52 protein-coding genes (1 of these 52 running past the window's edge) are annotated in these 56,051 nt (G+C 73.1%); 24 read left to right on the top strand and 28 right to left on the bottom strand.

The genetic code is table 11. From position 1 onward, the window contains the following. A protein-coding gene (locus tag ABD296_RS31485) for a sulfotransferase family protein (RefSeq protein WP_344275401.1) crosses the window boundary here: on the top strand, window positions 1-946 show its 3' portion. It extends 38 nt beyond the left edge of the window; 946 of the gene's 984 nt are visible here — the last part of the coding sequence; its start codon lies beyond the left edge, outside the window; its stop codon occupies window positions 944-946. 10 nt (window positions 947-956) lie between these two features. Here the strand turns inward: ABD296_RS31485 and ABD296_RS31480 are convergent, their stop codons facing one another. Continuing rightward, window positions 957-2,924 (bottom strand): ABC transporter ATP-binding protein, encoded by a 1,968-nt coding sequence (locus tag ABD296_RS31480; RefSeq protein ID WP_407061533.1) that lies wholly within the window; start codon window positions 2,922-2,924, stop codon window positions 957-959. A 246-nt stretch (window positions 2,925-3,170) separates the two neighbouring features. Here ABD296_RS31480 and ABD296_RS31475 point away from each other — a divergent pair, with 246 nt between their 5' ends. Then, window positions 3,171-5,111, top strand: coding sequence for a Xaa-Pro dipeptidyl-peptidase (locus ABD296_RS31475; protein ID WP_344275398.1), 1,941 nt, complete (start codon window positions 3,171-3,173; stop codon window positions 5,109-5,111). 110 nt (window positions 5,112-5,221) lie between these two features. Here ABD296_RS31475 and ABD296_RS31470 read toward each other — a convergent pair whose 3' ends face one another. From ABD296_RS31470 to abc-f, 3 genes are all read right to left on the bottom strand, one after another. Next, complete coding sequence (locus tag ABD296_RS31470; protein WP_344275395.1) at window positions 5,222-6,073, bottom strand: enoyl-CoA hydratase/isomerase family protein; 852 nt, start codon at window positions 6,071-6,073, stop codon at window positions 5,222-5,224. Window positions 6,074-6,269: 196 nt separating this feature from the next. After that, window positions 6,270-6,482: a helix-turn-helix domain-containing protein gene (locus tag ABD296_RS31465; RefSeq protein ID WP_021596738.1), complete on the bottom strand. Its 213-nt coding sequence runs from the start codon at window positions 6,480-6,482 to the stop codon at window positions 6,270-6,272. Window positions 6,483-6,598: 116 nt separating this feature from the next. Further along, entirely contained in the window at window positions 6,599-8,197 is a 1,599-nt protein-coding gene (abc-f, locus tag ABD296_RS31460) for a ribosomal protection-like ABC-F family protein (protein WP_344275391.1), read from the bottom strand. A 269-nt stretch (window positions 8,198-8,466) separates the two neighbouring features. Here abc-f and ABD296_RS31455 point away from each other — a divergent pair, with 269 nt between their 5' ends. Then, window positions 8,467-9,264 carry a VOC family protein gene (locus ABD296_RS31455; protein ID WP_344275388.1) on the top strand — a complete coding sequence of 266 codons (798 nt, stop codon included), beginning with the start codon at window positions 8,467-8,469 and terminating at the stop codon, window positions 9,262-9,264. 74 nt (window positions 9,265-9,338) lie between these two features. Here the strand turns inward: ABD296_RS31455 and ABD296_RS31450 are convergent, their stop codons facing one another. Genes ABD296_RS31450 through ABD296_RS31440 form a run of 3 tightly spaced genes read right to left on the bottom strand, consistent with a single transcriptional unit; the run spans window position 9,339 to window position 11,395 of the window. Next, on the bottom strand, window positions 9,339-10,100 hold the full coding sequence (locus ABD296_RS31450) for an AIM24 family protein (RefSeq protein ID WP_344275385.1): 762 nt from the start codon (window positions 10,098-10,100) through the stop codon (window positions 9,339-9,341). Between the two features lie 3 nt (window positions 10,101-10,103). Beyond that, a complete protein-coding gene (locus tag ABD296_RS31445; RefSeq protein ID WP_344275382.1) occupies window positions 10,104-10,757 on the bottom strand; it encodes an AIM24 family protein in 654 nt (217 codons plus the stop codon). Next, the gene (locus ABD296_RS31440; protein WP_344275380.1) at window positions 10,757-11,395 is read right to left on the bottom strand and encodes an AIM24 family protein; all 639 of its coding nucleotides are present in this window, start codon (window positions 11,393-11,395) and stop codon (window positions 10,757-10,759) included. The genes ABD296_RS31445 and ABD296_RS31440 overlap by 1 nt, the downstream gene beginning before the upstream one ends. A gap of 163 nt (window positions 11,396-11,558) precedes the next feature. Between ABD296_RS31440 and ABD296_RS31435 the strand changes: the two genes are divergently transcribed. Both ABD296_RS31435 and ABD296_RS31430 read left to right on the top strand, forming a co-directional pair. Further along, window positions 11,559-11,954: an ABC transporter permease gene (locus tag ABD296_RS31435; RefSeq protein WP_344275377.1), complete on the top strand. Its 396-nt coding sequence runs from the start codon at window positions 11,559-11,561 to the stop codon at window positions 11,952-11,954. Window positions 11,955-12,058: 104 nt separating this feature from the next. Beyond that, entirely contained in the window at window positions 12,059-13,189 is a 1,131-nt protein-coding gene (locus ABD296_RS31430) for an EAL domain-containing protein (protein ID WP_344275374.1), read from the top strand. Window positions 13,190-13,220: 31 nt separating this feature from the next. Here the strand turns inward: ABD296_RS31430 and ABD296_RS31425 are convergent, their stop codons facing one another. Beyond that, on the bottom strand, window positions 13,221-13,931 hold the full coding sequence (locus ABD296_RS31425) for a response regulator transcription factor (protein WP_344275371.1): 711 nt from the start codon (window positions 13,929-13,931) through the stop codon (window positions 13,221-13,223). Between the two features lie 13 nt (window positions 13,932-13,944). After that, window positions 13,945-15,135 (bottom strand): sensor histidine kinase, encoded by a 1,191-nt coding sequence (locus ABD296_RS31420; protein ID WP_344275368.1) that lies wholly within the window; start codon window positions 15,133-15,135, stop codon window positions 13,945-13,947. A 157-nt stretch (window positions 15,136-15,292) separates the two neighbouring features. Here ABD296_RS31420 and ABD296_RS31415 point away from each other — a divergent pair, with 157 nt between their 5' ends. Both ABD296_RS31415 and ABD296_RS31410 read left to right on the top strand, forming a co-directional pair. Further along, entirely contained in the window at window positions 15,293-15,478 is a 186-nt protein-coding gene (locus ABD296_RS31415; RefSeq protein WP_344275365.1) for a hypothetical protein, read from the top strand. 4 nt (window positions 15,479-15,482) lie between these two features. Further along, on the top strand, window positions 15,483-16,061 hold the full coding sequence (locus ABD296_RS31410; protein ID WP_344275362.1) for a hypothetical protein: 579 nt from the start codon (window positions 15,483-15,485) through the stop codon (window positions 16,059-16,061). Here ABD296_RS31410 and ABD296_RS31405 read toward each other — a convergent pair. The 13 genes from ABD296_RS31405 to argF all read right to left on the bottom strand — a co-directional run bounded on the left by ABD296_RS31405 (window position 16,024) and on the right by argF (window position 28,062). Beyond that, window positions 16,024-16,812, bottom strand: coding sequence for a class I SAM-dependent methyltransferase (locus ABD296_RS31405; RefSeq protein ID WP_344275359.1), 789 nt, complete (start codon window positions 16,810-16,812; stop codon window positions 16,024-16,026). The genes ABD296_RS31410 and ABD296_RS31405 overlap by 38 nt on opposite strands. 108 nt (window positions 16,813-16,920) lie before the next feature. Next, entirely contained in the window at window positions 16,921-17,274 is a 354-nt protein-coding gene (locus ABD296_RS31400; protein WP_151539781.1) for a metal-sulfur cluster assembly factor, read from the bottom strand. After that, window positions 17,271-17,729, bottom strand: a complete 459-nt coding sequence (sufU, locus tag ABD296_RS31395) for a Fe-S cluster assembly sulfur transfer protein SufU (RefSeq protein WP_344275352.1) — start codon at window positions 17,727-17,729, stop codon at window positions 17,271-17,273. The genes ABD296_RS31400 and sufU overlap by 4 nt, the downstream gene beginning before the upstream one ends. 62 nt (window positions 17,730-17,791) lie before the next feature. Then, window positions 17,792-19,075 carry a cysteine desulfurase gene (locus ABD296_RS31390; protein WP_344275348.1) on the bottom strand — a complete coding sequence of 428 codons (1,284 nt, stop codon included), beginning with the start codon at window positions 19,073-19,075 and terminating at the stop codon, window positions 17,792-17,794. Next, entirely contained in the window at window positions 19,072-19,839 is a 768-nt protein-coding gene (gene sufC / locus ABD296_RS31385; RefSeq protein WP_344275345.1) for a Fe-S cluster assembly ATPase SufC, read from the bottom strand. The genes ABD296_RS31390 and sufC overlap by 4 nt, the downstream gene beginning before the upstream one ends. A gap of 15 nt (window positions 19,840-19,854) precedes the next feature. Beyond that, window positions 19,855-20,172 carry a bifunctional 3-phenylpropionate/cinnamic acid dioxygenase ferredoxin subunit gene (locus ABD296_RS31380; protein WP_344275342.1) on the bottom strand — a complete coding sequence of 106 codons (318 nt, stop codon included), beginning with the start codon at window positions 20,170-20,172 and terminating at the stop codon, window positions 19,855-19,857. Further along, complete coding sequence (gene sufD, locus ABD296_RS31375) at window positions 20,169-21,311, bottom strand: Fe-S cluster assembly protein SufD (RefSeq protein WP_344275339.1); 1,143 nt, start codon at window positions 21,309-21,311, stop codon at window positions 20,169-20,171. The genes ABD296_RS31380 and sufD overlap by 4 nt, the downstream gene beginning before the upstream one ends. Beyond that, window positions 21,311-22,720: a Fe-S cluster assembly protein SufB gene (sufB, locus tag ABD296_RS31370; RefSeq protein WP_344275336.1), complete on the bottom strand. Its 1,410-nt coding sequence runs from the start codon at window positions 22,718-22,720 to the stop codon at window positions 21,311-21,313. Before sufB ends, sufD begins: the two co-directional genes overlap by 1 nt. After that, window positions 22,717-23,550 (bottom strand): helix-turn-helix transcriptional regulator, encoded by an 834-nt coding sequence (locus ABD296_RS31365; RefSeq protein WP_407061531.1) that lies wholly within the window; start codon window positions 23,548-23,550, stop codon window positions 22,717-22,719. The genes sufB and ABD296_RS31365 overlap by 4 nt, the downstream gene beginning before the upstream one ends. An 84-nt stretch (window positions 23,551-23,634) precedes the next feature. After that, window positions 23,635-24,600, bottom strand: coding sequence for a universal stress protein (locus ABD296_RS31360; RefSeq protein WP_344275333.1), 966 nt, complete (start codon window positions 24,598-24,600; stop codon window positions 23,635-23,637). Then, on the bottom strand, window positions 24,597-26,054 hold the full coding sequence (locus ABD296_RS31355; RefSeq protein WP_344275330.1) for an amino acid permease: 1,458 nt from the start codon (window positions 26,052-26,054) through the stop codon (window positions 24,597-24,599). Before ABD296_RS31355 ends, ABD296_RS31360 begins: the two co-directional genes overlap by 4 nt. After that, window positions 26,051-26,986 (bottom strand): carbamate kinase, encoded by a 936-nt coding sequence (arcC, locus tag ABD296_RS31350; RefSeq protein WP_344275327.1) that lies wholly within the window; start codon window positions 26,984-26,986, stop codon window positions 26,051-26,053. The genes ABD296_RS31355 and arcC overlap by 4 nt, the downstream gene beginning before the upstream one ends. 74 nt (window positions 26,987-27,060) lie before the next feature. Continuing rightward, window positions 27,061-28,062: an ornithine carbamoyltransferase gene (gene argF, locus ABD296_RS31345; RefSeq protein WP_344275323.1), complete on the bottom strand. Its 1,002-nt coding sequence runs from the start codon at window positions 28,060-28,062 to the stop codon at window positions 27,061-27,063. Window positions 28,063-28,262: 200 nt separating this feature from the next. Here argF and ABD296_RS31340 point away from each other — a divergent pair, with 200 nt between their 5' ends. From ABD296_RS31340 to polX, 5 genes are all read left to right on the top strand, one after another. Continuing rightward, window positions 28,263-29,189 carry an ABC transporter ATP-binding protein gene (locus tag ABD296_RS31340; RefSeq protein WP_344275320.1) on the top strand — a complete coding sequence of 309 codons (927 nt, stop codon included), beginning with the start codon at window positions 28,263-28,265 and terminating at the stop codon, window positions 29,187-29,189. Continuing rightward, window positions 29,186-29,965, top strand: a complete 780-nt coding sequence (locus tag ABD296_RS31335; protein ID WP_344275317.1) for an ABC transporter permease — start codon at window positions 29,186-29,188, stop codon at window positions 29,963-29,965. The genes ABD296_RS31340 and ABD296_RS31335 overlap by 4 nt, the downstream gene beginning before the upstream one ends. 66 nt (window positions 29,966-30,031) lie before the next feature. Then, entirely contained in the window at window positions 30,032-30,904 is an 873-nt protein-coding gene (locus tag ABD296_RS31330; protein WP_407061532.1) for an EamA family transporter, read from the top strand. Between the two features lie 61 nt (window positions 30,905-30,965). Then, a complete protein-coding gene (gene prcB, locus ABD296_RS31325; RefSeq protein ID WP_344275311.1) occupies window positions 30,966-31,805 on the top strand; it encodes a proteasome subunit beta in 840 nt (279 codons plus the stop codon). A 99-nt stretch (window positions 31,806-31,904) separates the two neighbouring features. Beyond that, window positions 31,905-33,623 carry a DNA polymerase/3'-5' exonuclease PolX gene (gene polX, locus ABD296_RS31320; protein WP_344275308.1) on the top strand — a complete coding sequence of 573 codons (1,719 nt, stop codon included), beginning with the start codon at window positions 31,905-31,907 and terminating at the stop codon, window positions 33,621-33,623. Window positions 33,624-33,669: 46 nt separating this feature from the next. Here polX and ABD296_RS31315 read toward each other — a convergent pair whose 3' ends face one another. From ABD296_RS31315 to ABD296_RS31305, 3 genes are read right to left on the bottom strand one after another with little or no spacing between them, the layout of a single operon-like run. Next, on the bottom strand, window positions 33,670-34,668 hold the full coding sequence (locus ABD296_RS31315; protein WP_344275305.1) for a COX15/CtaA family protein: 999 nt from the start codon (window positions 34,666-34,668) through the stop codon (window positions 33,670-33,672). Between the two features lie 47 nt (window positions 34,669-34,715). Then, the gene (locus tag ABD296_RS31310; protein ID WP_344275302.1) at window positions 34,716-35,939 is read right to left on the bottom strand and encodes a PrsW family intramembrane metalloprotease; all 1,224 of its coding nucleotides are present in this window, start codon (window positions 35,937-35,939) and stop codon (window positions 34,716-34,718) included. A 43-nt stretch (window positions 35,940-35,982) separates the two neighbouring features. Beyond that, window positions 35,983-36,975 carry a heme o synthase gene (locus ABD296_RS31305; protein ID WP_407061530.1) on the bottom strand — a complete coding sequence of 331 codons (993 nt, stop codon included), beginning with the start codon at window positions 36,973-36,975 and terminating at the stop codon, window positions 35,983-35,985. A gap of 596 nt (window positions 36,976-37,571) precedes the next feature. Between ABD296_RS31305 and tkt the strand changes: the two genes are divergently transcribed. From tkt to ABD296_RS31260, 9 genes are all read left to right on the top strand, one after another. Then, on the top strand, window positions 37,572-39,698 hold the full coding sequence (gene tkt, locus ABD296_RS31300) for a transketolase (protein ID WP_344275299.1): 2,127 nt from the start codon (window positions 37,572-37,574) through the stop codon (window positions 39,696-39,698). 86 nt (window positions 39,699-39,784) lie between these two features. After that, complete coding sequence (tal, locus tag ABD296_RS31295) at window positions 39,785-40,894, top strand: transaldolase (protein ID WP_344275297.1); 1,110 nt, start codon at window positions 39,785-39,787, stop codon at window positions 40,892-40,894. Beyond that, the gene (locus ABD296_RS31290) at window positions 40,891-42,573 is read left to right on the top strand and encodes a glucose-6-phosphate isomerase (protein ID WP_344275294.1); all 1,683 of its coding nucleotides are present in this window, start codon (window positions 40,891-40,893) and stop codon (window positions 42,571-42,573) included. The genes tal and ABD296_RS31290 overlap by 4 nt, the downstream gene beginning before the upstream one ends. A gap of 183 nt (window positions 42,574-42,756) precedes the next feature. Next, on the top strand, window positions 42,757-44,445 hold the full coding sequence (locus ABD296_RS31285) for a phosphoheptose isomerase (RefSeq protein ID WP_344275291.1): 1,689 nt from the start codon (window positions 42,757-42,759) through the stop codon (window positions 44,443-44,445). Between the two features lie 201 nt (window positions 44,446-44,646). Continuing rightward, complete coding sequence (gene zwf / locus ABD296_RS31280; RefSeq protein WP_344275288.1) at window positions 44,647-46,176, top strand: glucose-6-phosphate dehydrogenase; 1,530 nt, start codon at window positions 44,647-44,649, stop codon at window positions 46,174-46,176. Next, window positions 46,176-47,267, top strand: coding sequence for a glucose-6-phosphate dehydrogenase assembly protein OpcA (locus tag ABD296_RS31275; RefSeq protein WP_344275285.1), 1,092 nt, complete (start codon window positions 46,176-46,178; stop codon window positions 47,265-47,267). Before zwf ends, ABD296_RS31275 begins: the two co-directional genes overlap by 1 nt. Beyond that, window positions 47,264-48,043 carry a 6-phosphogluconolactonase gene (pgl, locus tag ABD296_RS31270; protein ID WP_344275281.1) on the top strand — a complete coding sequence of 260 codons (780 nt, stop codon included), beginning with the start codon at window positions 47,264-47,266 and terminating at the stop codon, window positions 48,041-48,043. The genes ABD296_RS31275 and pgl overlap by 4 nt, the downstream gene beginning before the upstream one ends. Before the next feature lie 188 nt (window positions 48,044-48,231). After that, window positions 48,232-49,440, top strand: a complete 1,209-nt coding sequence (locus ABD296_RS31265; protein ID WP_344275278.1) for a L,D-transpeptidase — start codon at window positions 48,232-48,234, stop codon at window positions 49,438-49,440. Between the two features lie 61 nt (window positions 49,441-49,501). Next, complete coding sequence (locus ABD296_RS31260; protein ID WP_344275275.1) at window positions 49,502-49,834, top strand: cupin domain-containing protein; 333 nt, start codon at window positions 49,502-49,504, stop codon at window positions 49,832-49,834. A gap of 1 nt (window position 49,835) precedes the next feature. On the opposite strand, the gene ABD296_RS31255 is transcribed toward ABD296_RS31260, so the two are convergent. Both ABD296_RS31255 and ABD296_RS31250 read right to left on the bottom strand, forming a co-directional pair. Further along, window positions 49,836-50,270, bottom strand: a complete 435-nt coding sequence (locus ABD296_RS31255; RefSeq protein WP_344275271.1) for a hypothetical protein — start codon at window positions 50,268-50,270, stop codon at window positions 49,836-49,838. Window positions 50,271-50,325: 55 nt separating this feature from the next. After that, window positions 50,326-50,958 (bottom strand): helix-turn-helix transcriptional regulator, encoded by a 633-nt coding sequence (locus ABD296_RS31250; RefSeq protein WP_344275268.1) that lies wholly within the window; start codon window positions 50,956-50,958, stop codon window positions 50,326-50,328. A 112-nt stretch (window positions 50,959-51,070) separates the two neighbouring features. On the opposite strand from ABD296_RS31250, the gene ABD296_RS31245 reads away from it, so the two are divergent. Further along, a complete protein-coding gene (locus ABD296_RS31245) occupies window positions 51,071-51,763 on the top strand; it encodes a DUF2249 domain-containing protein (RefSeq protein WP_344275265.1) in 693 nt (230 codons plus the stop codon). Window positions 51,764-51,772: 9 nt separating this feature from the next. Here ABD296_RS31245 and ABD296_RS31240 read toward each other — a convergent pair whose 3' ends face one another. Continuing rightward, the gene (locus ABD296_RS31240; protein ID WP_344275262.1) at window positions 51,773-53,857 is read right to left on the bottom strand and encodes an alpha/beta fold hydrolase; all 2,085 of its coding nucleotides are present in this window, start codon (window positions 53,855-53,857) and stop codon (window positions 51,773-51,775) included. Between the two features lie 182 nt (window positions 53,858-54,039). Between ABD296_RS31240 and ABD296_RS31235 the strand changes: the two genes are divergently transcribed. Together ABD296_RS31235 and ABD296_RS31230 are read left to right on the top strand one after the other, a co-directional pair. Beyond that, the gene (locus tag ABD296_RS31235) at window positions 54,040-54,573 is read left to right on the top strand and encodes a TetR/AcrR family transcriptional regulator (protein WP_344275260.1); all 534 of its coding nucleotides are present in this window, start codon (window positions 54,040-54,042) and stop codon (window positions 54,571-54,573) included. 84 nt (window positions 54,574-54,657) lie between these two features. After that, on the top strand, window positions 54,658-56,051 hold a 1,394-nt coding region (locus tag ABD296_RS31230; RefSeq protein ID WP_344275255.1), incomplete at its 3' end, for a DHA2 family efflux MFS transporter permease subunit.

Raw genomic sequence — 56,051 nt, 5'->3', positions numbered from 1 at the left:
CAAGGTCCACCGCCCGGTGTTCATCCTGGGCGCGCCGCACTCGGGTGCCGATCTCGTCGCGCGCGCCCTCAAGCGGTCCGCCGGATTCCATCTCACCACCGGACGTCCCGGCGTGCTGCGCGTCGTCTACGCCTTCGCGCGGCGGCCCGCCATCGCGACCGAGCGCGGGACCGGCGCCGCCCGGGTGATCCGGGACGCCTACGCCGAGGCCTGGCAGATCTCCGCGCGCGCCTGCGCGGAGTGCCCGGACGAGTGCCGCGAGCTGGCCGGGCTGCCGCCGCGCCCCGCGGTGCTGCGCGACCGGCCGGTGCACGACGGCGACACCGAGGGGCCGTGCGTGCAGCCGCGCGGCATCTCCCGGTACGCCGACGCCTCCCCCGACCTGATCTACAGCGCGGACGTGCTGCTGGACGCCTTCCCCGACGCCCAGCTCGTCCAGGTGATCCGGGACGGCCGGGACGCGGTCGCCGACATGCTCGCCGACGACCGGTGCCTGGCCTGGTTCAAGCCGGGGCTGGCCAACCTCGACACGGTGTTCCCCAACCCGTTCTTCGGGGTCGAGGACCACACCGAACGCAACCGCTGGCCGCGCGCGGCGACGGCGGTGAAGTGCGCGCTGCGGTGGCGCGGGTCCGTGCGGCTCAGCGCCCGGCTGCGGCAGCAGGTCCCCGAGGAGCAGCTGTTCACCGTCCGGTACGAGGACCTGGCCGCCCGGCCCCGCCGGGTCGCCGCCGAGATGTCGCGGTACCTGGACGCGGACCTGTCGAAGACGACCCTGTCGGGCCTCGTCCGGGCGGGTTCGCGCGCCGCCCCGGAGTCCGGCGAGGCCGAACACGGTGTCGGCGCCTGGCGGGAGCGCCTGACGCCCCGCCAGCTCGCCCAGGTGGAGAAGGTCGCCGGGACGGAGCTGCAGCGGCTCGGCTACCGCCTCAGCACCGACGCCTGACGGGGCACCGTCACTCGGCGCCCAGGGGCTCGGTGGCCCGCTCCTCGTCCTTCTGGTGGGAGAACTGGGTGCGGTACAGCTCGGCGTACAGGCCGCCCTCCAGCAGCAGCTCCTCGTGCCGGCCGCGCTCGGCGACGCGGCCCTCCTCGATCACCAGGATCTGGTCGGCCTCCCGGATCGTGGACAGCCGGTGCGCGATCACCAGCGAGGTGCGGCCCGCCAGCGCGGTCCGCAGCGCCTCCTGGACGGCGGCCTCGGACTCGGAGTCCAGGTGGGCGGTCGCCTCGTCCAGCACCACCACAGACGGCGCCTTCAGCAGCAGCCGCGCGATCGCCAGCCGCTGCTTCTCGCCGCCGGACAGCCGGTAGCCGCGGTCGCCGACGACGGTGTCCAGGCCCTCGGACATGCCCGCGACCAGGCCGCCGATCTGCGCGGCGTCCAGCGCGGCGAGGATCTGCCCGTCGGTGGCGTCCGGACGGGCGTAGCGCATGTTCTCGCGGATCGAGTCGTGGAACAGGTGCGCGTCCTGGCTGACCACGCCGACCTCGGCGCGCAGCGAGTCGAGCGTGACGTCACGGACGTCCACGCCGCCGATCCTCACCGCGCCGTCCGACACGTCGTACAGCCGCGACACCAGGTGCGTGATCGTCGACTTCCCGGCCCCGGACGGCCCGACCAGCGCGACGAGCTGCCCCGGCTCGGCGGTGAAGTCGATGTCGTGCAGCACCTCCTTGCCGGGGGCGTGGTCGACGCGGGCGATCGACTCCAGCGACGCCAGCGACACCTCGTCCGCCGCCGGGTAGGCGAACCGGACGTGGTCGAACCTGATCGCCGGGGCGTCGCGCCGGGAGGCGGCGTGCCCGTTGCCCTTGACCGGGTTCGCCGCGGTGGTCTCGCGCGCCGCGCTCAGCGTGCGGGCGCCCTCGCGGTCGCGGATGAGCGGCTTGAGGTCGAGCACCTCGAAGACGCGGTCGAAGCTGACCAGCGCCGTCATGACGTCCACGTGGACGTTCGACAGCGCGGTGAGCGGCCCGTACATCCGGGTGAGCAGGGTGGCGAGGGCGACGAGGGTGCCGAGCTGGAAGCTGCCGTCCACCACCAGGTAGCCGCCGACGCCGTAGACCATCGCGGTGGCGAGCGCCGCGACGAGCGTGAGGCCGGTGAAGAACACCCGCCCGTACATCGCGGAGACGACCCCGATGTCGCGGACCCGCGCCGCGCGCCCGGAGAAGTTCTCCTCCTCCTCGGCGGGACGGCCGTAGAGCTTGGCCAGCATGGCGCCCGCGACGTTGAACCGCTCGGTCATCAGCGAGCTCATCTCGGCGTCCAGCACCATCTGCTCGCGGCTGATCCGCGACAGCCGCTTGCCGACCCACTTGGCCGGCAGGATGAACACCGGGAGCAGCAGCAGCGCGATCAGCGTCACCTGCCAGGACAGGATCATCATCGTGACCAGTACCAGGACCAGGCTGATCACGTTGGAGACCACCGACGACAGCGTGGTGGTGAGCGCCCGCTGCGCCCCGATGACGTCGTTGTTGAGCCGGCTGACCAGCGAGCCGGTCTGCGCCCGCATGAAGAACGCGACGGGCTGGCGCTGGACGTGCCCGAACACCTGGCTGCGCAGGTCGTAGATCAGCCCCTCGCCGATGCGCGCGGAGTACCAGCGCTGCGCGAGCCCGAGCACCGCGTCCATCAGGGCGAGCCCGGCGACCGCGACGGCGAGCCAGATCACCAGGTTCTGCCGGTGGTGCCCGATGCCGGTGTCGATGATCGACTTGAGCAGCAGCGGGTTGGCGACGACGACCACCGCGGCGAGCGCGTTGAGCCCGAGGAACAGGACCAGGTCGCGGGTGTAGGGGCGGGCGTAGCCCGCGATCCGCTTGAACGTGCCGGGCTTGAGCCGCTGCTGGGTGACCGACTCGTCGCGGCGGAACGAGGCCATCACCTGCCAGCCGTTGCCCGGCATTCCCGGCATGCCCACTAATGCCTCCGAGGGGTCGCCGCGCGCCCGGCACGGGATGGGCGCGCGTGAAACGTAATCAAGTAAGCATCTCAGTATCCGGCGGGCACAACGCGCGCCCGGCCGCCGCGCTTCCCGGCTCCGCTCACGGCGTAACGGCTCTGGACTTCCCGGCCGAACCGGTGGTTAATGTGATCAACAACTTCAGGCTCTCACCCCCCAGGAGCCCCTGTGCCCCAGCGCTCACCACAGCGCCCGCGCATGCGCCCGCCACGAGCGGGCGCGGGTGCCGTCACCCTGACCACCGGCGCCGCACTGGCCACCGCCGCCGCGCTGCTCGCCACCGCCCTGCCCGCCGCGTCCGCGTCCGCGGGATCCGCGCCCGCCGCGCCGCCGCACCGGCTCACCGTCAGCGGCGGTGAGACGCAGCCGGTGTTCTCCCGCGCCGACGCCGTCACCCAGACGGTGAACATCGAGACCACCGCCGACAGCGACCGCGACGGCGTGCGCGACCGCGTCCAGCTGCGGATCATGCGGCCGGCGGAGACCGACACCGCCGGCCTCAGGGTCCCGACGATCATGGAGCCGAGCCCGTACTGGGCCGGCATCAACGACGTCCCGAACCACCCGGTGGACATCGGCGACGCGCGGGCCCGCGCGCTGACCACCACCCAGCGGAACCTCGCCGAGATGTTCCCGGGCTACTACGACAACTACTTCCTGCCGCGCGGCTACGCCGTCGCCGACCTCGACAGCATCGGGACGGGCGGCTCGACCGGCTGCCCGACGTCCGGGGACCGCAGCGAGCAGGCCGGCGCCAAGGCCGCCGTCGACTGGCTGAACGGCCGGGCCCGGGGCTGGGCGCCGGACGGCACGCCGGTCAAGGCCACCTGGTCCACGGGGAACGTCGGCATGATCGGCCAGTCCTATGACGGGACGCTGCCGAACATGGCCGCCGCGTCGGGCGTCGAGGGGCTGAAGGCCATCGTCCCGATCGCCGGGATCAGCAGCTGGTACGACTACTACCGCGCGGGCGGCGGCGTCGTCGCGCCCGGCGGCTACCAGGGCGAGGACCTGGACGTGCTGGCCAAGGCCGTGCTCACCCGGAAGAACCCCGAGGTCTGCAAGCAGGTCATCGACGACATCGAGGCCACCCAGGACCGCGAGACCGGCGACTACGGCAAGGTCTGGGCCGAGCGCGACTACGTCGGCCAGGCGCGGAACGTGCACGCGGCCGTCATGGTCGTGCACGGGCTCAACGACTGGAACGTCAAGCTCAAGAACTCCGTCCAGTGGTGGAACGCGCTGAAGAAGGCGGGCGTGCCGCGCAAGCTCTGGCTGCACCAGGGCAACCACTCGACGCCGTTCCGCTGGCGCGTGGAGGAGTGGCTGCGGCAGACGCTCCACTGGTTCGACCGGTACCTCTACGGCATCCGCAACGGCATCGACAAGGAGCCGCGCGTCGACATCGAGCGCGCGGACGGGACGTGGGAGACGGCGAAGGACTGGCCGGTCCCCGGCACCCGCACCGTCCCGCTCAGCCTCGACGCCGGCTCGTCCGGCCAGCCGGGCACGCTCGGCCTGCGTCCCGGGCACGGCGTGACGCAGTCGTTCACCGACGAGGGCAAGACCCGCACCGCCGAGGACCTGCTGGCGAACGAGGGCCGGGCCGATCCGAACCGGCTCGCCTACCTCACCGGGACGCTGGACCGGCCGGTCCGGATCGACGGCACGCCCTCGATGTCGCTGCGCGCGTCCCTGGACGGCCGGTCGCCCTACCTGACGGCGCTCCTGGTGGACTACGGCACCGACAGCCGGCCGACCGGCGCCCGCGTCGACACCGGGCAGAAGGTCTGTTACGGGCAGAGCGTGCCGGGCGACGAGGGCTGCACCACGCGGCAGGCCCTCGCCATGGAGACCGCCCCCTACAAGATCATCACCCGGGGCTGGCTGGACGCGCGGAACCGGAACGGCTTCAGCCGCACCGACCCGATCACGCCGGGACGCACCTACGCGTTCCGCTGGGACCTCCAGCCGACCGACTACACGGTCAAGGCCGGCCACCGGCTCGGCGTGATCCTGCTGTCCACCGACCACGACTACACGCTGCGCTACCCGGCCGGCACCGAGGTCACGATGAGGACGGGCGTCAGCCGCGTCGACCTCCCCCTCGCCCGCGGCGGCCGCGAGGCCCTCGGCTGACCGAACAACGTTCACTTGCGGCGAGTCGTCGTTATGGCAGGCCGCATAACGACGACACGCCGCAAGTCGACGATGACGCGGGCGGGGCGTGTGCGGGGAGGGTGTGAGGGTTACTTGCCGAAGAGGTCGCGGAGGCGGCCTGCCTGCTCGCGGCGCTCGGCGGCGCACTGCTGTTCGAGGGTGTTCTCGGGGGCCTCCCACAGCAGCCGCTTGGTGGCCACGGCGGCGCCGGGGTTCACCGCGAGGAGGGAGGCGACCAGGTCGTCGACCGCGGCGTCCAGGCCGTCGCGCGGCACCACGATCTCGGCGATGCCGAGCCGGGCCGCCTCCTCGGCGTGGACCGTCCGGGCCGTCAGGCACAGTTCGAGGGCGCGCCCGATGCCGACGATCTCCACCAGCGGCTTGGTGCCGGTGAGGTCGGGGACGAGCCCGAGCGCGGGCTCCTTCATGCAGAACTTCACGTCGTCGGCGGCGACGCGGATGTCGCAGGCGAGCGCGAGCTGGAATCCACCGCCGATGGCGTGCCCGTGCACCGCCGCGACGGTGACGATCTCGGGGCGCCGCAGCCAGGTGTACCCCTCCTGCAGCTCGGCGATGAACCGGTCGGTGGCCTCGGCGTCGGAGCCGTCGGCGAAGCCCTCGCCGTCGCCGGAGAACATCGACAGGTCGATGCCCGCCGAGAACGAGGGGCCGGCGCCGCGCAGCACGACCACGCGCACACCGTCCGGCAGTGACCGGCCGATCGCGGCCAGGCCGCGCCAGGTGGCGAACGTCATGGCGTTGCGCCGCTCCGGCCGGTTCAGCGTGACGGTCGCGACCGCGCCGTCGACCTCCAGCCGCAGCCCGGCCTCGGCCAGCCGCTCCTCGAGCGGCCGGTCCCCGGCCGGCCCGGTCCGGGTGAGCCCGGTCCCGGTGGGCCCGGTGGCCGTTTCCGGCCCGTTCCCGACCCTCGCGTCCGCCATCGACGTTCCCCTTCCGACGAGCGCGGCGGGCCCGCCCCGCCGTCCACGGGGCGGAGCCCGACCTGCCCGCCGCCGCGACCGAACCCTACTCGGTGGGCCGCGGCGACGGATCAGGCGGTGCGCTCATCCGGGGGCCGTCGTCCGTCCGGGACCTGCGTCCGTTCGGGACCCGTGTCCGTTCTGGACCTTCGTCCGGTCAGGACTTCTTGCCCCGGGTCGCGCCGCCGCGACCGCGCAGGTTGACTCCGGACTCGGTGAGGATCCGGTGGATGAAGCCGTACGAGCGGCCGGTGGCGGCTGCCAGGGCGCGGATGCTCTCGCCGGAGTCGTACCTCTTCTTGAGGTCCGCCGCCAGCTTGTCGCGCTCGGCACCGGTCACGCGGGTGCCCTTCTTGAGGGTCTCGGCCACGAGTACCTCCCGTAGTGATGTGGTGACCGCTGCGTTATCCCCCGCCATGATCAGTCATTCCCGCGCGTTCGGCTACCCACTCGGCCAGAAAAGATCTGCGGAAGGCACTCTGCAGGTCACGCAAGTGCCACCAGATCGGCAAACTCGTCACTCCAGATGTCTTCGACACCATCCGGCAGCAAAATCACTCTTTCCGGCCGCAGCGCGTCCACCGCACCCTCATCGTGGGTCACCAGGACGATGGCCCCGGCGAAGGTGCGCAGCGCGCCGAGGATCTCCGCGCGGCTGGCCGGGTCGAGGTTGTTGGTGGGCTCGTCGAGCAGCAGCACGTTGGCGCTCGACACCACCAGCATCGCCAGTGCCAGCCGGGTCTTCTCGCCGCCGGACAGCACGCCCGCGGGCTTGTCGACGTCGTCGCCGGAGAACAGGAACGAGCCCAGGATCTTGCGGACCTCGACGGGCGCGAGGCCGGGCGCGGCCGTCTGCATGTTCTCCAGCACCGACCGCTCCACGTCGAGCGTCTCGTGCTCCTGGGCGTAGTAGCCGATGCGCAGCCCGTGGCCGGCCACGACGCCGCCGGTGTCGGGCTTGTCGACCCCGGCCAGCATGCGCAGGAGGGTCGTCTTGCCCGCGCCGTTCAGGCCCAGCACGACGACCCGGCTGCCCCGGTCGATGGCCAGGTCCACGTCGGTGAAAATCTCCAAAGATCCGTACGATTTCGACAAACCTTCGGCGGTAAGGGGGGTTTTGCCACAAGGTGCCGGGTCCGGGAAGCGAATTTTGGCCACCTTGTCGGCCTGCCGCTCCCCCTCGACGCCGGCCAGCAGCTGCCGGGCCCGCCGGTCCATCTGCTGCGCCGCCTTGGCCTTGGTCGCCTTCGCGCGCATCTTGTCGGCCTGCGACAGCAGCGCCGTGGCCTGCCGCGTGGCGTTGGCCGTCTCGCGCTTGCGGCGCCGCTCGTCGGTCTCGCGCTGGTCCAGGTACTTCTTCCAGCCGACGTTGTAGATGTCGATCACGCTGCGGTTGGCGTCCAGGTGGAAGACCCGGTTGACCACCACGCCCAGCAGGTCGACGTCGTGGCTGATCACCACCAGGCCGCCCTGGTGGGACTTCAGGAAGTCGCGCAGCCAGACGACCGAGTCGGCGTCCAGGTGGTTCGTCGGCTCGTCCAGCAGCAGCGTGTCGGCGCCGGAGAACAGGATGCGGGCCAGTTCGACGCGGCGGCGCTGGCCGCCCGACAGGGTGCCGAGCGGCTGCCCCATCACCCGGTCGGGCAGGCCCAGGCTGGAGGCGATCGAGGCGGCCTCGGCCTCGGCGGAGTACCCGCCGAGCACGTGCAGCCGCTCCTCCAGCCGCCCGTACCGGCGGACGGCCTTGTCGCGCTCCTCGCCGGTCGCGGTGGCCATCGCCTCCTCGGCGGCGCGCAGCTTGCGGACGACCTCGTCCAGCCCGCGCGCCGACAGGATGCGGTCGCGCGCCAGCTCGTCCAGGTCGACGCCGCGCGGGTCCTGCGGGAGGTAGCCGATGGTGCCCGAGGACGTGACGCCGCCCTGCGCCGGGATCGCCTCCCCGGCCAGCACCTTGGTGAGGGTGGTCTTGCCGGCGCCGTTGCGGCCGACGAGGCCCACCCGGTCGCCGGGGTTGACCCGGAACGAGGCGGACTCGATCAGCAGCCGGGACCCGGCGCGCAGTTCGATGTCTTTCGCGATGATCACAGTGACAGGGCTCCCCTGACGGACGGCTCGATGGACAGGCGCACGAAACAGCGCGCCGCGCGGTCCATCCGACCGGGGCGCGCTGGGCGGCCTGTCAGCTCGGGAGCGAAACCATCGGTCCAGTGTACGTGAAGCGGAGGCCGCTCCCGGCCATGCCGATCCCGCACGGCCCGATGTGTGAACCGCCAGCCCGGGGCCAGGATGGGGGTACGGCGGGCGGCGGAGGACGCCGGGGCCGCGAGGCCCCTGCACAAAGGAGTGTGAGTCGGATGACGCAGGTCACGAGCAACGTGCCGGAGGGCACACCGAACTGGCTCGACATCGGCCTCCCGGACCTCGAGCGGGCCAAGACGTTCTACGGGACGCTCTTCGGCTGGCAGTTCGAGGACGCCGGGGCGGAGGCGGGCCACTACAACCAGTGCAGGCTGCGCGGCGTGCCGGTGGCCGGGATGATGCAGAACCCCGAGGACCAGCCCGACGAGTACTGGTGGACGGTCTACATCGCCGCCGACGACTGCGACGGGCTCGTCAAGCGCGCCGCCGACGCGGGCGGCGAGGCGGTCGTGGCGCCCATGGACGTGATGGGCCTCGGCCGCATGGCGATCGTCAGGGACCCGCAGGGCGGCCAGTTCGGCCTGTGGCAGGGGCACGACCACCACGGCTCGGGGATCGTGAACGAGCCGGGCTCGTTCGTCTGGAACGAGCTGGTCACCCCCGACTCCAAGGCCGCGGGCGACTTCTACCAGGCGGTGTTCGGCTACGAGCTGGAGCCGATGCCGGGCGACATGGACTACACCGTGCTGAAGCGCGCCGCGGACGGCCGCTACATCGGCGGCATCCTCGGCGGTGCCGACATGCTGCTCGGCAACGGCCGGACCCGCGTCCCGTCCTGGACGACCTACTTCGCGGTCGAGGACGCCGACGAGGCGGTCCGGAAGGTCACCGCGGGCGGCGGCACGGTCGACTCGGGGCCGGCCGACAGCCCCTACGGCCGGTCCGCCGCCGTGCGGGACCCGTCCGGAGTGCCGTTCCACGTCATGAAGCCCGCGCCCGAGCAGGGTTCCTGACCGGCCCGCCGTACCGGTGACGCCGCACCCATGACGCGGCGGCGGGGGCCCGGGACGTCCCGGGCCCCCGGGGGTCAGCCCTGGCGTTCGGACGACAGCCGCTGGGTGATCGTCCGCTGGAGCCGCTGCAGCCCGGACGCGCCGACCATGCCGATCTGGCCCTCCAGGTCGCGCAGCAGCACGTCCTCGTTCATCACGACCTCCGACGACTGCATCAGCACGGTGCCCTGGCCGGTGAAGTCGAACTGGTGCTCCTCGCCCGACGAGCCGCCGATCCCGAAGACCATCCGCGCGGCGCCGAACGCGCCGCGCATGTAGGAGTGGTCGTAGTGGTGGCAGGGCGAGGGGCAGTCCGCCCAGCCCAGCAGCGCCTGCGGGTCGATCCGGATCGGCGGCTCGACGAAGTGGACGGGCCCGTTGGAGGCGGCCACGAACCGGCCCGTCCCGATCAGGGTCAGGAACCCCGGGATGATCGACTGCTTGAGCTCCAGGCCCGGTTCGAACGCCAGCAGGTTCCCGGCCCGGACGGTGAGGTTGCCGTTGTCGAGGTCGAAGGAGTTCACGTCGAACCCGCGGTCGGCGAGGAGCAGCTTGCCGCGTCCCTGCGCGACGATCCAGTCCTGGGCGTACAGCGGCGAGTTGAAGGTGTGCGCGACGAGGGAGTCCAGCGGGCCGGACGACAGCGCCTCGAACCTGATCTGCCCGTAGTAGGCGATCATCTTGCCCTTCTGCGCGAACCACTGCCCGTCGAGGTCGACGCTGAAGGCGTAGGGGTTGACGTTGTCGTTGGACGGGAGCGTGGCCGCGTTCCAGGTCTGCGTGCCGAACGTGCTCACGGGTCAGATCTTCCTCTCGCTGGCCTGGACGTAGACGACGCCGGAGCCGCTCAGCTCGAGCTGGAACCCCTCGCCGGAGCCGCGCCCGATGAGGTCGCGCAGCCCCACCGCCGTGGTCAGCTTGTTCTGCACCTGACCGCGGTGGGCGACGTAGGCCTGGGGGTCGACGTGGACGGGGCGCTGCGGGCCGATCGGCAACTCCATGACGCCGCCGTGCGACAGCAGCGCGCACGAGCCCTGCCCGGTCAGCGTGGTGGTGAACAGGCCCTGCCCGGTGACCGCGCCGCGCACGATGCCGCGCACGCCGCCCTGCTCGCCCATGAACATGGTCCCGACCTGCAGGGACGCGTCGTGCACCAGCAGCCGGTCGGCCTCCACGAACAGGGTGTCCGCGCCGCCGAGGTCGACGACGGACACGTGCAGCCCCGCGTGCCCGAACATGACCTCGCCCTGCCCGGTGACGTGCATCATCGCGCTGCGCTCGCCCGCGACGGCGCGTCCGATGGCGCCGCCGATGCTCTGCCCGGCCGTGGTGGAAGGCGCGAACGACACCGCGCCGGTGTAGGCGAGCATCGCGCCGCGCTTGCTGTAGACCTCCCGCCCGGGCCCGACGGGCACCTGGAGCATCTTGGAGGTGATCTTCTGGTAGCCCGGCATCAGATCTCCAAGATTCCGCCGCGTTCGGCCGGCTGGACGTAGACCAGCCCGTGCCCCTGGTACCGGAACTGGACGCTCTCGCCCGACCCCTGGCCGATGACCGTCCTCCAGTTGACATCGGTGACGACGTCCTGGCGGAGCTGCCCGTGGTGGCCGACGTAGGCGTGCGGGTCGACCGACAGCGGCGTCTCGGGGGTCACCTCCAGCGCGATCGCCGGACCGTCGGACACGATCGCGACCGTGCCGTGCCCCTCGACCTTGGTGGTGGCGAGGCCCTGGCCGGTGCCCATCCCCCGCAGCCCGACGAACTGCACGCCGGTGCGCAGCCCGCCGTCCAGTGCCAGCAGGCTCTCCGACTCCACGAACAGGGTGTCGCCGGTGAGCTGGACCAGCGTCACCTCGGCGGCCTCGCTCGCCAGGTAGACGGTGCCCTCGCCGGTGATCTCCATCAGCGTCATGCCCTCGCCGGCGATCTTGCGCTTGAGCGCGCCGCGCAGCCCCTCTCCCCCGGTCATCCCCTCCCGTTTGAACGCCATCCGCCCCTCGTAGGCGACCATCGCGCCGTTCAGCGCCCTGATCGTCTCGCCGGCGAGATCGACGGCCAGCATCTTCGAGCCGTTCAGTCGAAATTGCGCCACGAGGGGAGAAGATACCGGCCGGAACCCGCCGTGGTCCGGGCATCCGCGCGCCTCGCGGGACCGCCCGCGGCCGCGGAAGGCTCTACGCCGCGGAAGGACCCACATCGCGGCGGACCGGCGCGTTGCCCGTCCCGCGCGTCCGCCGATCGGAGAGGATGGGCCCATGTGGATCGCTCCCGAACGCCGCAGCCTCAGCCGGTGGGCCGTGCCCGGGCTCGTCCTCGGCGCCGGAGTGGTGGTCGGCGCCGTGCTCGCCGCCGACGAACGCTACGGCACGGCCCTCATCGCGTTCGCCGCCCTCGCCTGCTACGCCGGCTACCTGGCCTTCCGGCGCAACGAGCCGGCGCTGCCGGTCAGCGAGCGCTTCGGCACCGGGCACCGCGCCCGCACCCACCTGCGGGCCTCGGCGATGACCGGTGACGTGCTGACGATCGCGGTGATCGGCGGGCTCGTCGTGCAGGCGCTGCGCGGCGGCGACATCACCGCCTACGTCTGGCTGGCCGCCGTCGCCGGGGTCACCTACCTGTTGTCGGCGCTGATCGGCGGCCGCGGGCTGTGAGCGCCGCCCGGCGCCATGATCCACGCCGCGACCTGCGGCGAATTGTGGGTTAACTTCTCCTGACAAGAGCGGTTCCGGGTGCTCCGGGGCGGCATGATGCCGCTGTGTCAGCCGTAGATGTCCTGGTCCCGGCGCGGGCGGTGTTCCATCCGGTGGTCGATCTCGGCACCGGCACCGTGGTGGCCGTGGAGGCGCACGCGGGGCCGCCCGCCGCGTCCGCGCTGCCGCCGCGCGTCGATCCCGTGTCCGAGGACCTGCGGCGCGCCGCCGAGGCCGCCTGCGCCGCCGGGGGCCTCCGCACGCCGCTGCCGCTCCAGATCGGCCTGCGCGCCGAGACGCTGGCCTTCGGCGACCCGGTGCTCGCCGAGCTGCACCAGGGCTTCGCCGAGACCGGCCGCCGCCCACAAGAGATCATCATCTGCGTCACCGGGGGCTTCCCGCCCGCGCAGCGGGCCCCGGTCACCGCGGCGCTGGCCGCGCTGCGGCGGGCCGGGTACCTGGTCGGGCTCGGCGGGGTCGGCGCCGCGCACGCCCCGCTCGACCTGCTCGCCGACGGCGCGTCCTACCTGCTCAAGCTCGATCCGGTGCTGGCCCGCCGGGCGCCGGCCGAACCGCGCCGCTCCGCGCTGGTGGCGAGCCTGGTGGAGCTGGCGCACCGGCTGGAGACGCACGTCCTGGCGCCGGGCCTGGAGACCGGCGAGCAGGTGCTGCACCTGCGCGAACTCGGGGTCCGGCTCGTCCAGGGGCCGGCGCTGGCGCCGCCGGAGTGGCGGCCGGGGATGCCGATCACCGTGCCCGTCGCGGCGCGCGGCGCGTCCGAGCCGCGCGTGCGCCCCGAGCTCGGGCCCCGCGTGTCGGAGTTCACGCTCCCCGGCGTCACGATGCCGCACACGGCGACCGCCGGGGAGGTGCTGAACGCGCTGAACGCCGAGACGGGCATCACCAGCATCGTCCTGGTCGACGAGCGGCAGCGGCCGCGCGCCACCGTGGACCGGACGCGCTTCCTGCTGCGGCTGTCGGGCGCCTACGGGCACGCGCTGCACGCGCACCGGCCCGCCGCGCCGCTGGCCGACCCGCCGCGTCCGGTCCCGCGCACGGTGCCGGCCGTCGCGGCGCTGCGCGCGGCGGGGCAGGAGGACGAGCGCGTCTACGACGACCTGGTGGTGGTCGACGAGGTGGGCCGCTGCCTCGGGATCGTCCGCGTCGCGGACCTGATCCGCGGCCTGTCCCCCTGACCCGCCACCCCGCGCGCTCCGCCGGGCCGGGTCATCCGGCGTTGAGATCGTCGCTGCCCGGCGGAGACCCGTCCGGGGACGCCTGACCGCCGGGCCCCGCCCGGAGGCCGGCGGCGGCCATCTCCTGGGCGAGGATGGCCGCCTGGACGCGGCTGCGCAGCCCGAGCTTGCCCAGGATGCGGCTGACGTGCGTCTTCGTGGTCGTCTCCGCCATCGACAGGCGCCGCGCGATCTCCCCGTTCGACAGCCCCTCGCCCAGGCAGCCGAGCACCTCCCGCTCGCGCGGGGTGAGCTCCGCCAGCGCCGCCGGACCGGGCACCGGCGGCTCCGGACGGGCCGCGAACGCGCCGATCAGCCGGCGCGTCACGGCCGGCGCGATGATCCCCTCCCCGCCCGCGACCGTCCGCACCGCCTCCACCAGCCGGTCGGCGTCCACGTCCTTCAGCAGGAACCCGGCGGCGCCCGCCCGCAGCGCGCCGAACACGTACTCGTCCAGGTCGAACGTGGTCAGCACCAGCACGTCCGCGAACCCGGCGATCTGCCGGGTGGCGCTGATGCCGTCCAGCCGGGGCATCCGCACGTCCATCAGAACCACGTCGGGGCGCAGCTCGCGGGCGAGCTCGACGGCCCGCTCGCCGTCGGCGGCCTCGCCGACCACCCGCACGTCCGGCGCCGCGCCGAGGATCAGCACCAGGCCCGCGCGGACCGCCGCCTGGTCGTCGGCCACCAGCACCTCGATCATGCCGCCACCTCGTTCACAGGGCTCCCTCCCCGCCGCGCGCGGGCTCGCCGTCCACCGGCAGCTCGGCGTGCACCAGCCAGTGCCCGCCGTCCGGCCCGGCGGCGAACTCCCCGCCGAGGATCGCCGCCCGCTCCCGCATCCCGATCAGCCCGCTGCCCGACCCCGGCAGCCCGGCGCCGTCGCCGAGGGGGCTCAGCACGTCGATCAGCACCCGTCCCCCCGCGTACCGGACCGACACCTCGGCGCGGCCCGGGCCGGCGTGCTTCAGCGCGTTGGTCAGCGACTCCTGGACGATCCGGTAGGCCGCCAGCTCCACCGGCGCCGGCAGCTCCGGCAGCTCGCCGACCGTCCGCAGCCGGGCCGACAGGCCGGGGCGGGCGGTGCGGTCCACGAGCCGGGCGAGGTCGGCCAGCCGCGGCGCCTCCGCCGGGTCGGCGCCCTCCCCCTCGCGCAGCAGCCCGATCATCCGCCGCATCTCCGCCAGGCCCTGCACGCTGTTCTCCCGGATCACCGTCATCGCCCGGTCCAGGCCGTCCCGGTCCAGGTCGCGGACCTTCAGCACGGCCGAGGAGTGCAGCGCGACGGCGCTCAGATGGTTGGCGATCACATCGTGCAGCTCGCGCGCCAGCCGGGCGCGCTCGGCGCCGACGGCGGCGCGCCGGTCCAGTTCGGCCAGCCGCGCCACCTGCTCGGCGCGCTGCCGCTCCGCCTCCGCCCGGGACCGGTGCTCCCGGACCAGCATCGCGGTGAGCACCGGCGTCACCCACACCGCCGCGGCGAGCGCGCCGGCGACCACGCCCAGCGCGAGGTCGCGCGCCGCCACCGCCGAGCCCGCCGTCACCGCCACCGTCGCGGCGACGGTCGCGCCGAGCAGCCATTCGGCGGTACGGCGCCGCCGCCCGTACAGGCTCGCCGCGTACAGCGCGTCCCCGTAGATCATCGCGGTGGCGATGGACGGGCCGAACGCCACGTCGAGGAAGTTGAACGGGGTCGAGATCGCCAGCGCGCTGAGCGGCGCCGTCCGCCGGAGCAGCATCGCCGCGCACAAACCCGCCAGCGGAACCAGCCGTGCCCAGAACGGCGGCCAATGGTCCGTCCACGTGCTGTAGCCGTGCGCCGCCAGCAGCACCAGCCCGGCGACAACGGACCCCGCGGCGATGAGCGCGTCCTGCGGCGTCGTGAGACGGCGGGCCTTGGAGAGCACGGAACCATCTCAGCATCCCGCGGCGACCACCTCGTCCACCTCGCTGAGGGTGGCGCGTACATCCTTCGGAGGACCCCGAGAACCTCATCGCCGACGACGCCGGGCCGCCCCCGCGTCCCCGACCATCGAGGGGAGAGCGAATCCAGGGGAGCACGCCATGCGGACCATCGGGGTCATCGTCGCCGCCGTCGGCTTCATCTCGGCCGCGTACCACTACACGGGCGGCGAGAACATCGAGCTGATGAAGTGGTCGGAGGGCCATCAGCCGCTCGCCGGCCTCGGCGTCGGCGCCGCCGGGCTGCTCGTCGCCGCCGCGGGCGCCGCCCTGTCCCGGGACCGGTGACGCGATGCTCGTCGTCGTCATCGCGGGCTGCGAGATCGGCTTCTGGGTCGTCCTCGCCGCGGGCCTGCTCGCCCGCTACCCGCTGCGGATGCGCAGGACCGGCGCGGCGCTCCTGCTGGGCGTCCCGCTGGTCGACCTGGTCCTGCTGGCGGCCACGGTGATCGACCTGCGGAGCGGGGCGACCGCCGGCTTCCCGCACGGCCTCGCGGCGGCCTACCTCGGCTACTCGGTCGCGTTCGGGCACAGCATGGTCCGCTGGGCCGACGAGCGGTTCGCGCACCGCTTCGCCGGAGGCCCGCCGCCCCGGCGCAAGCCGCCGCACGGCTGGGCGCGCACCCGCTACGAGTGGGTGGAGTTCGGCAAGGCCGCCCTCGCGACGGCGATCGGCTGCGCGCTGCTGCTCGCGATGATCGCGCTGGTCGGCGACCCCGACCGCACCGCGGCCCTCACCGGCTGGACGGCCCGGCTGGGACTGGTGCTCGCGGTCTGGTCGCTGTGGCCGATCACCCACACGCTGTGGCCGTCCAAGCCCAAGGAACCCGAGGCTAGAGGACGGCCCGCGCAGCGCGCGCGGCCAAGGTGACGATCGGCAGGTCGAACTCGCCGTCCGCCGTCTCCGGCGTCGCCCGCAGGTGCCCGATGATCCGGTCCGTCACGGCCGCCCGCTCCGCCTCGTCGAGCACGAGCATGTGCGAGTGCGTCCCGATCGTCGCGGCCATCGACTCGGCGGTCCGGCGCTGCGCGTGCGGGAACTCCGCGCGCTCGAACACCGGGAACCACGCGCTCTCGGGCAGCCCCTTCGGCCGCCAGTTCCGCAACGACACGCTGCTGCGGGAGATCCGCTTCATCTCCGCGACCCACGGCACCCGGTCGTCGTCGGTGTTCCACAACCCGGCGAGCACGCCGCCGTCGGCCAGCACCCGGTGGATCTCCGGCAGCGCCCGGTCGAGATCGAACCAGTGCATCGCCTGCCCCACCAGCACCGCGTCGACCGCGCCGTCCGGCAGCGGAATCTCCTCCGCGCTGCCTTCCAGGGCGCGCACGCCCGGCAGCTCGCGGCGCAATTCGTCCAGCATCGCCGCGTCGGGCTCCACGGCGACCAGGTCCGCCGCGTCGACGCCGCCGCGCAGCAGCACCTGCGTCAGCTTGCCGGTCCCCGCCGCGAGATCGAGCACCCGCATCGGCGCCCGGCCGGCCACGGGCTCCAGCGTCCACCGCACGGCCGCCTCCGGGTAGTCCGGCCGCTCCCGCGCGTACGCGGCGGCGCTTCCCCCGAACGACGAGGCGCGCCGCGCCACCAGTTCCGCATCATTGTCAGGAAAGGCATCTTTCACGCGCCTCACCCTAGAGCGGTCCTGCCGGCGCCGCGCCGCCGGAGCGGTCAGCGGACATGCGTCGAGGCCGCGCCCCGGCGGGGGGCGCGGCCTCGTGCGGCGTGCGGGTCAGACGTTGAAGCCGAGGGCGCGGAGCTGGTCGCGGCCCTCGTCGGTGATCTTGTCCGGGCCCCACGGCGGCAGCCAGACCCAGTTGATCTTCACGTCCTTGACCAGGCCCTCCAGCGCGCTGTGCGCCTGGTCCTCGATCACGTCGGTGAGCGGGCAGGCGGCGCTGGTGAGGGTCATGTCGAGGGTGGCGACCTCGTCGGTCAGGTCGATCCCGTACACCAGGCCGAGGTCGACCACGTTGATGCCGAGCTCGGGGTCGACGACGTCCTTCAGCGCCTCGAGGATCTCCTCGTCGGGGACGGTGCCGGCCGCCGCGGTCGCGGGGGTCTCCTCCGGTGCGGTGTCGCTCATGATGCCTCTCCGAGTGCGCGGGCGGTCGCGTCCTTCCACGCCATCCAGGCGAGCAGGGCGCATTTGATCCTGGCGGGGTACTTCGACACCCCGGCGAAGGCTACGGCGTCCTCCAGGACGTCCTCGTTCGGCTCGGCGTCCCGGCCGCGCGACTGCATCAGCGCCAGGAACTCCTCCTGGACCGCCATCGCCTCCTTGACGGACTTGCCGATGATCAGATCGGACATCACCGACGCGCTGGCCTGGCTGATCGAGCAGCCCATGGCGTCGTACGAGACGTCCGCCACCGCGGCGTCCTGGCCGTCGCCGTCCAGGTGGACGCGGAGCGTCACCTCGTCCCCGCAGGTCGGGTTGACGTGGTGCGCCTCGCCCTCGAACGGCTCCCGCAGCCCCTTGTGCAGGGGGTTGCGGTAATGGTCCAGGATGACCTCCTGGTACATCGCCTCCAGCTGCATGGCGTCCTTTCCAAGCCTTTCTCGCTACAACCGGGCCAGGGCGGGGGCTGTTCCGGGGACCGTCAGGAGACGGTGCCGAAGAACTTCTGGGCCTGCCTGACCCCTTCGGCGAGCGCGTCGATGTCCGACAGCGTGTTGTAGAGGTAGAACGTCGCGCGGGTGGTGGCCGGGATGCCGAAGCGGCGGCAGATCGGCCACGCGCAGTGGTGCCCGACGCGCACCTCGACGCCCAGGTCGTCCAGCACCTGGCCGACGTCGTGCGGGTGGATGTCCTCGACGGTGAACGACACCGCCCCGCCGCGCGCCTCGGTGGTGCCCGGGCCGATGATCCGGACGCCGGGGACCTCGCCGAGCCGCTCCAGCGAGTAGGCGATCAGCGCCTCCTCGTGGGAGTGGACCCGGTCCATGCCGATCTCGGACAGGTACTCGCAGGCCGCGCCGAGCCCGATCGCCTGCGCGGTCATCGGGACGCCGGCCTCGAAGCGCTGCGGCGGCGGCATGAACGTGGTCGCCTCCATGCGGACGACCTCGATCATGGAACCGCCGGTGATGAACGGCGGCATGGCCTCCAGCAGCTCCGAGCGCCCCCACAGCACGCCGATGCCGGTCGGGCCGAGCATCTTGTGCCCCGAGAACGCCAGGAAGTCGGCGCCCAGCTCGGCGACGTCCACCGGCTGGTGCGGGACCGACTGCGCGCCGTCCAGCAGCACCAGCGCGCCGACGGCGTGCGCCCGGTCGACGATCCGCTTGATCGGCGGGACCGTTCCGAGCACGTTCGACTGGTGCGTCAGCGCGACGATCTTCGTGCGCTCGTTGACCAGCTCGTCGAGGTTCTCCAGGTCGAGGCGGCCCTCGTCGGTGATGCCGAACCAGCGCAGCGTCGCCCCGGTCCGCTGGCACAGCTGCTGCCACGGGACGAGGTTGGCGTGGTGCTCCATCTCCGAGACCACGATCTCGTCGCCGGGGCCGACCCTGAACCGCTCGGCCTCGGGGCCCGCGGTGGCGGCGTTGCTCATCGCGTACGCCACGAGGTTGATGCCCTCGGTGGCGTTCTTGGTGAACACGATCTCGCCGGGCGTCGCGCCGATGAACCGGGCGATCGACGCGCGGGCGTTCTCGTACGCCTCGGTCGCCTCCTCGGCGAGCAGGTGCGCCCCGCGGTGCGGCGCCGCGTTGTGCCGCTCGTAGAACTCGCGCTCGGCGTCCAGGACCCGCGTCGGCTTCTGCGACGTCGCGCCGGAGTCGAGGTAGATCAGCGGGCGACCGCCGCGGACGGTGCGCTGCAGCAGCGGGAAGTCCTTCTTGAGCTCCTCGGGGAGCAGCGCCCCCTCGGCCAGAAGCGTCATAGGGCCGCCTCCGCCTTCACGTACTTCTCGTAGCCCTCGTTCTCCAGCTGGTCGGCCAGCTCGGGGCCGCCCTCGGCGACGACGCGGCCGGCGGCGAAGACGTGCACGAAGTCCGGCTTCACGTACCGCAGGATGCGCGTGTAGTGGGTGATCAGCAGGACACCGGTCTCGCCGCCCGCGGAGAACCGGTTGACGCCCTCGGAGACGACCTTCAGCGCGTCGACGTCCAGGCCGGAGTCGGTCTCGTCCAGGACGGCGACCTTCGGCTTGAGCATCTCCAGCTGGAGGATCTCGTGCCGCTTCTTCTCGCCGCCGGAGAAGCCCTCGTTCAGGCTGCGCTGCGCGAACGCCGGGTCGATGGAGAGGTCCTCCATCGCCTGCTTCATCTCCTTGGCGAACTCGCGCAGCTTCGGCGCCTGGCCGCGCACAGCGGTGACGGCCGAGCGCAGGAAGTTGGAGACCGAGACGCCGGGCACCTCGACCGGGTACTGCATCGCCAGGAACAGGCCGGCGCGGGCGCGCTCGTCGACGGACATGGCGAGCACGTCCTCACCGTCCAGCGTCACCGCGCCGGAGGTCACCTCGTACTTGGGGTGGCCGGCGACGGCGTAGGCGAGGGTGGACTTGCCGGAGCCGTTCGGCCCCATGAGCGCGTGGGTCTCGCCGGCCTTGACGGTCAGGTCGACCCCGCGCAGGATCTCCTTCGTCCCGTCGGAACCGTCGGCGACGGAGACGTGGAGGTCGCGGATCTCAAGCGTGGCCATGGTGGTTGTCGTTCCTCAATCGTCGGAGCCGAGCGAGACGTAGACGTCGCCGTCCTCGACCTTGACCTTGTAGGTGGCGACCGGCTGCGTGGCCGGCGGGTTGGTGGGCTTGCCGGTGCGCAGGTCGAAGCAGGACCCATGCAGCCAGCACTCGATGGTGCCGTTGTAGATCTCGCCCTCGGACAGCGACACCTCGGCGTGCGAGCAGATGTCGTTGACGGCGTAGACCTCGCCGCCGGTGCGGGCCAGCGCGACCGGCGTCGCGTCGATCTCGACGCCGAGGGCCCCGTCCTCGGGGATCTCCTCCAGCGCGCACACCTTCGTGAAGGTCATCGGCCCTCCGCGCGCACGTCCAGTTCGGCCTCGATCGCCTCGGCGACCTTCTCGCGGACCTCGGGGACCTCGATCCGCTCGACCAGCTGGCCGAGGAACCCGCGGACCACCATGCGGCGCGCCTCGTCGAAGGTGATGCCGCGGGCCTGCAGGTAGAACAGGTGCTCGTCGTCGAGCCGCCCGGACGCCGAGGCGTGCCCGGCGCCGGCGACCTCGCCGGTGAGGATCTCCAGGTTCGGCACCGAGTCGACCCGCGTCCCGTCGGTCAGGACGAGGTTGCGGTTCAGCTCGTAGGTGTCGGTGCCCTCCGCCTCCGCGCGGATGATGACGTCGCCGATCCACACGGCGTGCGCGTCCTGGTCCTGCAGCGCGCCGCGGTAGTCGACGCGGCTGCGGCAGTTCGGCTTCGTGTGGTCGACCAGCAGCCGGTGCTCCAGGTGCTGGCCGCCGTCGGCGAAGTACACCCCGTACAGCTCGGCGTCGCCGCCGGGCCCGTCGTAGGCGACCGACGGCGAGATCCGCACGACGTCGCCGCCGAGCGAGACGTTGTGCGAGACGAACCGGGCGTCGCGGCCGAGCTCGGCGTGCTGGTGCGAGACGTGCACGCTGTCGTCCGCCCAGTCCTGCAGGCTGATCACCGAGAGGCGGGCGCCGTCGCCGACGACGAACTCGACGTTGTCGGCGTAGGTCGCCGAGCCGCGGTGCGCGAGCACCACGGTCGCCTCGGCGAACGGCTCCAGGATCACGGTGGTGTGCCCGTAGGCGGCGGCCGAGGCGTCCTCGCCGCGCAGCCGGATCACGGTCGGCGCCGAGGCGACGACCTCCTTCGGCACGGTGACGACGGTCGCGTGCGCGAACGCCGTCCACGCCTGCGCGCTGACCCGGTCGGCGGGCGCGTAGGCCCGGCCGAGGCGGGCGTCGTCGCGACCGACGGTCTCGACGGTCACCTCGGGCGCCGCCTCGACCTCGGCGATGACCTTGCCGTTGGCCTCGGCGGTGCCGTTGTGCAGGCCGCGCAGCCGGCGCAGCGGGGTGAACCGCCACTCCTCCTCGCGGCCGGTGGGGACGTCGAAGTCGCCCACGTCGTACGAAGCCTTCTCGTGCAGGGTCGAGAGCGGCTTGCCGGTCTCCAGCCCCATCAGCCGACGGCCCCTTCCATCTGCAGCTCGATCAGCCGGTTCAGCTCGAGCGCGTACTCCATCGGCAGCTCGCGCGCGATGGGCTCGACGAACCCGCGCACGATCATCGCCATCGCCTCGTCCTCGGTCATGCCGCGGCTCATGAGGTAGAACAGCTGGTCCTCCGACACCTTGGAGACGGTGGCCTCGTGGCCCATCTCCACGTCGTCCTCGCGGACGTCGACGTAGGGGTAGGTGTCGGACCGGCTGATCTGGTCGACCAGCAGCGCGTCGCACTTGACGGTGGACTTGCTGTGCTCGGCGCCCTCCTGGATCTGCACCAGCCCGCGGTAGGAGGTGCGGCCGCCGCCGCGCGCCACCGACTTGGAGATGATGCTGCTGGAGGTGTTCGGCGCGGCGTGCACCATCTTGGCGCCGGCGTCCTGGTGCTGGTCCTCGCCGGCGAACGCGATCGACAGGGTCTCGCCCTTGGCGTGCTCGCCGAGCAGGTAGATCGCCGGGTACTTCATGGTGACCTTGGAGCCGATGTTGCCGTCGACCCACTCCATGGTCGCGCCCTCGTAGGCGACGGCGCGCTTGGTCACCAGGTTGTAGACGTTGTTGGACCAGTTCTGGATGGTCGTGTAGCGGACGCGGGCGTCCTTCTTCACGACGATCTCGACCACGGCCGAGTGCAGCGAGTCCGACTTGTAGATCGGCGCGGTACAGCCCTCGACGTAGTGGACGTAGGAGCCCTCGTCGGCGATGATCAGCGTCCGCTCGAACTGGCCCATGTTCTCGGTGTTGATCCGGAAGTAGGCCTGCAGCGGGATCTCCACGTGCACGCCCGGCGGCACGTAGATGAACGAGCCGCCCGACCACACCGAGGTGTTGAGCGCGGCGAACTTGTTGTCGCCGACCGGGATCACGGAGCCGAAGTACTCCTGGAAGATCTCCGGGTGCTCGCGCAGGCCGGTGTCGGTGTCGACGAAGATGACGCCCTTCTCCTCAAGGTCCTCGCGGATCTTGTGGTAGACGACCTCCGACTCGTACTGGGCGGCGACGCCGGCGATGAGGCGCTGCTTCTCCGCCTCGGGGATGCCGAGCTTGTCGTAGGTGTTCTTGATGTCCTCGGGGAGCTCCTCCCAGGACGCCGCCTGCTTCTCGGTCGAGCGGACGAAGTACTTGATGTTCTCGAAGTCGATCGCCGACAGGTCCGAGCCCCAGGTGGGCATCGGCTTCTTGTCGAACAGCCGCAGCCCCTTGAGGCGCAGGTCGAGCATCCAGTCCGGCTCGTTCTTCTTGGCCGAGATGTCGCGGACGACGTCCTCGTTCAGGCCGCGCCTCGCCGAGGCGCCGGCCGTGTCCGAGTCGGCCCAGCCGAACTTGTACCGGTCAAGCCCCTCCAGCTCGGGGTGGGCTGTAGTCATAGGGACGTCCTCCCGGACTCCTCGTCACTGGTCAGTGTCTGTTCGGGGGACCGCTCCCCCGCGTCCCCGCCAGGGGTGACGCTTGCGGCGGGACCGTCCGCCGCCTCCGTTCCGCGCAGGGAACGGGGGCTGACGTGGGTGGTGCAGATCCCGTCGCCGTGGGCGATGGTGGCCAGCCGCTGGACGGGGGTGCCCAGCAGCCGGCTGAACGCCTCGGTCTCGGCCTCGCACAGCTGCGGGAACTCCGCCGCCACGTGCGCGACCGGGCAGTGGTGCTGGCACAGCTGCTCGCCGCCGCCCGGCTGGGGCGCCTTGCCGGCGGCGGCCGCGTAGCCGTCGCCCGAGAGCGCCTCGGCGAGCGTGCGGACCCGCTGCTGCGGCGGCGCGTCCTGCACGACGGGCCGGTAGCGCCGCTCCAGGTCGGCGATCTGCCGGCGGGCGAACTCGGCGACCGCGTGGTCGCCGGCCGTCTCGGCCAGGAACCGCAGCGCGCTGCTCGCCAGGTCGTCGTAGGCGTGCACGAACGCGTTGCGTCCCGCGTCGGTGATCGCGAACCACTTGGCGGGACGGCCCCGGCCGCGCCGGGTCTGCGGCGTCCGCGCCTTGCGGACCTCGATCATGCCCTCGGCCAGCAGCGCGTCCAGATGCCGGCGGACGGCGGCGGGCGTGAGCCCCATGCGTTCGCCGAGCGTGGACGCCGTGACCGGGCCGTGCTCGAGGATCAGCCTCGCCACCCGGGCGCGGGTGTCGCGCTCGGTGTGGGAGGCGGGCGACGGCACGCCGGCGGGGCGCACGGGTGCGCTCTCCGGGGTCGTCTGATCCTCGCTCACGTTTTTCACAACATCAGTGTGCCGTAATTACTTCCCGCGAAACACCGGATCGCGAATGTTCTGGCTCACGCAGGTTAGCCTTACCTAACCTTTACCTTCTCGCTGTGCGAAAGCGCCCGCGGCCCCGCGCGGCAGGACGAGGACCGGGCACGGCGCGGCACGGACGATCTTGCCGGAGCCCTCGCCGAGGAAGACCTTGCGCAAGGGGCCGTCATGGCTGGAAAGGCAGGCCAGCAGCTCCCCCGGCAGCATATCGACGGAGGCCAGCGCCTTGGCGATTCCCGTGCCGGCCACCGCCTGGGTCCGGACCACCGCCCCTTCGCCCGCGGCGTCGCCGAGCCGCCCGGCGGCATGCGCCAGGTCCTCCTCCGCCCGGGCCACCTGCCGCGCCATGGCGTCGTCGGCGTTGCGCAGCCGGGCGGACAGTCCCGGCGGCCTGAGGACGAGCGTGACCAGCCGCATCGGCAGCGCCAGCGTGCGGGCGGTCCGCGCCGCGGCCTGGAGCGGGCCGTCCACGTCCGGCCGCCGCCAGTAGGCCACGGTGAGCCGCTCGAACTGGTCCGGGGCCTGCGCCGCGTACCCGCGCGGCGCCAGCAGCACCGGTACCGGCGACCCGTGCAGCAACTGGTCGGCGGTGCTGCCGATCGCGACGCGCCCCCTCCGGCCGCGCGGCGCCGAGCCGATCACGATCAGGTCGGCGCCGCTCTCGGCCGCCACCTCGATCAGCCCGCGCCCGCTCCCCCGGTGCGCGTGCACCCGCAGGTCGGCCCGCCGCTCCGGCATGTTCAGCTCCGCCAGCCGCCCGGCCGCCCGCTCCAGCGCCTCGCGCGCCCTGTCCTTGAGGTAGCCGACCCATTCGGCGTCGACCGAGCCCGGGCCGCGCGCGGGCCAGGCCGGCGGATGCACGTTCGCCACGGTCAGCCGGACGTCCGCCACCGTCCGCGGCGCCTTCACCGCCCGCAGCACCAGCGCGGCCAGGGCCAGCGCGTCGTCGCCGCGCTCGTCCGGTGAGTAGCCGGCGAGCACCCGCAGGCCCGGTGCCGCGCTCATCGCGGCTCCTTTCCTGGGACGCCGGACGATTCGGCCGCCAGGCGCGAGTGGCGGCGCCCGTACAGGAAGTAGGCGACCAGCCCGGCCGCGGTCCACAGGGCGAACACCACCCAGGTCACCCCGCCCAGGCCGACCATCAGGTACACGCACAGCGCGATGCCGATCAGCGGGGTCAGCGGGTAGAACGGCGTACGGAAGCTGCGCGGAAGCTCGGGCCTGGTCCTGCGCAGCACGATGACGCCCACGCTGACCAGCGCGAACGCGAAGAGCGTGCCGATGCTCGTGGCGTCCACCAGCCGGCCGAGCGGGACGACCGCGGCGAGGACGCTGATGAACGCCGCGACGATGACGGTGTTGGCGACCGGCACCGCGCGGCGCGGGCTGACCCGCTGGAACACGTGCGGGACCAGGCCGTCCCGCGACATCGCGAACAGGATGCGGGTCTGCCCGTACATGACGGTGAGGACGACGCTGGCGATGGCGACCACCGCGCCGAGCGAGAGGATCATCGACGGCCAGGCCCGCCCGGTGGCCTGGTCCAGAACCAGGGCGAGCGACGCCTCCGAGCCGCTCAGCGAGAACCGGGTCCAGTGCATCGCGCCGACCGCGGCCAGCCCGACCAGCACGTACACCGCCGTCACGATCGCCAGCGACAGGACGATCGCCATGGGCAGGTCGCGGCGCGGGTTGCGCGCCTCCTCGCCGGCGGTGGACGCGGCGTCGAAGCCGATGTAGGAGAAGAACACCTTGGACCCGGCGGCGCTGACGCCCGCCCAGCCCATCGGCGCGAACGGGGTGAGGTTGCCCGAGTGGAACGCGGTGAAGGCGACCGCGCAGAAGAACAGCAGCACCGTGATCTTCAGGAACACCATGACCGTGTTGGCGCGGGCGCTCTCGGACGTCCCGCGCAGCAGCAGCAGCGCCGCGATCACCACCACGATCACGCCCGGGACGTTCACCAGCCCGCCGTCCCCCGGCGGGTTGCTGATCTCGGCCGGCATCGTGCCGCCGAACGCCTTGTCGAAGAACTCGTTGAGGTAGGAGCCCCAGCCGACCGCGACCGCCGACACCGAGACCGCGTACTCCAGCAGCAGGCACCACCCGCACACCCACGCCACCAGCTCGCCCAGCGTGGCGTAGGCGTAGGAGTACGACGAGCCGGACACCGGGATCGTCCCGGCGAGCTCGGCGTAGGACAGCGCGGAGAACAGCGCGGTCACCGCGGCGAGCACGAACGACAGCACCACCGCCGGGCCCGCCTTCGGCACCGCCTCCCCGAGCACGACGAAGATCCCGGTGCCGAGGGTCGCGCCCACGCTGAACAGGGTCAGCTGCAGCAGGCTCATCGAGCGCTTCAGCTCGCCGCCCTCGCCCCGCCCGCCCTCGGCGACGATCCGGTCGACGGGCTTGGTCCGCAGCAGGCTCCGCGCGAACGTCTCCGGCCCCGCGTTCACAGGGTGCTCTCCAGCGGCCAGGTCGCGTTCGGCGTCACGATCGTGCCGGCCGTGCCGGCGAGGATGTCGACGCACCGGTCGAGCAGCCCGATCGCGGCCATGTCGCCGGTGCGCTCCACGAACCCGGTGACCGCGCCGACCTTCGGCCCCATCGACCCGGCCGGGAACTCCACGCCGCGCAGCTCGTGCGGGGTGGTGTGGGTGATCGGCTCCTCCCGGTCCGTCCCGAAGTGACGCATGACGTTCGGGACGTCGGTCAGGATCAGCAGCGCGTCCGCGTCCAGCGTCTCGGCCAGCACGGCCGCGGTGAGGTCCTTGTCGATCACCGCCTCGACGCCCTCCAGCCGGCCGACGTCGTTGCGGACCACCGGGACGCCGCCGCCGCCCGCGCACACCACGACCGTCCCGGCCCGCACCAGCTCCCTGATCAGCCGGGTCTCGATCACCCGCTGCGGCTTCGGCGAGGGCACCACGCGGCGCCAGCGCTCCCCGTCCCGCCGGACGGTCCAGCCGTACTCGCCGGCCAGCCGCTCGGCCTCCGCGCGCTCGTAGACCTGCCCGACGAACTTGGCCGGGTCCTGGAACGCCGGGTCCACCGCCGACACCAGCGTCTGGTTGATCATCGCCATCACCTGGCGGCCGGGCAGCGCGTTCTGCAGCGCCTGCAGCATCCAGTACCCGATCATGCCCTGGGTCTCGGCCCCGAGGGTGTCCAGCGGGTACGGCCGGGTCAGCCGGTCGTCCCGCTCGCTCTCCAGCGCCAGCACCCCGACCTGCGGGCCGTTGCCGTGCGTGACGATCAGCTCGTGCCGTTCGGCGAGCGGCGCGAGCGCCCGGACGGCCCGGTCCACGTTCGCCCGCTGCAGCGCGGCGTCGGGCGTCTCGCCCCGCTTGACCAGCGCGTTCCCTCCGAGCGCGACGACGACGCGCATGTCCCCCCTCCCCGTGGGCGCCGCCCCCCGGCGCACCCGGCGGCACCCGGCGGCGCCCTGCGGCGCGCGGCCGCTCAGCCGAGCGTCGCGACCAGCACGGCCTTGATCGTGTGCATCCGGTTCTCGGCCTCGTCGAAGACGATCGAGGCGTCCGACTCGAACACCTCCTCGGTGACCTCCAGGGCCTCCAGGCCCGTCCTGCGGTAGATCTCCTCGCCCACCCCGGTCTCCCGGTTGTGGAAGGCGGGCAGGCAGTGCATGAACCGCGCGCCCGGGTTGCCGGTGGCCCGCATCACCTCGGAGTTCACCTGGTACGGCTGGAGCAGCGCGATCCGCTCGTCCCAGACCTCCGCCGGCTCGCCCATCGACACCCACACGTCGGTGAGGACGAAGTCGGCGCCGCGCACGCCCTGCGCGACGTCCTCGGTGATGGTGATCTCGGCGCCGGTCTTGGCCGCGACCGCGTTGGCGGGCTTGACGACGGTCTCCTCGTCCGGCCACAGCGACCTGGGCGCGACGATCCGGACGTCCATGCCGAGCAGCGCCCCCGCCGCCACGTACGAATGCCCCATGTTGTTGCGGGCGTCGCCCAGGTAGGCGTACGTGACGTCGCGCAGCGGCTTCTCGCTGTGCTCGCGCATGGTGAGCATGTCGGCGAGCATCTGCGTCGGGTGCCATTCGTCGGTGAGGCCGTTCCACACCGGGACGCCCGCGTGTTCGGCCAGCTCCTCCACGTACCGCTGCCGCGACCCCCGGTACTGGATGCCGTCGAACATCCGGCCGAGCACGCGGGCGGTGTCCTTCATCGACTCCTTGTGGCCGATCTGGGACCCGGCCGGGTCGAGGTAGGTCACGTGGGCGCCCTGGTCGTGCGCGGCCACCTCGAACGCGCAGCGCGTCCGGGTCGAGGTCTTCTCGAAGATCAGCGCGATGTTGCGGCCCTCGAGGCGGCGCCGCTCCGTCCCGCTGTACCTGGCGGCCTTCAGCTCGGCGGACAGGTCGATCAGGAAGCCGAACTCCTTCGGGGTGAGGTCCAGCTCGCGGATGAGGCTGCGCCCGCGCAGGTTGTAGGCCATCGGTCCCCGGTCTCCCGTTCGGCATGCCGCGAGGCCACCGGGCCGCCCCGGTGACAGGGCGAGAGCTTCCCCGCGCCCGGCGGGCGAAACTAGATCCACTCCGGCTCGCGCCCCCGCCCTGCGCCCTTTACCGCTCCTTCACCCGCGCACCGGCGGCACCCCGCGCGGGCGCACCGGCCGGCGGACCTAAACTCATTGCCATGACAACCCCCGGAGACGGCGCCGTCGAGCTGGACGGGCTCGTCAAGCGCTATGGCACGGCGACGGCCGTGGACGGCCTGTCGTTCGGCGCCGCCCGGGGCGCCGTCACCGCGCTGCTCGGCCCGAACGGCGCGGGCAAGACCACCACGATCGAGATCTGCGAGGGCTTCCGCCGCGCCGACGCGGGCACCGTCCGCGTCCTCGGCCTGGACCCGGTCGCCGACGCGCGGGCCCTCAAGCCGCGGGTCGGGGTGATGCCGCAGTCGGGCGGGGTGCCCGGCACCGCGAAAGGCGCCGAGTTCCTGCGGCTGGTCGCCTCGTTCCACGCCACCCCGCTGGACCCGGCGGCGCTGCTGGAGCGGCTCGGCCTGACCGAGCACGCCCGCACCCCGTTCCGGCGGATGTCGGGCGGGCAGCAGCAGCGGCTGTCGCTGGCCGTCGCCGTGGTCGGACGGCCCGAGCTGGTCTTCCTGGACGAGCCCACCACCGGCCTCGACCCGCAGGCGCGGCACGCCACCTGGGAGCTGATCGAGGAGCTGCGCGCGGCCGGGGTGTCGCTGCTGCTCACCACGCACAACATGGAGGAGGCCGAGCGGCTCGCCGACCGGGTCGTGATCGTCGACCACGGCAAGGTCGTCGCCGAGGGCAGCCCGCAGGAGCTGACCGGCGCCGAGCGGCAGCTGCGCTTCCGCGCCCGTCCCGGCCTCGGCCTGGAGGAGCTGCTGTCGGCGCTGCCCGCCGGGAGCGCCGCCAAGGAGTCGCCCGCCGGGCACTACCTGATCGAGGCCGACGTCCGGCCGGAGCTGCTCGCCACCGTCACCGCCTGGTGCGCCTCGCACGGCGTGATGACCGAGGACCTGCGCATCGAGCGCCGCACGCTGGAGGACGTCTTCCTGGAACTGACCGGACGGGAGCTGCGCTCATGACCACCACTCCGGCCGCGCTGGACCTGTCGCCCGCGCCGGGCGCCGTCCCGCTGCCGCGGATGATCCTGTCGCAGGCCGCCTACGAGTTCCGGGCCGTGGTGCGCAACGGCGAGCAGCTGCTCCTCACCCTGATCATCCCGGTGGTGCTGCTGACGCTGTTCAGCGCCACCTCGCTGCTGGACCTCGGCTCCGGCCGCCGGGTCGACTTCCTCGCCCCCGGCATCCTCGCGCTCGCGGTGATGTCCACCGCGTTCACCGGGCAGGCGATCGGCACCGGCTTCGAGCGCCGCTACGGCGTGCTCAAGCGGCTCGGCGCCACGCCGCTGCCGCGCGGCGGCCTCATCGCCGCCAAGACGCTGTCGGTGGTCGCCGTCGAGATCCTGCAGGCGGTCGTGGTGTGCGCGGTCGCGCTGGCGCTCGGCTGGCACCCGCACGGCGACCCCGTCTCGGTGATCGTCCTGCTGCTGCTCGGCACGGCCGCGTTCAGCGGGTTCGGGCTGCTGATGGCCGGAACGCTGCGCGCCGAGGCCACCCTCGCCGCCGCCAACCTGGTCTACATCCTGCTGCTGGCGGTCGGCGGCGTGGTGTTCCCCCTCGACAAGTTCCCCGGCGGCGTCCGGGACGTACTGGAGCTGCTGCCCGTCTCGGCGCTCGCGGACGGGCTGCGCCAGGTGCTGCGGCACGGCGCGGCGTTCCCCGGCAAGCCGCTGCTGGTCCTCGCGGTGTGGGCGGTCGCCGGCCTCGCCCTCGCCGCCCGCTTCTTCCGCTGGGAGTGATCGTTGGCACTCGCCGAGGCCCCCGGGTCCTATGGGGCGGCGGGCCGTGCGGCCCGCCGCGTCCGCATGCTGTCGCTCGGCTCGGTGCCGCCGCCCGCCATGATCCTGCTCGGCATCGTGTCCGTGCAGGTCGGAGCGGGCCTGGCCAAGCACCTGTTCGAGCGGCTGCCGCCGACGTCGGTGGTGGCGATCCGGCTGCTGGCGTCGGCGCTCGTGCTGGGCTTCCTCGCCCGCAGAGGGCTGCGGACGATCCTGCGCGACCACTCCTGGACGAGCCTGGCGGTCGTCGCGGGGTACGGGGTCGCGCTCGCGATGATGAACTTCGCGTTCTACCAGGCCCTGTCCCGCATCCCGCTCGGCGTGGCCGTGACCATCGAGTTCCTCGGGCCGCTGTCGGTCGCCATCGCCGGCTCGCGCCGTCCCCGGGACCTGCTGTGGGTGGCGCTCGCGGGCGCGGGCGTGCTGATGCTCGCCCGGGGCGGCGGCGAGGTGGACCCCGCCGGCATCCTGTTCGCGCTGCTCGCCGCGGTCGGCTGGGCGTCCTACATCCTGCTCACCGCCGCCACCGGCCGGCGGATCCCCGGCACCACCGGCCTCGCGCTCGCCAGCGTCATCGGGACGCTGGTCATGCTGCCGAGCGGCATCGCGGCGGGCGGCGGCGCCGTCCTCGACCCGTGGCTGCTGCTGATCGGGCTCGGGGTGGGCCTGCTGTCGTCGGTCATCCCCTACTCGCTGGAGCTGGAGGCCCTGCGGCGGGTGCCCGCCCGCGTGTTCGGCATCCTCATGAGCCTCGAACCCGCCGTCGCCGCGCTGGTGGGCGTGGTCGTGCTCGGCGAGATCCTCACCGGGCGCCAATGGGCCGCCATCGCCTGCGTCATCGTGGCCTGCGCGGGCGCCACGCGGGGGCAGAAGGAACCGCCTGAGGCACCGGAGGCGTGATAGGCGTGGCAGGATCGGTGGAAGGATGATCGCAGCACCGTCGCCGTGGAGGGGAGCCGCCGTGACCGGCCGGACCGATGACCAGGGACTGCCGCCGGAGTTCTTCGAGGCGGGGTCGGCGTCGTTCGTCGACCTCCTGCGCCTGCACTCGCCCGACCTGCTGCCCGTCAACCGGGTGCCGGGCGCCGGGACCGTCCCGGAGCTGCCGCACGGCACCACCGTGCTGGCGCTGACGTTCCCGGGCGGGGTGATGATGGCCGGGGACCGCCGCGCCACCCAGGGCAACCGCATCGCCAACCGCGAGCTGGACAAGGTCCAGCGGGCCGACGAGTACTCCGCCGTGGCGTTCGCCGGGACGGTGGGGCTCGCGCTGGAGATGGTCCGGCTGTTCCAGGTCGAGCTGGAGCACTACGAGAAGATGGAGACGGTCCCGCTGTCGCTGCCGGGCAAGGCCCGCCGGCTCGGCGCCGTCATCCAGGCCAACCTGGCCCAGGCCATGCAGGGCCTCGCGGTCGTCCCGCTGTTCGCCGGGTACGACCCCGACTCCGACGACGCGCGGATCTACACCTACGACATCACCGGCGCCCCGCAGCTCGCCCGCGACTACCACGCGGACGGCTCCGGCTCGCCGTACGCGCTGGGCGCGATGAAGAAGCTGTACCGGCGCGACCTGTCGATGGAGGACGCCGCGACGGTGTGCGTCCAGGCCCTGTACGACGCGGCCGAGGACGACTCGGCCACCGGCGGCCCCGACCCGGCCCGCCGCATCTACCCGACGATCGCGGCCGTGACCGCGGACGGCTACCGGCGGCTGCCCGAGGAGCAGGTCGCCGCGATCTCCTCCGAGGTGCTGGAGGGCCGGATGAGCGCTCCGGACGGCCCGGTCGCGCCGCTGCGCTGACCCACAGCGACGGCGGGGCGGAGCGGGGTCACGACTTGGCTCCGCTCCGTGACCCCGCCGGCTCCGGGAACGTCGTACCCGGCTCATAGACTCGGCCCCATGGCACGCGCGAACGACGAGGCCGCCGCCCTCATCCAGGAGCTGGCCGACCTGCTCTCCATCACCGGCGGCGACGCCTTCAAGATCCGGGCGTACGAGAAGGCCGCACGGGCGATCGCGGGCCACCCCGACGACATCTCCGGGCTCGACCTGGCCGGGCTGCGCACGATCCCGACGGTCGGCGAGGCGATCGCCAAGAAGGTGCTCGACTACAACACCACCGGGACGATCCGGCAGGTGGAGGAGCTGCGGACGCAGATCCCCGCCGGTGTACGGGCGCTGACCGCGATCCCGACACTCGGCCCGAAGAAGGCCCTGGCCGTCTACGAGGAGCTGGGGATCTCGTCGGTCGACGAGCTGGCCGACGCGATCAAGGAGGGCCGGCTGCGCGGGCTCAAGGGCTTCGGCGCCAAGACCGAGGAGAACATCCTGCGCGGCATCGAGCTGATGCGCAGCTCCGGCGAGCGGGCCCTGGTCGACGCGGCGGCGAGCGTCGCCGACGAGGTCGTCGCGGCGCTGTCGGCGCTCCCGCAGGTCGAGCGGTGCATGCACGCGGGCTCGCTGCGCCGGATGCGCGAGACGATCGGCGACGTCGACGTGCTCGCCGCGTCCACCGACCCGCATCCGATCATGGAGGCGTTCACCGCGCTGCCGCTGGTCGCCGAGGTGGTCGTCGGCGGCGACAAGAAGACCTCGATCCGGACCGACCGCGGCCTCCAGGTCGACCTGCGCGTCGTCCCGCCGGAGTCGTGGGGCGCGGCGCTGCAGTACTTTACCGGCTCGCAGGCGCACAACATCCGCACCCGCGAGATCGCGGTGAAGGCGGGCCTGAAGCTGTCGGAGTACGGGCTGTTCGAGGCCGAGTCCGGCGACCTGATCGTCTCCAGCACCGAGGAGGAGGTCTACGAACGGCTCGGCCTGCCGTGGATCCACCCCGCCCTCCGCGAGGACACCGGCGAGATCGAGGCGGCGCTGAAGGACGAGCTGCCCCGCCTGGTCACCGTCGAGGACCTGCGCGGCGACCTGCACAGCCACACCGACCTCACCGACGGCATCGCCTCCCTGGAGGACATGGTCGCCGCCGCGGCCGGCCGCGGCCTGGAGTACTACGCGATCACCGACCACGCGCCGAACCTGTTCATGCAGCGGATGACGGACGAGAAGATGCTCGCCCAGCGCGAGCGGGTCCGCGAGCTGCAGGAGGAGTACCCGGGGATGGTGCTGCTGCACGGCACCGAGCTGAACATCGACCCGGACGGCGAGGTCGACTGGGACGCCGATTTCCTGGCCGGGTTCGACATCTGCGTCGCGTCCGTCCACTCGCACTTCACCCAGGACGAGGCGGCCATGACGCGGCGGCTCGTCCGCGCCTGCGAGAACCCGCACGTCCACGTGATCGGGCATCCGACGGCGCGCAGCATCGGCCGCCGCCCGCCGGTGAGCGCCGACTGGGACGAGGTGTTCCGCGCCGCCGCCCGCACCGGCACGGCGATGGAGATCGACTCCTTCCCCGACCGGCTCGACCTGCCCGCCGACCTGGTCCGCCGCGCCAAGCGGTTCGGGGTGCGGTTCTCCGTGGACACCGACGCGCACTCGCTCGGGCACCACCGCAACATCCGCTACGGCGTCGGCACCGCGCAGCGCGGCTGGCTCACTCCCGACGACGTCGTCAACACCTGGCCGCTGGAGCGCCTGCGGGAGTTCCTCGGCAAGGCCTGAGCATCCGCCGCGGGCACTCTGCCGTCCAGGAGGGGCCCGGGGCCGTTCAGGCGGGCTGCGGGGCCTCGGCGGGACGCGCGGCCACCGTGCGCGGCGTCGCGGCCGGCATGGGGCCGCGGTCGCGCAGGGCGAAGAAGAGGCGGAACGCCGCGATCCACATCAGCACCGCGCCGAGCATGTGCAGCAGCACCAGCCCGGCCGGGACGCCCAGGAAGTACTGGGCGTAGCCCACGGCGCCCTGCGCGATGATCAGGCCGATCAGCTCCAGCGCGCGGCGCTTGGCCGCCGCCGGGCCGCCGGTGCGGTAGAGCACGATGGTCACGGCGATGGTGAACGCGATCGTGACCCAGGCGAGCTCGCCGTGGATGCGCGCCACGTCCTGGATGTCGAAGCCGTAGCGGCGGGACGAGGCGTCGCCGGCGTGCGGTCCGGTGCCGGTGACGACGGTGCCCGCGACGAGCACGGCCGCGGCGGCGACCAGCAGCAGGGCGGCGAGGCGGCGCGTCCAGGGGCCGGCCAGGGGCCGGGCCGGGGCGTCGCCCTCCCCCGCGCGCACCCACAGCGCCACGCAGAACACCAGCAGCGCGGGCGAGACGAGGAAGTGCGCCGACACCGCCGCCGGGTTCAGGTCGGTGAGCACCACGATGCCGCCGATGACGGCCTGCGCGACGACGCTCATCGGCTGGGCGAGCGACCACCACACCAGGTCCCGGCGGCGCGGGACGAGCCGCAGCGCGGCCACGAAGACCAGCACGCCGACGGCCAGCACCACGAAGGTGATCAGCCGGTTGCCGAACTCGACCGCCATGTTGAACGCGTGGTGGTCGGCGTTGCGGGTGGGCACGAGGCTGTCGCCGGAGCAGCGCGGCCATTCGGGGCAGCCGAGGCCGGACTCGGTGAGCCGGACCAGGCCGCCGCTGACCACGATCACCACGTTCCCGATGACGCCGAGCAGCGCCAGCAGCCGCACCGATCCCGGGGTCGGGCGCCACACGGCGTCCCAGGCACGGATCAGCGGGTTCGTCGACGACCTTCGCTCCACCACGCGTCAATCGTATGGCCGCCGTCCCGTGCCCCCGACGCACCCCCCGGTTACCGCGCGTACGGGCCGGGCGGTGGCGGCGGCAGGAAGCCGGACGGGCCCTGCGGCGCCCAGGGCGGCGCCCCGGCCGCGGGCCCGCCGCGGCGCGGCGGCGTGCGCAGGAACGCCTGCCTGGCCAGCGACATCAGCTCCAGCAGGGAGTCGCGGCGGGTGGCGAACCAGTGCGGCTCGGCGTTGCCGCGGTCGGCGCGCTTGTGCAGCAGCGCCAGCTCGGTCGCGGCGAGCTGGTAGTCGACCATGGCGCGGCCGGCGGGCGGGCCGCCGACGGACTTGGCCCACCGGCGGGCCGCCCGCCGGGACGGGATGGAGCGCAGCATCCTCACGTCCTGCGGCGTGACGAGGCCGGTGCCGGCGTACATCGGCAGGTAGGCCTCGATGCGCCGGACGGTGTGCCGGCGCTCGACCGTGACGATGACGATCAGCGTGACCAGGACGCCGAAGTCGAGGAGGTAGACCACGCCGAGGCCGCCGAGGCCGAAGGTGGTGGCGCCGTTCCACAGCCCGTGCAGGATCATCGCGCCGATCAGCCCGGCGGCGGGCGCGAGGAGCTGGCCGCGCCGGTGGGTGGCGGCGTAGGCGACGCCGAGGCCGGTCATCGAGGTGAACAGCGGGTGGCTGAGCGGCGCGATCAGGCCGCGCAGGATGAACACCGCCTGCAGCTGCTGGGCGCCGCCGTCCTCGAAGGCCCGCATGTAGTAGGTGATGTTCTCCATCATCGCGAAGCCGAGGCCGACCATGGCGGCGTAGATGATGCCGTCGGCGAAGCCGTCGATCTCGTTGCGGCGGAACCACAGCATGCCGATCAGCACGGCGCCCTTGAGCGACTCCTCGATGACCGGGGCGCCGAACGTCGCGCTGACGACGTGCCCCTTGACCTCGCCGAAGATCGGGATGGTGACGTACAGCAGGCCGAGCGTGTTGAGCACCAGCGCGCCGAACACCGCCACGCCGGCGCCCCACATGAACGCGAAGAGCAGGGCGCGCGGCGGCTCGGGCTCCAGCCGGTCCAGGGTGAGGGCGAGCGCGACCAGCGCCGGGATCGGCAGGATCGCCAGGACCACGCCGACCCAGAACCCGGCGCCGCCCGACAGCACGTCGGCGGCGAGCGCGAGCACCACGCACAGGGACGAGACGGTCAGCCCGACGATCAGTCCGACCGGGGGCCGGCCCGGGATCCGGCCTTCCAGCACCGCCTTGGGGTCCACACGCGCCATGACACGTGAGCGTAACGGGTCGGTGCGGGCCCGTGCCCGGCCGTCAGTGCAGGAGCGGGTCCACGGCGACGGCGGTGAACAGCAGCGCCAGGTACACGTTCGACAGGTGGAAGAAGCGCATCGGCCGCAGGTGGACCCCCGTCACACCGGCGCGGACGGCCTTGAGCAGCCGGTGCCCCTCGCCGAGGAAGACCAGGCCGAGGACGACGGCGACGGCCCCGTACACCGGGCCCATGCCCGCGACGGGCCACAGCACGAGCGAGCACACGACGGTGGCGTAGGCGTAGACCAGGCTCTCGGTGATGACGCGGCGCTCGGTCGCCACGACGGGCAGCATCGGCACCTTGGCGACCGCGTAGTCCTCGCGGTAGCGCATCGCGAGCGTCCAGGTGTGCGGCGGCGTCCAGAGGAACACCACGCCGAACAGCACGAACGGGGTCCAGGAGAGGCCGTTGGTGATCGCCGTCCAGCCGATGAGCACCGGCATGCAGCCGGCGATGCCGCCCCACACCACGTTCTGCGACGTCCGGCGCTTGAGCAGCAGCGAGTAGACGAAGACGTAGAACAGGATCGCGAACAGCGACCCGGCGGCCGACAGCGGGTTGACGGTGAAGAAGAACCCGGCGGTGGACACCAGCGCCAGCGTGATCCCGAACACCAGGGCGCGGGCCGGGGTGACCTGCGCGCGGGCCAGCGGGCGGCGCCGGGTGCGGCGCATCTTGACGTCGATGTCGCGGTCGATGTAGCAGTTGATCGCGTTCGCGGCGCCGGCCGACATGGCGCCGAAGGAGAAGGTCAGCAGGACCGTCCCCAGCGGCGGCAGGCCCCGCTGGGCGAGGAACATCACCGGGATCGTGGTGATCAAGAGCAGCTCGATCACGCGCGGCTTGGTGAGCGCCACGTAGGCGCGCACGCTGGCGCCGATCGAGCCGCGGGCCTCGGCCACCGGCTCGGGGGCGAGCGCCCCCGGCGCCTGCCCGTCGAGCGGCACCGGCTCGTCGAGCTCGACCCCGCGCTTGTTACTGAGCACCGTCACAATCGGGTCCACGTCCAACTAGGCATGAAGAAATCGCGTACCACCTCGGCGGCGCCCCCGCGATCCGGGCCGGCCTCGGTCGAGTGCAACTTCGGCTTGGTGATCCTGCTTCGGTCTGGCGACCGCGGCCGCCGTCGCCGGCCGCGCCATCACTGTAGTCCGACCCCTCCCGAGGGCGTGCACCGGGGCACCGGACGCGCCGGTCGCCGCCCCGGCGCCGCGCCTGCGGGCCGCCGAGGACGGCCGGGGGCGCGGTGCCGATCCCCCTTGGGTTCACCCATGCGGGGGGTTAGTCGGCGAGCCGATCGGGCAAGGGTGCAGGGAGCGGCGCGGACCTGGCGCGGGCGGCGGCGCCCTTTCGCCGTGTTCCCGCTCTCGCCTGCGTCGGCCCGCCCGCGCGATAGGCTCGCCGAGGGCGCGGCATGATCTTCGCGAGGCCACGGATCAGGTGGCCGCAAGGGGGCCCGAGGGAAGACGAAGGTGCCGCCGGATGTTGCGGCACAGCGGGGCCGCGGCACGGGCACCGGTCATGCCGCGCGGCGGCACATCGCTAATGAACTCTGTACGACAGCGGTTCGAGAGGAGCCTGGCGTTCCGTGAGCAGGGACAGCAGCACGTTTGAATGGTCCGACCTGGACCGGCGGGCGGTGGACGTCATCCGCGCCCTCGCCATGGACGCGGTCGAGGAGGCGGGCTCCGGCCACCCCGGTACGGCCATGAGTCTCGCGCCGGCCGCCTACCTTCTTTTCCAGCGGTACCTTCGGCACGACCCGACGGACCCCGACTGGGCCGGCCGCGACAGGTTCGTCCTGTCCTGCGGGCACTCCAGCCTGACCCTTTACATCCACCTCTACCTGTCGGGCTACCCCCTGACGCTGGACGACCTGAAGTCGCTGCGCAAGTGGGGCAGCCTCACCCCCGGCCACCCCGAGCACGGGCACACCGCGGGCGTGGAGACCACCACCGGGCCGCTGGGCCAGGGCGTCGCCAACGCGGTCGGGATGGCGATGGCCGCCCGCCGCGAGCGCGGCCTGTTCGACCCGGACGCCCCGGCGGGCGAGTCCCCCTTCGACCACACCATCTGGGCGTTCGCGTCCGACGGCGACATCGAGGAGGGCATCAGCCACGAGGCGAGCGCCCTGGCGGCCCACCAGCGGCTCGGCAACCTGGTCCTGCTGTACGACGACAACCACATCTCGATCGAGGACGACACCGCGATCGCGCTGTCGGAGGACGTGCGGGCCCGCTACGAGGCCTACGGCTGGGACGTCCACCACGTCGACTGGACCGTGAACGGCGACTACGAGGAGAACGTGGCCGCGCTGGCGGCGGCGTTCGACGCGGCCAAGGCCGAGACGGCCCGCCCGTCGTTCGTCGCGCTGCGCACCATCATCGGGTGGCCGGCGCCGAACAAGAAGAACACCGGCAAGGCCCACGGCTCCGCGCTGGGCGCCGACGAGATCGCCGCGACCAAGCGGATCCTCGGCCTGGACCCGGCGGAGTCGTTCATCGTCCCCGACGACGTGCTGGCGCACGCCCGCGAGGTGTCGGACCGGGGCCGCGCGCTCCGCGCGGAGTGGGACAAGGCGTTCCAGTCGTGGCGGTCGGCGAACCCCGGGCGCGCCGCCGAGTACGACCGGATCAGCGGCCGCCACCTGCCCGCGGGCTGGGAGGCGAAGCTGCCGGAGTTCCCGGCGGGCAAGGAGGTGGCGACCCGCGCCGCGTCCGGCGAGGTGCTGGGCGCGCTGGCGCCGGTGCTGCCGGAGCTGTGGGGCGGCTCGGCCGACCTGGCGGAGAGCAACAACACCACGATGAAGGGCGAGCCGTCCTTCATCCCCGAGGAGTTCCAGACCAAGGAGTTCCCGGGCGGCCGGTACGGCCGGACGCTGCACTTCGGCGTCCGCGAGCACGCGATGGGCGCGATCTGCAACGGCATCGCGCTGCACGGCGGGACGCGCCCGTACGGCGGCACCTTCCTGATCTTCAGCGACTACATGCGGCCGGCGGTCCGGCTGGCGGCGCTGATGAAGCTGCCGGTCACCTACGTGTGGACGCACGACTCGATCGGGCTCGGCGAGGACGGCCCGACGCACCAGCCGGTCGAGCACCTGTGGGCGCTGCGCGCGATCCCGGGGCTGGACGTGGTGCGCCCGGCGGACGCCAACGAGACCGCGGTCGCGTGGCGGACCGTCCTGGAGCACACCGACCGGCCCGCGGGCTTGGCGCTGACCCGGCAGAAGCTGCCGACGCTGGAGCGCGGCGGCGAGATCGCGTCCGCCGACGGCGCCGCGAAGGGCGGCTACGTGCTGGCCGACGCCGAGGGCGGGCAGCCGGAGGTGGTCCTCATCGCGACCGGCAGCGAGGTGCAGCTGGCGCTGGAGGCGCGGGCGACGCTGCAGGCGCAGGGCACCCCGACCCGCGTGGTGTCGATGCCGTGCGTGGAGTGGTTCGAGGCGCAGAGCGACGCCTACAAGCAGCAGGTGCTGCCGCCGGGGGTGCGGGCGCGCGTGTCGGTGGAGGCCGGCGTGGCGCTCGGCTGGCGGACCTACGTCGGCGACGCCGGCGAGTCGGTGTCGCTGGAGCACTTCGGCGCGTCCGCCGACTACAAGACGCTGTTCGAGCAGTTCGGCCTCACCGCGGAGCGGGTTGTCGCGGCGGCGAAGGCGAGCCTGATCAGGGCCGGCGTCAAGGAAGCCGGGCGCGGCACCACCACCGGCAACTAGGGCCGGCGGGGCGCCCGTCCCGCCCCTGGCGGGGCGGGCGCCCGGCCCGGCCGGCCCCCCGGAACACAGGCGACGAGGAGAAAGCGATGAGTGACATCCTGAAGGCCCTCTCGGACGAGGGCGTGTCGATCTGGCTGGACGACATCAGCAGGGAGCGGCTGCGCACCGGGAACCTGGAGCAGCTGGTCAAGGACAAGCACGTCGTCGGCGTCACCTCCAACCCGACGATCTTCGCCAAGGCGCTCAGCAAGGGCGACGCCTACGACGGCCAGGTCCGCGACCTGGCCGTGCGCGGCGTGGACGTCGAGGAGGCGTCCCGGGCGATCACCACCTACGACATCCGCTGGGGCTGCGACGTGCTGCGACCGGTCTACGACCGGACCGACGGGCTGGACGGCCGGGTGTCGATCGAGGTCGACCCGCGGCTGGCCCGGGACTCCGAGAAGACGGTCGCCGAGGCGCGGGCGCTGTGGTGGATGGTGGACCGGCCCAACCTGTTCATCAAGATCCCGGCGACCGAGGAGGGCCTGCCCGCGATCACGGCGGCGCTGGCGGAGGGCATCAGCGTGAACGTGACGCTGATCTTCTCGCTGGAGCGCTACGGCAAGGTCATCGACGCGTTCTTCGAGGGCATGGAGAAGGCCCGGGCGAACGGGCACGACCTGTCGACGATGGCGTCGGTGGCGTCGTTCTTCGTCAGCCGGGTCGACACCGAGATCGACAAGCGGCTCGACAAGATCGGCTCGGAGGACGCCAAGAAGCTGCGGTCCAAGGCGGGCCTGGCGAACGCGCGGCTGGCGTACGCGCTGTTCGAGGAGAAGTTCGGCACCGACCGGTGGAAGGCGCTGAAGGACGCGGGCGCCCGCCCGCAGCGTCCGCTGTGGGCCTCGACCGGCGTGAAGGACCCGAACCTCGCCGACACCCTGTACGTGGACGAGCTGGTCGCGCCCGGCACCGTCAACACGATGCCGGAGGCGACGCTGGTGGCGGAGGCCGACCACGGCCAGCTGCGCGGCGACACCGTCCGGGGCGCTTATGACGACGCCCGCGCGCACATGGCGGCGCTGAAGGACGCGGGCGTCGACTACGACGACGTCGTGCGGGTCCTGGAGGAGGAGGGCGTCGAGAAGTTCGAGGCGTCCTGGAAGGAGCTGCTCGGCTCCATCAGCGGCGAGCTGAAGGACAAGGGCGCGTGACGTCGGTGGTGACCGCCGGGGGGATCTCGGTCACCATCCGCGGCGCCGTCGTCGACGAGAGCGAGACGGTCCTGGACCGTCTCGCCTCCGACGGCGTGCCGAGCTCGCTGACGTCCCGCAACGCCAAGCTGTGGGGCCCGGACGCGGCCCCGCTGGCCGCGCGCCGGCTGGGCTGGCTCGGCCTGCCGGAGACGTCCCGCTCGCTGCCGGCCCGGCTCGCCGGGCCGGCGGAGCAGTTCCGCGACGCCGGCCTGGACCGGATCGTGCTCGCGGGCGCGGGCGGTCCGGTCGTCGCCGCGGAGGCGATCCACCGCACCTTCGCCGAGGACGAGGCCCGCGGCGGGCCGGGCGCCGAGCTGGTCGTCCTCGACACCACCGATCCGCACGAGGTCTCCGGGGTCCTCGCGGGCGGCCTCGACCGGACGCTGGTGGTCGTCGTGGGCGACGACATCGAGGCGCAGGCGCTGCGCCGCGTCTTCGGGCGGGCGTTCTCCGAGGCGGGGCTCGACCGTGAGGAGCTGGCCCGCCGCTTCGTCGTCGTGGCCGAGCCCGGATCGGCGCCCGAGCGCGCCGCGCGCGAGGTCGGCCACCATTTCGTGGAGGCCGAGACCGACGTCGACGGCCGGTACGGGGCGCTCGGCACGGCCGCGCTGGTGCCCGCCGCGCTCGCCGGCGTGGACGTCCTGGCGCTGCTGGACGACGCGAACCGGCTGGCGGGGGTGCTGCGGCAGCCCTACGACAACCCGGCGCTGGCGTTCGGCGCCGCGCTCGGCTCGTCGGCGCTCGGCGGCCGCGACAAGCTCGTCGTCGCCGACCACGGCTCCGGCCTGCACGGCTTCGCCGGCTGGGCGGAGCAGCTGGTGGCGGGCGCGCTCGGCAAGGACGGCCGGGGGCTGCTGCCGGTCGTGGTGGAGGGCGTGGAGTCCCCCGGGTTCGAGCTGACCGGCGACCTGCGCCGGGTGATCCTCGGCCGCCGCCCGGACGAGCCCGGCCCGGGCCGCGAGGCCGGGGTGAGCGTGACGGGCCCGCTCGGCGCGCAGTTCCTGCTGTGGGAGTACGCGACGGCGGTGGCGGCCCGCGTCATGGGCGTCGACCCGTTCGCTGAGCCGGACGTCGGCGAGTCGCGGGAGAGCACGGCCGCGCTGCTGCGCTCGGAGGAGGGCGCCGCCCCGACGGTGGTGCGCCGCCCGCCCGCGCTGGTGTCGGACGCGGTGGAGGTGCACGCGCCGGAGGAGGCGCTGCGCGGGGCCAAGACGCTGACCGAGGCGCTGGAGGCGGTCCTGGAGGACGTCCCGGACCGCGGATACCTGGCCGTCCTGGCCTATCTGGACCGCTCGGGGGACGCGTCCGCCGCCGGGCTGCGCCCGCTGCTGGCGGCGCGGAGCGCGAAGCTGCGCAGGCATCCGGCGCCGGTCACGTTCGGCTGGGGGCCGAGGTACCTGCACGCGACCGGCCAGTACCACAAGGGCGGCCCCCGCAACGGCACGTTCCTGCAGGTCACGGGCGCCGTCACGGCGGACGTCCCGGTGCCCGGTCGGCCCTACACGCTCGGTGAGCTGCAGCTGGCCCAGGCGTTCGGGGACCAGCGGGTGCTGCGCTCGCTCGGCCGCCCGACGTTCCGGCTGCACCTGCGCGACCGCGCCGAAGGCATCGCGCAACTCGCCGAGGCGCTCGCCTGACCGGCGCCTGGAGCGGAGCGGAAGGCGACGGTCAGGCTGTCTTGCCGGGGTGTGGGGGTGTGGGGGTCGCCCCCCACAAGAGACACTGATCTGCGTCCGGTTCGGCAACGGAACGCAGAAGATCGATGGAGATGGTCGCGGATGCCCTTTCTCTCCTGAAACGATGGGGGGCAGGAGGGAAGCGTGTCCGGATTCGACGTACTGACGCGTGGCGACGTGCTCGACTCGGCGCTGCAGGCGAGGGACTACCTCGTCAGCTGCGGCGTTCCGGGTGCGCTCGCCGCGAAGGACCCGCGGCTGTGGGGGCGGCGCGCGGTCGACCACAGCCGGCTGGGCTGGCTCGACCTGCCGTTCGCCTCGCGCGGGCTGCTGCGGCAGATCGACGGGCTGGTCGCCGAGGCGCGCTACTCCGGCCTCGACCACATCGTGCTGATCGGCGTGGGGGCGGAGAGCCTGGCCGCGCAGGCGATCATGGAGGCGCACGCGCCGGCGCTGGCCGGCGGGGGCGGCGGCGCGCCCGGCGGCCCGGCGGGCGGGCTCACCGTGCTGGACGGCAGCGACACCGCCGCGCTGGCGTTCGCGCTGGAGCGGCTCGACCGCACGCTGGTGGTGCTGGCCAGCAAGGCGGGCGTGTCGCTGGAGGGCGACGCCTACCGGCGCATCTTCGCGGGCGCGTTCCGCGAGCGGGGCCTGTCGGAGCGGGAGATCGCGGGACGGTTCCTGGTGATCACCGACCACGGCAGCCCCCTGCACGACTTCGCCCGCCAGTGCGGGTACCGGATCGGGCTGACCGACCCGTACCTGCCGGGGCATTTCGGCGCGCTGTCCGCGTACGGCCTTGTTCCGTCGGTGCTGGCGGGGGCCGACGCGGAGCGGCTGCTGGAGGAGGCGGCGTCGCTGGCGCCGTCGCTGTCCAAGGACGAGGACAACCCGGGGCTGCTGCTCGGCGCGGTCCTCGGCGGCTGCGCGCAGCAGGGGTCGGCCGGCATCACCCGCGACAAGGTGGTGCTGCGCGAGCCCGGCGGCTCCGGCGCGCTCAGTGCCTGGATCTCCCAGCTGCTGGCGGTCGGCACCGGCAAGCGCGGCCGCGGCGTGCTGGCGCTGGAGCCGCCGGGCGGCAAGGGCGGCTTCCCCGACCTGCACGGGATCGCGATCAACCCGCGGTCGGCGGCGCAGGAGGAGGCCGACACCTCGGTGTGGGCGCCGCTCGGCGCGCAGTTCCTGCTCTGGGAGTATGCGACGGCGGTGGCCGGGTGGCTGCTCGGCGTGAACCCGTTCGAGCAGGGCAGCACGGCGGTGCAGGAGGCCGAGGACGACGCGGCGACGCTGCTGCGCTCGGCCGGCGCCGGGCCGCTGCCCGCGGGGCGGCCGGTGTACGTCGAGGACGACATCGAGGTGCACGCCGACTTCGCGTGGCCGCCGGGCGCCGACCTCGGGACGGTGCTGGGCGGGCTGATCGCCTCGGTGCCCGCCGACGGCTACCTGTCGGTGCTGACGTACCTGTCGGGCGACTTCTCGGGCCGCTACCTGGCGCCGTCGCTGTCGCGCGCGGCGGGGCGGCCGGTCGTGTACGGGCCGGGCCCGGCCTATCCGCACGCCACCGGGCCGATCCACAAGGACGGGGCGGGCAACGGCGCGTTCCTGGTGATCACCGGTGATCCGGCGCCGGGCGACGCGCTGGCGGCGCATCCGGTGCCGGGGCGGCCCTACGGCCTGGCGAAGCTGCAGCTGGCGCGGGCGCTCGGGGAGGTCCGGGCGCTGCGGCAGCGGCGGCTGCCGGTGGTGCGGCTGCACCTGCGCAACCCGGTGGAGGGCGCGGGCCGGCTGATCGAGGCGGTGCGGGCGGTGGCGGGAGCCGGACCACGGCCGTGATCATGGTTCGATCGTGATCATCATCACCGTCCCGGCGCCGCCCGCCGGGACGGATTCATGATGAAACGGCGTTTTCGGGGAAGCGGCTCTTCAGGAAGGCGACACTGTCATTACACGGGGTCGATGCACACAGGATGCGTGGTCTGATCGGATGCGAGTACAAGTGAGGGTAGGCAAGGTGCAAGAAGAGGGGGCAGCAACGTGACCGACGCAGCCAATCCGCTCCGGGATCCGCGCGACAAGCGCCTGCCGCGGGTGGCGGGGCCGTGCGTGCTCGTGCTGTTCGGCGTCACCGGGGACCTGTCGCGCAAGAAGCTGCTCCCGGCGATCTACGACCTGGCGAACCGGGGGCTGCTGCCGCCGGGCTTCTCGCTGGTCGGTTTCGCCCGCCGCGACTGGGAGAACGAGGACTTCCGCCAGATCGCCTACGAGTCGGTCAAGGCGCACGCGCGGACCCCGTTCCGCGAGGACGTGTGGACGCACCTGTCGGAGGGCATGCATTTCGTCCCCGGTGAGTTCAGCGACCCGGGCGCGTTCGACGCGCTGTCGATGGCGGTCAAGGAGCTGGACGAGAGCCGCGGCACCGGCGGCAACTACGCGTTCTACCTTTCGATACCGCCGAAGTTCTTCCCGCAGGTGGTCGAGCAGCTGCAGCGCAGCGGGCTGGCCGACGACCGCAAGGAGGGCGCCTGGCGGCGGGTGGTGATCGAGAAGCCGTTCGGCCGGGACCTGAAGACGGCGCTGGAGCTGAACGACACGGTGCACCGGGTCTTCCCCGAGGAGTCGATCTTCCGGATCGACCACTACCTCGGCAAGGAGACGGTGCAGAACATCCTGGCGCTGCGGTTCGCCAACGCGATGTTCGAGCCGATCTGGAACCGCTCCTACATCGACCATGTGCAGATCACGATGGCCGAGGACATCGGCATCGGCGGCCGGGCGGGCTATTACGACGGGATCGGCGCGGCCCGCGACGTCATCCAGAACCACCTGTTGCAGTTGCTTGCGCTGACGGCGATGGAGGAGCCGACGTCGTTCAGCGCCCAGTCCGTCCGCACCGAGAAGGCGAAGATCCTTTCGTCGGTGCGGGTGCCAGGCGACCTGACGGTCTCCACCGCGCGCGGCCAGTACGCGGCGGGGTGGCAGGGCGGCGTGAGCGTCAAGGGGTACCTGGAGGAAGAGGGCATCCCGGCCGACTCGCGCACCGAGACCTACGCCGCGGTCAAGCTGGAGATCGACAACCGCCGCTGGGCGGGCGTGCCGTTCTACCTGCGCACCGGCAAGCGGCTCAGCCGCCGGGTGACGGAGGTGGCGATGGTGTTCCAGCAGGCGCCGCACCTGCCGTTCTCGCACACCGACACCGAGGAGCTGGGGCAGAACGCGCTGGTGATGCGGGTGCAGCCGGACGAGGGCATCACCGTGCGGTTCGGCTCGAAGGTGCCCGGCACCTCGATGGAGATCCGCGACGTGAACATGGACTTCGCCTACGGCGAGTCGTTCACCGAGGCGTCGCCGGAGGCCTACGAGCGGCTGCTGCTGGACGTGCTGATCGGCGACCCGCCGCTGTTCCCGCGGCAGGAGGAGGTCGAGCTGTCCTGGCGGATCCTCGACCCGATCGAGGACTACTGGGCGAGCCGCGGCGGCCTCGACCAGTACACGTCCGGCGGCTACGGGCCCGACAGCGCCGACGAGCTGATGGCGCGCGACGGCCGCGCCTGGAGGAGGCTCTGATGAACATCGACCTCACCGGCACCACCACCCGCAAGATCCAGGACGCGCTGACCCAGTCGCGGCACCTGATGGGCGGGCCCGCCGTCGGCATGGTGCTGACCCTGATCATCGTGACGGACGAGTCGGCGCAGTACGACGCGGTCCGCGCGGCGACGGAGGCGGCCCGCGAGCACCCGTGCCGGGTGCTGACGGTGATCTCCCGCGACCCGCGCGGGAACTCCTCGCGGCTGGACGCCGAGATCCGGATGGGCGAGACCGGCCCGGGCGAGACGGTGCTGCTGCGCATGTACGGGCCGCTCGCCGAGCACGCCGACTCGGTCGTGGTGCCGCTGCTGATGCCCGACACGCCCGTGGTGATCTGGTGGCCGGGCGGCAAGGTGCCGAAGTCGCCGTCCAAGAGCGGGCTCGGCAAGCTCGCGACGCGGCGGATCACCGACGCCTACGCGGCCCGCGACCGGCTCGGCACGCTCGCCCAGCTGGCCGGGAACTACAGCCCGGGCGACACCGACTTCACCTGGACCCGGCTGACGTCGTGGCGGTCGCTGCTGGCCGCCTCGCTCGACCAGGACCACGACGAGATCGTCTCCGGCGAGGTGATGGCCGAGCCGGACAGCCCGAGCGCGGAGCTGCTGGCGGCGTGGCTGTCGATCCGGCTCGGCGTCGCGGTGGAGCGCACGGTGTCGGAGGGCCCCGGCATCACCGGCGTCCGGCTGACGACGACCGGCGGCGACATCGTGATCGACCGGCCGGACGGCCGGGTCGCGACGCTGTGCCGCCCCGGCCAGCCGGACCGGCAGGTGGCGCTGATGCGCCGGCCGATGTCGGAGCTGCTCGCCGAGGAGCTGCGCCGGCTGGACCCGGACGAGGTGTACCGGGAGGCCGCGGCGCGCTTCGCCAAGGACCTGGCCGGCGGCGCCTCGGACGAGGGCGTGGCCAGCGAGCCGCTGTCGGGCACGCAGGAGGCCGCCGCGACGAAGAAGGCGGAGAAGGAGGCCGCGAAGGAGGGCCTGCCGGAGGCCCCGGCCTCCTCCGCGGCGAAGTCGTCCGGCGGGAAGAGGTCGTCGCGCGGCAAGTCGTCGGGGGACGCGTGACCCCCCCGACGGTCCTGGTCCACCGCGACCAGGACCTGCTGGCCGAGGCGGCCGCGGCGCGGCTGGTGACGCGGATCGTGGACGCGCAGGCGGCACGGGGCTCGGCGTCGGTGGTGCTGACCGGCGGCGGCGTCGGCACGGCGGTGCTGGCGGCGCTGGCCGTGACCGGCGCCCGCGACGCGGTCGACTGGCGCCGGCTGGACGTGTGGTGGGGCGACGAGCGGTTCCTGCCGACCGGCGACCCGGAGCGCAACGAGACCGGCGCCCGCGCGGCGCTGCTGGACCACGTGGACCTCGATCCGGCGCGGGTGCATCCGATGCCGGCCTCGGACGGCCCGGACGGCGACGACGCGGAGGCCGCCGCCGAGCGGTACGCCGCCGAGCTGCGCGCGGCCGCCCGTCCCGAGGACCACGGCCCCGTCCCCTCGTTCGACGTGCTGATGCTCGGCATCGGGCCGGACGCGCACGTCGCGTCGCTGTTCCCGGAGATGCCGGCCGTGCGCGAGGAGCGGCCGGTGGTGGCGGTGCACGGCGCTCCGAAGCCGCCGCCGACCCGGATCTCGCTGACGTTCCCGTCGCTGTGCGCCGCGCACGAGGTGTGGGTGCTGGCGTCCGGGGAGTCGAAGGCGAAGGCGGTGCGGCTGGGGCTGTCGGAGGCCGGGCCGGTGCGGGTGCCGTGTGCGGGCGCGCGCGGCAGGCAGAGCACGCTGTTCCTGCTGGACCGTTCCGCGGCGGCGGAGCTTCCGCCCGGGATCGAGCGGATCGCCTCCCCCTGAGGCGTTGATCACGTCGTGGCCGGTGCCGCGCGGTGGGGTTCGCCGCGCGGCACCGGCCTTTCACGGTTTCCCGGACCGTTGCCCCACCTGGGGGAACCCTGTGCAAATCCCCGCATCCGCATACCGTGCCGTCGGCTGCGCATAACCTGACGATGAGGTATCGCTTGTCGAGCGTGAGGAGATCGGTGATGCGCAAGGGGCGGGCCGCGACAGCGGGGACGGCGATCATCGGGGCTTTGGCACTCTCCGTCGCCGGGTGCTCCTCCGGCGGGGGCGGCAAGGCCGGCGGCTCGGACGGCGGCGGGAAGGCCGAGAACGCGGCGAAGCTGGCCATCACCCCGGCGACCGGCACCAAGCAGGTGGCGCCCGACCAGCCCGTCATGGTGAAGGCCACCAAGGGCAAGCTGACGAGCGTCGCCCTCACCTACGGCAAGAACCAGAAGGCCGAGGGCAAGCTCGCGCCGGACGGCAAGTCGTGGAAGTCGTCCTGGACGCTGCGGCCGTCCACGACGTACACGGTCACCGCGCAGGGCTCCAGCGACGGCGGCGGCACGCCGGCCACCGTCACCTCGACCTTCACCACGCTGACGCCCGCCAAGAAGCTGGAGACCGGCATGTCGCCACTGGACGGCGAGACGGTCGGTGTGGGGATGCCGGTGCAGCTGCTGCTGTCCAAGGCGGTGAGCACCAAGGCCGGCAAGCAGGCCGTGGAGAAGGCGCTGGAGGTCCGGATGTCCACGCCCGTGCAGGGCGCCTGGTACTGGGTCAGCGACAAGGAGGTCGACTTCCGGCCTCGCGACTACTGGCCGTCCGGCGAGAAGGTGAAGGTCGTCGCGCACCTCGCCGGGCTGAAGGCCGGTGAGGGCATGTACGGCATGAAGGACCGCACGCTGAGCTTCACCGTGGGCCCCAAGCACATCACCACGGTCAGCGACGACACCCACCGCGCCAAGGTCACCGAGAACGGCAAGCTGGTGCGGACGATGAAGGTCAGCCTCGGCAAGCCGGGGCACGACAGCTACAGCGGCACGATGATCGCGCAGGAGAAGGCGGCGCACATCGTCATGGACTCGGCGACGACCGGCGACCCGGGCGAGTACCGGATCCCGACGAGCTGGAACGTGCGGCTGACCTACAGCGGGACGTTCGTGCACTCGGCGCCGTGGTCGACGGGCGACCAGGGCGTCTCCGACGTCAGCCACGGATGCGTGAACGCCTCCCCCACCGACGCCAAGTGGTTCTACAACTTCACCAACCGCGGCGACGTCGTCAAGGTGACGGGGACGTCGCGGCAGCTGCAGTTCGGCAACGGCCCGACGCCGTGGGTGAAGTCGTGGAGCGAGTGGCTGAAGGGCAGCGCGCTCGGCGCCCCGGTCACCGGCGCCCCGATGAGCTGATCCGGCGGGCGGCGGGGTCCCCCTCCCGGACGGCGCGGACGGCCGCTGGCAGACTGGGGCCATGCAGAAGCTCTCGCTGGACGCGCTGGTACGGGACCACTTGAAGCGGGCCGCCACGGCGGCCACGGGGCGCAGCGCCGAAACCGTCTACGGCGGTCACGAGCACGTCCTGCGGCAGACGCTGATCGCGCTGACGGCCGGGACGTCGCTCACCGAGCACGAGAGCCCCGGGGAGGCGACGCTGCTCGTCCTGCACGGGCGGGTGCGGCTGCGCAGCGGCGACGACGCCTGGGACGGCATGTCCGGCGACATGCTGATCATCCCGCCGGCGCGGCACGCCCTGGACGCGCTGGAGGACGCCGCCGTGCTGCTGATCGTCGCCAAGCGCGTCTGAGTCAGGCCGCCGCCAGCACCACGACGCCGAGGGCGACCAGCAGCGCCGCCTTCACGCCCTCCAGCGCCACGTAGTAGAGGTGCCCGCGGGAGCGGGGCAGGTCGGTCTCGCCCGCCAGCACGCGGTCGGAGCGCTTGTTCAGGCGGGGCCGGACGACCCCGAGCTGCACGGCGAGCAGTACCACCACGACGGCGGTGAGCACGACGACCGCCGTCGGAGGGCTCCCAACCGCGACGGCCACGACGACCGCCGCGGCCAGCGCGACCTCGACGAGGTTGAGCGCGCGGAAGACGATGCGGCCGATGCCGAGCCCGATCGGGACGGTCACGCCCGGCGCGCGGAACTTCAGGGGCGCCTCGAGGAACGAGATCCCGAGCACCATCCCGAGCCACAGGAAGGTCAGCGCGCCTGCCGTGGCGGCCGCGGTCGAGTTCATGGTCGTCATTCGCCTTTCGCAGGGGGCCGGTCGTGGGGCCGGCCGGAGGGGTGGATCAGGTGCGCCGGAGGCGGGCGAAGCAGGCGGCGGGCTCGGCGAACGGTTCGAGCGCCTCGGCCTCGACCGGCGCGTCCAGCTCGGCCAGCGCGCCGCGCATCAGGCCGAGGTGGACGTCGCAGACCAGCGGGCCGTACTCCTCGGCCAGCTCCAGGAACGGGCAGTGCCGCAGCCGGATGACGTCGCCGCCGAGGTCGGGGGCGAAGTCCAGGTCGGCGAGCAGGGCGGTGAGCCGCTCGGCGGCGTCGGACGCGCTCACCCGGCTGAACGGCGGACGCCGCTCGACGAGGTAGCGGCCCCACTCGCGGGCGGCGCGCTCGGCCTCGCCGCGCGCCGCCGGCCCGGCCGCCGCGAGCCGGCGGAGCAGGATCTGCGGCAGCAGCCGCACGCCGCGCGAGCCGCCGCGGTCCATGCCGGGCCGGGGCGTGTAGACGGTGCGGGGCCGTCCAGGGCCGGAGGGGCGTTCGAGGGTCCGCTCGGCCGCGCCGTCCTCCACCAGGGCGTCCAGGTGGAAGCGCGCGGTGTTGGGGTGGACGCCGAGCCGCTCGGCGTCGCCGGCGACGCCGAGCGGGGCGCCCGCCTCCCGCAGGACGTCCAGGACCTCGCGGCGGCGGGGGCGCTCCGTAGCCATGGCCCTCATCCTTCCCCCGGCCGAGACAGCGCCGCGATAGGTCACGGCCTCGCCCCTTCAGAGTTTTTACAAATACTACATGTGATAATCGTGGCAACAGAGGGGGGCACTCATGTCCGACGTGTTCATCCAGGCCACGGAGACCGATCCGGCCGTCCGCGCGGCCGCGGAGGTGCGGAGCGTGCACCGGCGGCTGCTCGACCGGCTCACCGCCCTCGTCGAGCAGGAACCCGGTCAGCACCACACGGTCCTGGCCGGGTTCCTGGGCGGCGAGCTACGCCGCCACCTCGCCGCCGCCGACAAGGCGCTCCACGCACCCGCGTCCGGAGCGCCGGAGACGCGGCTGCTCGTCCGGGCGCTGCGCACCACCGCCGCCGAGATCGAGGCGCTGGTCAGGGCGTTCCCCTCCGCCGCCGATCCGGTGCGCGCCGCCCGCGATCTCGCGGCCGTCCTCGCCGTGCACTTCACGGTGGAGGAGACCGTGCTGCTGCCCGCGCTCGCCGCGATGCCCGGCGCGGACGTCGGCCTCCTGGCCGGCGACCTGCGCACGCTCCTGGACGGCGGGCGACTGGAGCGGCCGGAGGAGATCGACGTCCGGGAGATCCCGCGCGGGCAGCGGCATCCGCGGATCTTCGCCCGGTACGCGCGGCTGGCGCCGGGCGAGTCGTTCACGCTGGTCAACAATCACGACCCCAGGCATCTGCGGCGCGAGTTCGAGTTGGCGCATCCGTCGGCGTTCACCTGGGACTGCGTCGAGTCGGGACCGGAGCTGTGGCGGGTGCGCATCGGCCGCCCCGCGGGCTGACGCTCCAGCTCACTGCTCCGGGGCGCAGGTGAGGTCGCGGGCGGGGAGACGCCCGGTCAGCAGGTAGTCGTTCACCTGGCCGGTCACGCAGTCGTTCTTGTATCCGCGCTGGTAGGGGGCATGGACGTCGGCGCCCCGCAGGGTGATCAGGCGTGAGCCGGGCAGCAGGCCGTGCAGCGCTCGGCTCTCCGGGTAGATCGTCCGGGTGTCGCCCGTCGCCGCCACCATGAGCGCGGGCAGCCGCCCGCCGACCTCGGTGAGGGGCTCGCGCGGCGCGGTGGGCCAGAACGCGCACGGGTTGACGCCCTGGGTGAGCGGGCCGAACACCGGGCTGGTGCCGCGGTGCCGCTGGACGGCGCGCCAGTACGACTCCGGGTCGCGCCTGGCCGCGGCGTCCCCGCAGATGATCGCGCTCTGGCCGCTGCCGTAGAGCGACTCGTCCCCGTTCAGCAGGAACCCGAGCTCCTCGTCCAGGTCCTTGGTCGGGTTCGCGGGCCGTCCGGCCGCCGCCTCGCCGAACACCCGCACCGAGTCGGCGAGGACGGCTCGCGCCGAGTCCTCGTCGGTGCCCAGGTCGTCGAAGATGACGACCGGGACGAGCGAGTCGTCCACGCGGTAGCGGCCGACCTCCAGAGGTTTGCGGGCGGACGCCTCGACGATCCCCCGGACCTTGGCCAGGACCTTCCCCCGCGTGTCGCCGAGGCCGTACTCGCCGTTGCGCTTCGCCGCCCACGCGGCCCAGTCGGCGAGCGCGCGGTCGTTGGCGTCGTCGGTGTTGGCGAGCAGCGAGGGCCCCCATCCCCTGGGATCGACGGAGCTGTCCAGGACCGTCCGGTCGAGGCGGCCGGGGAACAGCGTCGCGTAGACCGCGCCGAGGTAGGTGCCGTAGGAGGCGCCGTTGTAGGAGATCTTCCGTTCGCGGAGCGCGCCCCGGACGACGTCGATGTCGCGGGCGATGTTGCGGGTGCTGATGTACGGCAGCACGGTGCCGTTCGTCCGGGCGCAGCGGGCGGCCAGGTCCCTGGCGAAGCCCACCGACCGCTCGAAGGAGCGCCGGGTCTCCCCCGCGGACCTGATCCAGGTGGCGGTGGGCCAGCCGCAGTCGATCGTCGCGCTGCGGCCGAGCGAGCGCGGGTCCAGGCCGACCAGGTCGTAGCGCGGACCGGCCTTGCCCATGAGCTCGCGCGTGTAGGGCGGCATGTCGATGGCGGGGCCGGGGCCGCCGCCGTTGAGCACCATCGTGCCGATCCTGTGTTCCTTGTCGGACGCGGCGAGCCGCGAGATCGCAATCTTGATGGTGCGCCCGTCCGGGCGGGCGTAGTCGAGCGGGACGGTGACGTCCGCGCAGCGGGCCCCCGCCTCGTCCAGGCTCCGCCCGACCTCGTCGTCCGGCCCGAGGGTGCACGCCTTCCAGATGAGGTGCTGGGAGTAGTAGCGGGCGAGGCCGCCGTCCGACGGTCCCGGCGCGGCGCTCGCCACCGCCGGGGGCGCCGCGACGGCGGCGGCCGCCGCCAGGCCCGCCGCCGTCGTGGCCAGGCTCCTGCTCGTGGTCATGGCGTTTCTCCGTTCAGCGGTGGTCGCACAGGCCGGTCTGGACGAGGTCCAGTTCGTCGTCGAAGGCGGCCTGGGTGGTCGGGTTCTCGTTGAAGGCGATGGACACGCGGCGGCCGTCGGCCAGCCCGCGCCCGGACCGGGAAGCCGCAGGGCCCGCCGGACGAGTTCCTCCGGTTCGAAATGCCGGAAGCGGAACTCGTCACTGCTCTGAGAGGAGTCCATGTGGTCGGGCAGGCCGCTGGTGTGCCGCAGCAGGCTCCGGACGGTGATGGTCCGGCCGTCGTGGCCTCCGGCGTCGATCAGCCCGGGCAGGTAGCGGGCGACCGGCGCGTCCAGCGAGACGCGGCCCCGCGCGGCGAGCTGCAGGAGGGTGACGGCGGTGAAGGTCTTGGTGATGCTGCCGACGCGCACGCGCGGATTCGCCGGCATCGGCCGTCCCGTCCGGCGGTCGGCCACGCCGCTCGCCCGCGTCCACGTCCCGGCCGCCACCGCGACCGTCCGGCGGAGCGCTCGCCGGCGCCTCGGTTTCCTTGTCGTCATGTGCTTCGACGCTAGGCACGGGCGGGGCGCGGCACAGTGAAGCGATCACCCCGGTTCCGCTTCCGGGAGGCGGCACCGGCCGGGTGGGGGCAGCCCCACCGTCGACGGCCACCCGCGAGGGCCCGGAAGTCCTGTCGGGCAAAGGGTTGACATGTTTTGATTGGCGTATCAATAATGAGGCCGTGGCAACGAACCGGACCGGACGCAGGCCCACCGCCGAGGAGCGCCGCGAGCAGGTGCTCGAGGCGGGGATCAGCGTGTTCGCCGAGTTCGGCTACCACGCCGCGAAGACCTCCGACATCGCCAAGCGGGCCGGCATCTCCCAGCCCTACATCTACGCGCTGTTCGAGGACAAGAAGGCGCTCTTCCTCGCCTGCCTCGAGCGCGTCCGCCACCAGATGCGGGACGCGTTCGGACGGGCCTGGCGGCCGAGCGCCACCCCAGAGGAGTCGCTGGCCGCGATGGGCCGCACCTACCGGGCGTTCCTTGCCAACCCCGACTCCCCGCGCTGCCAGCTCCAGGGCTACGCGGCCTCCGCCGACCCCGAGATCCGCGCGTTCATGCGCAAGGGCTTCATCGAGTCCGCCGACATGATCACGAAGATGTCCGGGGCCGACCGGGCGGCGGTGGTGCGGTTCATGGCCAGCGGCCATCTGCTCATCATCGGCACCGTCCTGGACCTCCCCGACCCCTACGTCCGGCCCTCGGCCGGCTGACCCCTCCACGCGTCCGCCTCTGGGGAGCCCTCATCATCCCGTTTATTTATAGGTGTATCAATCAATGTATTGAAGGAGCTTGCGATGCCGTCCCCCCAGACCGCCGCCCCGCGCGGCACCACCGCACCCCCGTCCGCGGCCCCCGCCCCGTATCCGCGCCGCTGGTACACCCTCGGCGTGCTCTGCCTGTCGCTGCTCGTCATCGTCGTCGACACCACGATCGTCAACGTCGCGATCCCGACCCTCGCCTCCGCGCTCGGCGCCGGATCGGGCGCGCTGGCCTGGATCGTCGACTCCTACACCCTGGTCTTCGCGGCCCTGCTGCTGCCCGCCGGCGGCCTCGGCGACCGGTACGGGCGGCACCGCGCCCTCACCGCCGGGATGCTGGTCTTCGGCGCCGGGTCGCTCGGCGCGGCGCTGTCGTCCACCGCCGGGCAGCTGATCGCGGCCCGCGCCGTGATGGGGGTCGGCGCGGCGTTCATCATGCCCGCCACGCTGGCGCTGCTCACCGCCGTCTTCACCGACCCGCGCGAGCGCGCCAAGGCGATCGGCCTGTGGTCGGCCGTCAGCGGGCTCGGCGTCGCGATCGGCCCGACCGCCGGCGGCTGGCTGCTGCAGCACTTCTCCTGGAGCGCGATCTTCGCGGTGAACGTGCCGATCGTCGCCGTCGCGCTGGTCGCGGGCCTCGTCCTGGTGCCGGCCTCGGCCGCCCCGCACCGGCCCCGGATCGACGTGACCGGCGCCGTCCTCGCCGCCGCCGGGCTGGGCTCGCTCACCTACGCGGTCATCCAGGCCGGCGAGAGCGGCTGGGCCTCGTCCGGGACGCTCCTGCGCTTCGCCGCCGCGGCCGTCCTGCTGGCCGCCTTCGGAATCTCCCAAGTCCGCGGCGCGCACCCGATGCTCGACCTGGGCCTGTTCCGGGACGCCCGGTTCACCGCCGCCGCGCTGTCGGTGATGGTGCTGTTCTTCGGGCTGGCCGGCGTCACGTTCGTGCTCACCCAGATCTACCAGTTCGTCCTCGGCTACTCGCCGCTGCAGGCCGGGATCCGGTCGCTGCCCGGGGCGCTCGCGCTGACCGTCGCGTCCCCGCTCGGCACCCGGCTCGCCGCCCGCCGCGGCATCCGCACGGCGATCACCGCCGGGATGCTGGCCGCCGCGGCGGGGCTCGCGTTCTTCGCCACGGCGTCCGGCGGCACCGGCTACCCGCACTACATGGCCGCGTCCGTGCTGGTGTGCGCCGGGATCGGGCTGACGATGTCGCCCGCCACCCAGTCGGTCATGTCGGCGCTGCCGCCCGCCAAGGCCGGGATCGGCTCGGCGGTCAGCAACACCACCCGCAACCTCGGCACCGTCCTCGGCGTCGCGCTCGTCGGCAGCATCGCCGCGACCGTCTACACCGGCCGGATGCCGGACGGCCCGGCGGGCGAGTCGATCGGCGCCGCCGCCGGGACCGCCGGGCACCTGCCGGCCCCGGCCGC

It is taken from the genome of Actinomadura napierensis, from assembly GCF_039529375.1.
Taxonomy (GTDB): Bacteria; Actinomycetota; Actinomycetes; order Streptosporangiales; family Streptosporangiaceae; genus Spirillospora; species Spirillospora napierensis.
This window is presented reverse-complemented; position numbering and strand designations above follow the sequence as displayed.

Bases quoted from the DNA above. Each gene is read 5' to 3' on its own strand.
- ABD296_RS31480 (WP_407061533.1), bottom strand. From the start codon at position 2,924: ATGCCGGGAATGCCGGGCAACGGCTGGCAGGTGATGGCCTCGTTCCGC.
- ABD296_RS31475 (WP_344275398.1), top strand. From the start codon at position 3,171: ATGCGCCCGCCACGAGCGGGCGCGGGTGCCGTCACCCTGACCACCGGC.
- ABD296_RS31470 (WP_344275395.1), bottom strand. From the start codon at position 6,073: ATGGCGGACGCGAGGGTCGGGAACGGGCCGGAAACGGCCACCGGGCCC.
- ABD296_RS31455 (WP_344275388.1), top strand. From the start codon at position 8,467: ATGACGCAGGTCACGAGCAACGTGCCGGAGGGCACACCGAACTGGCTC.
- ABD296_RS31445 (WP_344275382.1), bottom strand. From the start codon at position 10,757: ATGCCGGGCTACCAGAAGATCACCTCCAAGATGCTCCAGGTGCCCGTC.
- ABD296_RS31435 (WP_344275377.1), top strand. From the start codon at position 11,559: ATGTGGATCGCTCCCGAACGCCGCAGCCTCAGCCGGTGGGCCGTGCCC.
- ABD296_RS31425 (WP_344275371.1), bottom strand. From the start codon at position 13,931: ATGATCGAGGTGCTGGTGGCCGACGACCAGGCGGCGGTCCGCGCGGGC.
- ABD296_RS31415 (WP_344275365.1), top strand. From the start codon at position 15,293: ATGCGGACCATCGGGGTCATCGTCGCCGCCGTCGGCTTCATCTCGGCC.
- ABD296_RS31410 (WP_344275362.1), top strand. From the start codon at position 15,483: ATGCTCGTCGTCGTCATCGCGGGCTGCGAGATCGGCTTCTGGGTCGTC.
- ABD296_RS31400 (WP_151539781.1), bottom strand. From the start codon at position 17,274: ATGAGCGACACCGCACCGGAGGAGACCCCCGCGACCGCGGCGGCCGGC.
- sufU (WP_344275352.1), bottom strand. From the start codon at position 17,729: ATGCAGCTGGAGGCGATGTACCAGGAGGTCATCCTGGACCATTACCGC.
- ABD296_RS31390 (WP_344275348.1), bottom strand. From the start codon at position 19,075: ATGACGCTTCTGGCCGAGGGGGCGCTGCTCCCCGAGGAGCTCAAGAAG.
- sufC (WP_344275345.1), bottom strand. From the start codon at position 19,839: ATGGCCACGCTTGAGATCCGCGACCTCCACGTCTCCGTCGCCGACGGT.
- ABD296_RS31380 (WP_344275342.1), bottom strand. From the start codon at position 20,172: ATGACCTTCACGAAGGTGTGCGCGCTGGAGGAGATCCCCGAGGACGGG.
- sufD (WP_344275339.1), bottom strand. From the start codon at position 21,311: ATGGGGCTGGAGACCGGCAAGCCGCTCTCGACCCTGCACGAGAAGGCT.
- sufB (WP_344275336.1), bottom strand. From the start codon at position 22,720: ATGACTACAGCCCACCCCGAGCTGGAGGGGCTTGACCGGTACAAGTTC.
- ABD296_RS31360 (WP_344275333.1), bottom strand. From the start codon at position 24,600: ATGAGCGCGGCACCGGGCCTGCGGGTGCTCGCCGGCTACTCACCGGAC.
- arcC (WP_344275327.1), bottom strand. From the start codon at position 26,986: ATGCGCGTCGTCGTCGCGCTCGGAGGGAACGCGCTGGTCAAGCGGGGC.
- argF (WP_344275323.1), bottom strand. From the start codon at position 28,062: ATGGCCTACAACCTGCGCGGGCGCAGCCTCATCCGCGAGCTGGACCTC.
- ABD296_RS31340 (WP_344275320.1), top strand. From the start codon at position 28,263: ATGACAACCCCCGGAGACGGCGCCGTCGAGCTGGACGGGCTCGTCAAG.
- ABD296_RS31335 (WP_344275317.1), top strand. From the start codon at position 29,186: ATGACCACCACTCCGGCCGCGCTGGACCTGTCGCCCGCGCCGGGCGCC.
- ABD296_RS31330 (WP_407061532.1), top strand. From the start codon at position 30,032: ATGCTGTCGCTCGGCTCGGTGCCGCCGCCCGCCATGATCCTGCTCGGC.
- polX (WP_344275308.1), top strand. From the start codon at position 31,905: ATGGCACGCGCGAACGACGAGGCCGCCGCCCTCATCCAGGAGCTGGCC.
- ABD296_RS31310 (WP_344275302.1), bottom strand. From the start codon at position 35,939: ATGGCGCGTGTGGACCCCAAGGCGGTGCTGGAAGGCCGGATCCCGGGC.
- tal (WP_344275297.1), top strand. From the start codon at position 39,785: ATGAGTGACATCCTGAAGGCCCTCTCGGACGAGGGCGTGTCGATCTGG.
- ABD296_RS31275 (WP_344275285.1), top strand. From the start codon at position 46,176: ATGAACATCGACCTCACCGGCACCACCACCCGCAAGATCCAGGACGCG.
- ABD296_RS31265 (WP_344275278.1), top strand. From the start codon at position 48,232: ATGCGCAAGGGGCGGGCCGCGACAGCGGGGACGGCGATCATCGGGGCT.
- ABD296_RS31260 (WP_344275275.1), top strand. From the start codon at position 49,502: ATGCAGAAGCTCTCGCTGGACGCGCTGGTACGGGACCACTTGAAGCGG.
- ABD296_RS31255 (WP_344275271.1), bottom strand. From the start codon at position 50,270: ATGAACTCGACCGCGGCCGCCACGGCAGGCGCGCTGACCTTCCTGTGG.
- ABD296_RS31250 (WP_344275268.1), bottom strand. From the start codon at position 50,958: ATGGCTACGGAGCGCCCCCGCCGCCGCGAGGTCCTGGACGTCCTGCGG.
- ABD296_RS31245 (WP_344275265.1), top strand. From the start codon at position 51,071: ATGTCCGACGTGTTCATCCAGGCCACGGAGACCGATCCGGCCGTCCGC.
- ABD296_RS31240 (WP_344275262.1), bottom strand. From the start codon at position 53,857: ATGACGACAAGGAAACCGAGGCGCCGGCGAGCGCTCCGCCGGACGGTC.